At 36.2% G+C, this 57,671-nt stretch carries 46 protein-coding genes, 1 tRNA gene and 1 pseudogene (2 of these 48 cut by a window edge); 47 read left to right on the forward strand and 1 reads right to left on the reverse strand.

From position 1 onward, the window contains the following. The 7 genes from J6O61_RS00795 to J6O61_RS00825 all read left to right on the forward strand — a co-directional run. Positions 1–188, forward strand: the end of a protein-coding gene (locus J6O61_RS00795; RefSeq protein WP_292208382.1) for a hypothetical protein. Its footprint begins 3,715 nt before the window's first position; 188 of the gene's 3,903 nt are visible here — the last part of the coding sequence; the start codon falls outside the window, past its left edge; it ends in the stop codon at positions 186–188. A gap of 129 nt (positions 189–317) precedes the next feature. Next, the gene (locus tag J6O61_RS00800) at positions 318–1,850 is read left to right on the forward strand and encodes an RsmB/NOP family class I SAM-dependent RNA methyltransferase (RefSeq protein WP_330613696.1); all 1,533 of its coding nucleotides are present in this window, start codon (positions 318–320) and stop codon (positions 1,848–1,850) included. Between the two features lie 31 nt (positions 1,851–1,881). Next, positions 1,882–3,606: an ABC transporter ATP-binding protein gene (locus J6O61_RS00805; protein ID WP_292208387.1), complete on the forward strand. Its 1,725-nt coding sequence runs from the start codon at positions 1,882–1,884 to the stop codon at positions 3,604–3,606. Further along, a complete protein-coding gene (locus J6O61_RS00810; protein WP_292208390.1) occupies positions 3,603–5,363 on the forward strand; it encodes an ABC transporter ATP-binding protein in 1,761 nt (586 codons plus the stop codon). The genes J6O61_RS00805 and J6O61_RS00810 overlap by 4 nt, the downstream gene beginning before the upstream one ends. Before the next feature lie 80 nt (positions 5,364–5,443). After that, entirely contained in the window at positions 5,444–7,090 is a 1,647-nt protein-coding gene (locus J6O61_RS00815) for a putative manganese-dependent inorganic diphosphatase (protein ID WP_292208394.1), read from the forward strand. A gap of 22 nt (positions 7,091–7,112) precedes the next feature. Further along, positions 7,113–7,391 (forward strand): hypothetical protein, encoded by a 279-nt coding sequence (locus J6O61_RS00820; protein ID WP_292208396.1) that lies wholly within the window; start codon positions 7,113–7,115, stop codon positions 7,389–7,391. A gap of 125 nt (positions 7,392–7,516) precedes the next feature. Beyond that, positions 7,517–8,116, forward strand: coding sequence for an NUDIX hydrolase (locus J6O61_RS00825; protein ID WP_292208398.1), 600 nt, complete (start codon positions 7,517–7,519; stop codon positions 8,114–8,116). Between the two features lie 83 nt (positions 8,117–8,199). On the opposite strand, the gene J6O61_RS00830 is transcribed toward J6O61_RS00825, so the two are convergent. Beyond that, positions 8,200–8,282: transfer RNA gene (locus J6O61_RS00830), tRNA-Leu, on the reverse strand. Positions 8,283–8,419: 137 nt separating this feature from the next. On the opposite strand from J6O61_RS00830, the gene J6O61_RS00835 reads away from it, so the two are divergent. From J6O61_RS00835 to J6O61_RS01030, 40 genes and pseudogenes are all read left to right on the forward strand, one after another. Beyond that, positions 8,420–9,505, forward strand: coding sequence for an HD-GYP domain-containing protein (locus J6O61_RS00835; protein ID WP_292208437.1), 1,086 nt, complete (start codon positions 8,420–8,422; stop codon positions 9,503–9,505). A gap of 203 nt (positions 9,506–9,708) precedes the next feature. Continuing rightward, the gene (locus tag J6O61_RS00840; protein WP_292208440.1) at positions 9,709–11,181 is read left to right on the forward strand and encodes a DUF6937 domain-containing protein; all 1,473 of its coding nucleotides are present in this window, start codon (positions 9,709–9,711) and stop codon (positions 11,179–11,181) included. Next, positions 11,181–12,620, forward strand: coding sequence for a glycoside-pentoside-hexuronide (GPH):cation symporter (locus tag J6O61_RS00845; RefSeq protein WP_292208443.1), 1,440 nt, complete (start codon positions 11,181–11,183; stop codon positions 12,618–12,620). Before J6O61_RS00840 ends, J6O61_RS00845 begins: the two co-directional genes overlap by 1 nt. A 309-nt stretch (positions 12,621–12,929) precedes the next feature. Next, the gene (gene pssD / locus J6O61_RS00850; protein WP_292208446.1) at positions 12,930–13,400 is read left to right on the forward strand and encodes a PssD/Cps14F family polysaccharide biosynthesis glycosyltransferase; all 471 of its coding nucleotides are present in this window, start codon (positions 12,930–12,932) and stop codon (positions 13,398–13,400) included. A 24-nt stretch (positions 13,401–13,424) separates the two neighbouring features. Continuing rightward, entirely contained in the window at positions 13,425–13,907 is a 483-nt protein-coding gene (gene pssE, locus J6O61_RS00855; protein WP_292208449.1) for a PssE/Cps14G family polysaccharide biosynthesis glycosyltransferase, read from the forward strand. A 23-nt stretch (positions 13,908–13,930) separates the two neighbouring features. Further along, positions 13,931–15,334 (forward strand): sugar transferase, encoded by a 1,404-nt coding sequence (locus J6O61_RS00860; protein WP_292208452.1) that lies wholly within the window; start codon positions 13,931–13,933, stop codon positions 15,332–15,334. A 13-nt stretch (positions 15,335–15,347) separates the two neighbouring features. Then, positions 15,348–15,611 (forward strand): lasso peptide biosynthesis PqqD family chaperone, encoded by a 264-nt coding sequence (locus tag J6O61_RS00865; RefSeq protein ID WP_292208455.1) that lies wholly within the window; start codon positions 15,348–15,350, stop codon positions 15,609–15,611. Between the two features lie 29 nt (positions 15,612–15,640). Next, on the forward strand, positions 15,641–17,122 hold the full coding sequence (locus J6O61_RS00870; RefSeq protein WP_292208458.1) for a polysaccharide biosynthesis tyrosine autokinase: 1,482 nt from the start codon (positions 15,641–15,643) through the stop codon (positions 17,120–17,122). Beyond that, the gene (locus J6O61_RS00875) at positions 17,025–18,023 is read left to right on the forward strand and encodes a glycosyltransferase family 2 protein (protein ID WP_292208460.1); all 999 of its coding nucleotides are present in this window, start codon (positions 17,025–17,027) and stop codon (positions 18,021–18,023) included. The genes J6O61_RS00870 and J6O61_RS00875 overlap by 98 nt, the downstream gene beginning before the upstream one ends. Beyond that, on the forward strand, positions 18,020–18,949 hold the full coding sequence (locus J6O61_RS00880; RefSeq protein ID WP_292208462.1) for a glycosyltransferase family 2 protein: 930 nt from the start codon (positions 18,020–18,022) through the stop codon (positions 18,947–18,949). The genes J6O61_RS00875 and J6O61_RS00880 overlap by 4 nt, the downstream gene beginning before the upstream one ends. Positions 18,950–18,959: 10 nt before the next feature. Next, positions 18,960–20,339 carry a hypothetical protein gene (locus tag J6O61_RS00885; RefSeq protein WP_292208464.1) on the forward strand — a complete coding sequence of 460 codons (1,380 nt, stop codon included), beginning with the start codon at positions 18,960–18,962 and terminating at the stop codon, positions 20,337–20,339. Further along, the gene (locus J6O61_RS00890; protein ID WP_292208467.1) at positions 20,326–21,273 is read left to right on the forward strand and encodes a capsular polysaccharide synthesis protein; all 948 of its coding nucleotides are present in this window, start codon (positions 20,326–20,328) and stop codon (positions 21,271–21,273) included. Before J6O61_RS00885 ends, J6O61_RS00890 begins: the two co-directional genes overlap by 14 nt. Beyond that, positions 21,245–22,147, forward strand: a complete 903-nt coding sequence (locus tag J6O61_RS00895) for a glycosyltransferase family 32 protein (RefSeq protein WP_292208470.1) — start codon at positions 21,245–21,247, stop codon at positions 22,145–22,147. The genes J6O61_RS00890 and J6O61_RS00895 overlap by 29 nt, the downstream gene beginning before the upstream one ends. Position 22,148: 1 nt before the next feature. Further along, positions 22,149–22,739 carry a VanZ family protein gene (locus J6O61_RS00900; protein WP_292208472.1) on the forward strand — a complete coding sequence of 197 codons (591 nt, stop codon included), beginning with the start codon at positions 22,149–22,151 and terminating at the stop codon, positions 22,737–22,739. After that, positions 22,726–24,969, forward strand: a complete 2,244-nt coding sequence (locus J6O61_RS00905) for a CotH kinase family protein (protein ID WP_292208474.1) — start codon at positions 22,726–22,728, stop codon at positions 24,967–24,969. The genes J6O61_RS00900 and J6O61_RS00905 overlap by 14 nt, the downstream gene beginning before the upstream one ends. Next, positions 24,962–26,128: a nucleotidyltransferase domain-containing protein gene (locus J6O61_RS00910; protein ID WP_292208476.1), complete on the forward strand. Its 1,167-nt coding sequence runs from the start codon at positions 24,962–24,964 to the stop codon at positions 26,126–26,128. Before J6O61_RS00905 ends, J6O61_RS00910 begins: the two co-directional genes overlap by 8 nt. 16 nt (positions 26,129–26,144) lie before the next feature. Beyond that, entirely contained in the window at positions 26,145–28,160 is a 2,016-nt protein-coding gene (locus J6O61_RS00915) for a glycosyltransferase (RefSeq protein ID WP_292208478.1), read from the forward strand. A 1-nt stretch (position 28,161) separates the two neighbouring features. Continuing rightward, positions 28,162–28,611 carry a lasso peptide biosynthesis B2 protein gene (locus J6O61_RS00920; RefSeq protein WP_292208481.1) on the forward strand — a complete coding sequence of 150 codons (450 nt, stop codon included), beginning with the start codon at positions 28,162–28,164 and terminating at the stop codon, positions 28,609–28,611. A gap of 1 nt (position 28,612) precedes the next feature. Then, the gene (locus J6O61_RS00925; protein ID WP_292208482.1) at positions 28,613–30,307 is read left to right on the forward strand and encodes an ABC transporter ATP-binding protein; all 1,695 of its coding nucleotides are present in this window, start codon (positions 28,613–28,615) and stop codon (positions 30,305–30,307) included. Next, positions 30,304–30,996 carry a response regulator transcription factor gene (locus tag J6O61_RS00930; RefSeq protein ID WP_292208484.1) on the forward strand — a complete coding sequence of 231 codons (693 nt, stop codon included), beginning with the start codon at positions 30,304–30,306 and terminating at the stop codon, positions 30,994–30,996. The genes J6O61_RS00925 and J6O61_RS00930 overlap by 4 nt, the downstream gene beginning before the upstream one ends. 18 nt (positions 30,997–31,014) lie before the next feature. Continuing rightward, positions 31,015–31,833: a sensor histidine kinase gene (locus J6O61_RS00935; RefSeq protein ID WP_292208486.1), complete on the forward strand. Its 819-nt coding sequence runs from the start codon at positions 31,015–31,017 to the stop codon at positions 31,831–31,833. Then, complete coding sequence (locus tag J6O61_RS00940) at positions 31,834–32,841, forward strand: glycosyltransferase (RefSeq protein WP_292208489.1); 1,008 nt, start codon at positions 31,834–31,836, stop codon at positions 32,839–32,841. 19 nt (positions 32,842–32,860) lie between these two features. Beyond that, a complete protein-coding gene (locus J6O61_RS00945) occupies positions 32,861–34,111 on the forward strand; it encodes a hypothetical protein (protein ID WP_292208491.1) in 1,251 nt (416 codons plus the stop codon). Positions 34,112–34,133: 22 nt separating this feature from the next. Continuing rightward, on the forward strand, positions 34,134–35,657 hold the full coding sequence (locus tag J6O61_RS00950) for a lipopolysaccharide biosynthesis protein (RefSeq protein ID WP_292208493.1): 1,524 nt from the start codon (positions 34,134–34,136) through the stop codon (positions 35,655–35,657). 15 nt (positions 35,658–35,672) lie between these two features. Continuing rightward, positions 35,673–36,368: a polyphosphate polymerase domain-containing protein gene (locus J6O61_RS00955; RefSeq protein ID WP_292208494.1), complete on the forward strand. Its 696-nt coding sequence runs from the start codon at positions 35,673–35,675 to the stop codon at positions 36,366–36,368. Between the two features lie 13 nt (positions 36,369–36,381). Continuing rightward, positions 36,382–37,053, forward strand: coding sequence for a DUF4956 domain-containing protein (locus J6O61_RS00960; protein ID WP_292208495.1), 672 nt, complete (start codon positions 36,382–36,384; stop codon positions 37,051–37,053). Positions 37,054–37,055: 2 nt separating this feature from the next. Beyond that, positions 37,056–39,323 carry a CotH kinase family protein gene (locus tag J6O61_RS00965; RefSeq protein WP_292208497.1) on the forward strand — a complete coding sequence of 756 codons (2,268 nt, stop codon included), beginning with the start codon at positions 37,056–37,058 and terminating at the stop codon, positions 39,321–39,323. 23 nt (positions 39,324–39,346) lie between these two features. Next, a complete protein-coding gene (locus J6O61_RS00970; protein WP_292208499.1) occupies positions 39,347–40,438 on the forward strand; it encodes a CDP-glycerol glycerophosphotransferase family protein in 1,092 nt (363 codons plus the stop codon). Positions 40,439–40,650: 212 nt separating this feature from the next. Next, a complete protein-coding gene (locus J6O61_RS00975; protein ID WP_292208502.1) occupies positions 40,651–41,568 on the forward strand; it encodes a hypothetical protein in 918 nt (305 codons plus the stop codon). 101 nt (positions 41,569–41,669) lie between these two features. After that, positions 41,670–41,867, forward strand: coding sequence for a hypothetical protein (locus J6O61_RS00980; RefSeq protein WP_292208503.1), 198 nt, complete (start codon positions 41,670–41,672; stop codon positions 41,865–41,867). A gap of 83 nt (positions 41,868–41,950) precedes the next feature. Beyond that, on the forward strand, positions 41,951–43,867 hold the full coding sequence (locus J6O61_RS00985; RefSeq protein ID WP_292208506.1) for an asparagine synthase-related protein: 1,917 nt from the start codon (positions 41,951–41,953) through the stop codon (positions 43,865–43,867). Between the two features lie 65 nt (positions 43,868–43,932). Next, the gene (locus J6O61_RS00990) at positions 43,933–44,937 is read left to right on the forward strand and encodes a glycosyltransferase family 2 protein (RefSeq protein WP_292208508.1); all 1,005 of its coding nucleotides are present in this window, start codon (positions 43,933–43,935) and stop codon (positions 44,935–44,937) included. 370 nt (positions 44,938–45,307) lie between these two features. Continuing rightward, positions 45,308–49,096: an EAL domain-containing protein gene (locus tag J6O61_RS00995; RefSeq protein WP_292208511.1), complete on the forward strand. Its 3,789-nt coding sequence runs from the start codon at positions 45,308–45,310 to the stop codon at positions 49,094–49,096. 3 nt (positions 49,097–49,099) lie between these two features. Continuing rightward, entirely contained in the window at positions 49,100–49,864 is a 765-nt protein-coding gene (locus J6O61_RS01000; protein ID WP_292208514.1) for a response regulator, read from the forward strand. Then, positions 49,861–51,819, forward strand: a complete 1,959-nt coding sequence (locus tag J6O61_RS01005; protein WP_292208517.1) for an EAL domain-containing protein — start codon at positions 49,861–49,863, stop codon at positions 51,817–51,819. The genes J6O61_RS01000 and J6O61_RS01005 overlap by 4 nt, the downstream gene beginning before the upstream one ends. 36 nt (positions 51,820–51,855) lie before the next feature. Further along, positions 51,856–52,179, forward strand: a complete 324-nt coding sequence (locus J6O61_RS01010) for an anti-sigma factor family protein (protein WP_292208519.1) — start codon at positions 51,856–51,858, stop codon at positions 52,177–52,179. A gap of 48 nt (positions 52,180–52,227) precedes the next feature. Beyond that, positions 52,228–54,402 (forward strand): DNA polymerase I, encoded by a 2,175-nt coding sequence (gene polA, locus J6O61_RS01015; RefSeq protein ID WP_292208522.1) that lies wholly within the window; start codon positions 52,228–52,230, stop codon positions 54,400–54,402. A gap of 94 nt (positions 54,403–54,496) precedes the next feature. Next, positions 54,497–55,117, forward strand: coding sequence for a dephospho-CoA kinase (gene coaE / locus J6O61_RS01020; RefSeq protein ID WP_292208524.1), 621 nt, complete (start codon positions 54,497–54,499; stop codon positions 55,115–55,117). Between the two features lie 40 nt (positions 55,118–55,157). Beyond that, positions 55,158–57,323 (forward strand): cell division protein FtsA, encoded by a 2,166-nt coding sequence (locus J6O61_RS01025; RefSeq protein WP_292208526.1) that lies wholly within the window; start codon positions 55,158–55,160, stop codon positions 57,321–57,323. 114 nt (positions 57,324–57,437) lie between these two features. Continuing rightward, positions 57,438–57,671 (forward strand): annotated as a pseudogene (locus tag J6O61_RS01030) (MBL fold metallo-hydrolase) (it continues 563 nt past the right edge of the window).

Consider the following 57,671-nt stretch of genomic DNA (forward strand, 5'->3'; position numbering starts at 1 on the left):
CTGTTGCAGCAGTACTTGGTGCCAGAAGAGAAACTGTTTCTGACGGCGCAGCAGTACTTGGTGCAAGAAGGGCAGGAACGGAGGATACAACCAATGACAACCTGAGAATATTTGTGGTGGTTATAGCTGCGGGAGCTGCAATTTCACTTCTTTTCTTTGGAAAAAAGAAAGAGAAGGATAAATTGTAATCCAATATAAGATCTCATAAAAATCCAAGAGGAGCTGGTGCATTTTGCATCAGCTTCTTTTGATATGGATTTGTTATTATTAAAAAAAACTGTTAGTATAGCCATAGAGTTTTTATGGAGGTTTTGATTTTGATACCTGAAAAGTTTAAAGAACGCATGAAAAAATATCTTGGAGAAAACGAGTATGAGGATTTCCTATGCTCTTTTGATAACGACAAAAGATATCATGCCCTTAGAATAAATCCATTAAAATGCACTATTGAAGACATAAAGAAAAGGCTTGGATTTCTAAAAGAGCAGGTGACCTGGGAGGAGAATGGGTTTTATTATGAAGATGATGCTCAGCCCGGTAAACACCCCTATCACGAGGCAGGACTTTATTATATTCAGGAGCCGAGTGCCATGGCACCGGTGCATTTTCTTGATCCAAAGCCCGGTGAAAAGATACTTGATTTATGCGCTGCACCTGGAGGCAAAACTACACAGATTGCAGCTGCCATAGGCGGCGAAGGAATTTTGGTCACCAACGAAATAAACAGAGACCGTGCAAAGATTCTATCGCTTAATGTTGAAAGAATGGGAATAACTAATGCCCTTGTTCTTAACGAGGATTCAGCGCATCTTTCTGAATGTTTTGAAGGATATTTTGAAAAAATACTTGTGGATGCGCCATGCTCCGGTGAAGGAATGTTCAGAAAAAATGATAACGCCGGTGATGAATGGAATCCGGAAAATGTCCGTGTGTGTGCTTCAAGGCAAAAAGAAATTCTGGCAAACGCGGCAAAAATGCTCCTTCCGGGAGGGCGACTTGTATACTCGACATGCACTTTTTCTGCCGATGAAAATGAAGAAACAGTTTTTGAATTTCTTTTTGATAATCCGGATTTCCATACGGTAAAAGCAGTAAAGAAAGGCGGAATTGAAAACGGAAGAAAAGAATTTATTTCAGCTGAGCTTTATAACAAATATGCAGCCATTGATGCAAAAAGAACTGAAATATGCAGGGAAGAAGTGTCGAATTCTCTAAGATTATGGCCCCATAAGCTTAAGGGAGAGGGACATTTTCTGTGCGTTTTTGAAAGAGATGGCAGTTTTGCCAAGGAAGTAAAAAGCACCTATGTTCCCGGTGGCAGAAACATTCCTGTAAAACCTGAAATTGCCGGAATATTTGGGAGCTTTCTAAAAGAAACAATCTCCTTTGCCAAAGATGCTTTTGAGCTGAAAAGAGGCAGGATCGAGTGTAGACTTGGAAGTGGAAGGAATTTAAAAGGACTTATCTTTATGTTCGGGGAACAGCTCTATCTTTGTCCGGAGGATATGCCTTCTGTAAATGGCCTTAAGGTCATGAGAGGTGGTTTTCACCTTGGAACTATTAAAAAAGACAGATTTGAACCTTCTCACGCGCTGGCTTTATTTCTAAAGTCTGAAGATGTATTTCTAAATAAGGACTATCCATCTGATAGTGACGAAATTAGAAGTTACTTAAATGGTCAGACCATAAATATTGGAAATGATGAGGAAGAAATGCGTGGGGGTAGTGTTAATAAAAACAGCAAGGGTTGGACACTTATAACAACTGATGGATACAGTATCGGTTGGGCTAAGGCTGCCGGTGGCATGCTTAAGAATCATTACCCAAAGGGATTAAGGATTAATTACTGAGATTTATTCCATGAATTGAACGGAGAATTTGATGAGAAAATTACTTGTATATTTAAAAGACTATAAAAAAGAAACCATACTTGGACCTTTATTTAAGCTTCTTGAAGCTTCCTTTGAACTTTTGGTGCCGCTTGTTATTGCGGCTATGATTGATAAAGGAATTGCAAGTGGAGACAGGGGCTATGTTCTTAAAATGTGCCTTTTGCTTGTTCTTCTTTGTTTTATCGGCTGCATTAGTGCGGTAACTGCGCAGTTTTTTGCAGCTAAGGCCGCCGCTGGATTTGCCAAAAAAGCCAAGAGAGCTCTTTTTGATAATATTCAAAAACTATCATATTCCGATATGGATAAGCTTGGAACCTCAGCAATGATCACACGAATGACCAGTGATATGAATCAGGTTCAGCAGGGGGTCAACATGACTATAAGGTTGCTTCTTAGATCGCCGTTTGTTGTGTTTGGCGCTATGGCCATGGCTTTTACAATCGATATAAGACAGGCGCTTATTTTTGTTGTCACAATCGCTCTTTTGTCATTTGTGGTTGTCTTTATTACAGCTTGGAGTATTCCCAGATATGAAAAGATTCAAAAGGGGCTGGATACTCTTCTTAGGCTTACCAGAGAAAATCACACCGGAGTCAGGGTAATCAGGGCATTTGGACTTGAGACAAGTGAAAAAGACAGATTCAATGAAAATAATGATCGTCTCATGGGGCTTCAGAAATTCGTGGGATCAGTGACAGCCCTAATGAATCCGGTAACTTATGCAATTTTAAATCTCTCGGTGGTTGTTCTTATCTATAAAGGAGCAATCTTTGTCAATAATGGAGAGCTTACACAGGGGCAGCTTGTAGCGCTCTATAATTACATGTTCCAGATACTTGTTGAGCTTATTAAGCTTGCGAATCTTATCCTTACCATGACTAAGGCAATAGCATCAGGCAACAGAGTTCAGGAGCTTATGGAATATACGTCTTCCATGGAAGATGGTAAGATTACAGAATTTGCAAACTCAAAAGAACATGTTGTTTTTGAAAATGTATCTATGAGGTATGTTTCAAATGCAGAGGACAGTATCGAGAATATAAGCTTTGTTGCAAACAGAGGAGAGCGCATAGGAATAATTGGAGGGACAGGAAGCGGTAAGTCAACACTCATAAATCTTATTCCGAGATTTTATGATGTAAGTAAAGGCAGAGTTCTAATCGATGGATTGGATGTAAAAGAATACAAGCTTGAAGCCTTAAGAGAGAGAATCGGCATTGTTCCGCAGAAGGCAGTTCTTTTCCATGGGACTATCAGAGATAACATGAAGTGGGGAAAAAAGGATGCGACGGATGAGGAAATATATGAAGCATTGAAAATTGCTCAGGCAGAAGAAATTGTAAAGGGAAAAAACGGAGCGCTTGACTTTATGGTTGCCCAGGGGGGAAAGAACTTTTCCGGCGGTCAAAAGCAGCGCCTTACCATAGCAAGAGCGCTTGTCAGAAAGCCGGAGATACTGATACTTGATGATAGTGCATCCGCCCTTGATTATCTGACTGACAGAAATTTACGAGCTGCTATATCAGGCATGAAAAATGCACCTACGACCTTTATAGTTTCCCAGAGAACTGCTGCTGTCAGCGATTGTGACAAGATCATTGTCCTTGATAATGGACAGGTTGCAGGCATGGGAAAGCATGAAGAACTTCTTGATGGATGTGAGCTCTATAAAGAAATCTACGATTCACAATACAAAAAGGAGGGAGAAGCATGAAAAAGGGAACACTAAAAAAGGTACTTGGCTATGCAGTAAGATATAGGCTGCTGATATATTTATCAATGATTCTTGCCGTAGTGACAGCTCTTTTGTCTCTGTACGTGCCAATATTGGCAGGAAGAGCTATTGACCATATTATAGGAAAAGAAAATGTGGATTTTGGTGCAGTTACCGGCATTCTTATAAAAATGATTGTAACCATAGCTATAATTGCCATAAGCCAGTGGGTTATGAACAAGGCCAATAATAAGATCACATTTCAGGTCGTAAGAGATGTGAGAAAAGAGGCATTTGCTAAATTACATGTTTTACCGTTTGAATATATGGATTCCAAGCAGACAGGAGATATTGTAAGCAGAATCATTTCGGATGTGGACTTGTTTTCAGATGGTCTTTTAATGGGATTTACCCAGCTTTTCACAGGAATTGTCACTATAATCGGAACACTTTTATTTATGTTCTATTTAAACTTCAGGATCGCTCTTGTTGTAGTGATTTTGACGCCTCTTTCTTTGTTTGTAGCCAGATTTATTGCCACAAAGAGCTTTAGCCTGTTTAAACTTCAGTCTGAAGCCAGATCTGATCAGACATCTTTTGTTGATGAAATGGTAGGTAATTTATCTGTAGTCAAGGCTTTTGCTCATGAAGATGAAAACATGGAGTATTTTGACAAGGTTAATGAAAGACTTGAAAATGCATCTGTAAAAGCTACATTTATTTCATCACTTACTAATCCGGGAACAAGGTTCATTAATAACCTTGTTTATGCTGCTGTTGCACTGTTTGGAGCTTTTACCTGCATTGCAGGAGGAATGACTGTTGGCGGACTTACAATTTTCCTAAGCTATGCCAATCAGTACACAAAACCTTTTAACGAAATTTCCGGCGTTGTTACCGAACTTCAAAATGCCCTTGCCTGTGCAGAGCGAGTATTTGCGCTGATAGAAGAAAAGACAGAAGAACCTGATATTCCTTTTGCACCTGAAAGCTTTGAACCGGAAGGAAATGTGACATTTAAGGATGTTTTCTTTTCATATGACAAAAATAAAAAACTTATAGAAGACTTAAACCTTGATATCAAAAAAGGTCAGAAAGTTGCCATTGTTGGGCCGACCGGTGCAGGAAAGAGTACCATGATAAATCTTCTTATGAGATTTTATGATGTAGATAACGGCAGCATTTCAATAGATGATAAGGACCTTAGAAGCTTAAAGAGAAGACAGATAAGAGACAACTTTGGAATGGTTCTTCAGGAGACTTGGCTTCGGGGTGGAACCATAAAAGAAAATATAACTCTTGGAAGAGAAGGATTTACAGATGAAGAGATAATAGAAGCTGCAAAGGCTTCTCATGCCCATAGCTTCATCAAAAGATTGCCGCAGGGCTATGATACAGTTATTTCAGAAAATGGAGGGAATCTTTCTCAGGGGCAGAAGCAGCTTCTTTGTATAACAAGGGTAATGCTAAGCATTCCACCTATGCTTATTTTGGATGAGGCTACATCATCTATTGATACCAGTACAGAGATACGTATTCAGAAGGCGTTTAATAAGATGATGATGGGGCGTACCAGTTTTATTGTAGCTCACAGGCTTTCTACTATCAGAGAGGCGGATCTGATACTTGTCATGAAGGATGGTCATATTATCGAGAAAGGAAGTCACAACGAGCTTTTGGAGAAGAAGGGCTTTTATCACAAGCTTTATAATAGTCAGTTTGGAGCTGATACTCAGTCAGCAGCCGGTACTGCATGAGAAGGTGATACAATTTGCATAGCACATAAATTATGGGGTATTATGTTTAGAGAGGCTTTTTATACAGGAGAAAATAATATATGACAAATCAAAAGAGACCTGTTTTTGTAACAGGCCACAAGAATCCGGATACAGATTCAATTTGTGCAGCAATCACATATGCAAATTTAAAAAGACAAATAACAGGAGATGACTATATTGCATGCAGGGCAGGCCATCTCAATGAGGAAACTCAGTTTGTTCTTTCTCATTTTACTGTTGAAATTCCTGCTTACGTAAAAGATGTGAGAACTCAGGTAAGAGATATGGAGATCCGTATGCTTGACGGTATCAGCGATAACTTATCTCTTAAAAACGCATGGTCAAAAATGAGAGATGCAAGCGTTGTTACTCTATGTGTTACAGAAGGAGATCAGCTTGCCGGAATCGTAACTACCAATGATATTGTTGAAACATACATGGATGTTATTGATCCAAAGATTCTTTCCAAGGCTCAGACATCTTATAAAAATATTGTTGAGACTCTGGATGGCGAGCTTATAGTAGGTGAGATAGATGATACTCTGACCAGAGGAAAAGTAGTTATAGCTGCAGCAAATCCCGATATGATGGAAAACGTCATTGAGGAGGGAGATGTAGTTATTCTCGGTAACAGGTACGATATGCAGCTTTGCGCAATAGAGATGAATGCAGGCTGTATAATTGTCTGTGAGGGCGCAAGTGTGGCCAAAACTATTCAGACGCAGGCCAGAGACCATGGAACCAAGATAATCTGCACTCCGCATGATACATTTGTTGTGGCAAGACTTATCAATCAGAGCATGCCTGTTTCTTATGTAATGAAAAAGGATAATCTGATTTGTTTCCATATGGATGATTATATTGAAGATATTCAGGAAGTTATGGCTTCAACAAGACACAGATATTTCCCGGTTCTTGATAAAGATGATCATTATATTGGAATGATCAGCCGCAGAAATTTTCTTGGTGCCAAAAAGAAACAGCTTATTTTAGTTGACCATAATGAGAAAAATCAGGCTGTAAATGGCGCTGATTCTGCAGAGATACTTGAAATTATCGATCACCACAGACTTCGTACCATTGAGACTGCAGGTCCTGTATTTTTCAGAAACCAGCCCCTTGGCTCAACATGTACTATTATCTATCTTATGTACAAAGAGTATGGCGTTGAAATAGATAAGACTACAGCAGGACTTCTTTTGGCTGCTATATTGTCAGATACATTGATGTTCAGATCACCTACATGTACTAATATCGACAAAAAGGCAGGAGAGGAGCTATCTGAAATTGCAGGTGTAGATTACGAGGAATTTGCAAAAGAGATGTTCCACGCCGGATCAAACTTAAGTGGTAAAAGTGCTACAGAGATTCTTCATCAGGACTTTAAAAAGTTTACTGTTGATGATCTTACAATTGGAATCGGGCAGATAAATTCCATGAGCGCAGATGAACTTGTGGATATAAAAAATAAGATACAGCCTGAACTGAATAAGGTTGCAGATGAAGATGGGCTTGATATGTTGTTCTTTATGCTCACAGATATTATCAGTGAGTCATCAGAGGTTATTTTTGCAGGGGCAAAGGCTCAGCATACATTAAATGCGGCTTTTGGCGTGAATATCGACGGGGACAGTGCAAAGCTTCCGGGGGTAGTATCCCGCAAAAAGCAGCTTCTTCCCAATATCGTTGAAGCAATCCAAAGTTGAGATAGGTAATGTAGGTTTAGATATGGACGAATTAAGAGCGAAGCTTTTACATGAAATAATTGGTATCTATGGGCCGGGGCAGGGGATGAATATAGCGTCCATAATAATACCGGCTTTTTTGAATGACTTTGAAAAAACGATAGAAAAGAAATCGACTTTTGATGAGGTATCCGAGGAGTATATGACCGAGGATAAGAAAATTCACCTTGTCCTGTATGGAAGAAAGCGTATGGGTGGCAAGGGAGATGAATTTGACATCACAAGGTGTGTTTTTAATGACAAGGTTATTTTAGGCGATTGATTTTTTAGAAAAAAGATTAAGTATAGTAAGACATCATGTATTTTTGTGTATGAAGTGTCAATAATACAAATCAATATATTAATTGAGATATTACTAAGAATAATACTTGAAGGTTTAGTTTAGATATGGAAGATAATAGTAGTTTAGTTTGGAAATTAAAGAAGGAAGAGCATGTCGTTCAGGATGAATGGATTGATTTCAGGAGAAATGACTATGAGCTTCCCAATGGTGAGGTGATTGGCCCTGTATATAATTATTCCAAACATAGTTTTTCTCTTATAGTAGCAACTGATGAAAATGGAGATTTCATATGCGTTCGTCAGTACAGGCATGGAATTGATGAAGTTACCAGTGAGTTCCCGGCCGGTGCAATTGAATATAAGGAAAAGAGTGATGTTCCATATATTACTGATAAAAATATAATAGCAACTGAAGATGAGGCATTTGAGGCTGCAAAGAGAGAACTTAAAGAAGAGACAGGCTTTGTTTCTGACAATTGGAAACATCTTCTCACAATGCCGGCCAATGCGACTCTTTCTAACAGCAATGTTCATATTTACGCAGCAATGGGATGCAGGAAAGTGACCGGGCAGCATCTTGATGATACGGAGTTTCTAAATGTTCTGACTTTATCAGAAGAGGCACTTAAGAAAAGAATATTTGAAGGCGACTTTAAACAGTCTCTTCATATTCTTGCATATTACCTTTTTAAAGATAATATGTAAGCAACTATCATGATAAAACAAAAAAGCCTGCAATCAAGCGACTTTTTATAACTTTTTGCTTGATTGCAGGCTTTTAAATTTAGTGCCGGCAGTGGGACTTGAACCCACACGTGGTTGCCCACAACAGATTTTGAGTCTGCATCGTCTGCCATTCCGACATGCCGGCAATTATGAATTTTATCTGTGCCATCCATGCTTATCCGACACAGCTTTATTAGTTTATCATAGGTGCAATGGATATTCAAGTGGTTTTTGATATGCTATAATTATGAGGTAACGATATTACGTTAATAAGGGGCGAATATGAAGCTAATATCAGTTGATAAACTAGAACCGGGAATGGTCGTATCCGAGAATATCTATACAATAGATGACAGGCTTGTACTTCCCAAGGATACTGTACTTGACAGCAAGGGCATTGAGAGAATCAAGTCTCATTCTCTTTATAATATCTTCATTGAAGATGATATTAAACCTGTGCCAAAAGAGACTGTAGAAAAGCCAAAAATAAATTTTTCTTATTCTCAGAAAGTAAAAAATTCTGAGGGCTTTATCAGATTTAAACAGCATATAGAGGAAAATGCGGAAAAGCTTGAAGAGTCATTTAGAATGATTGCCAATGATACTATGCCGCTTGATATTGATAAGCTTACAGAACCGGTTTACCATCTGTTTGTTGAAGCGGGAGGAACAGCAGGAGTTTTTGATATGCTCCACAATCTTCGTGATAATTCAGATGCTGTTTATATGCATAGCCTGAATGTTTCTCTTATTTGTAATACCTTGGCCAACTGGATGCGGCTCCCAAGTGAAAAGGTACAGCTTGCTACAGCAGGAGGGCTTTTGCATGATATAGGAAAGGTTCTTATTCCACAGGAACTACTTTCAAGTACCAAGCCATTAACTCCTTATCAGAAGAAAGCTTTGGATGAGCATGTTATCAAGGGCTATGATCTTGTGAAAGATAAGGATATCGATATTCATATAAAAAACTGTGTTTTGATGCATCATGAATTTAGGGATGGTTCAGGATTTCCTTTTCATCTGAAAAATGATCAAATCGATGAAATTGCTTCTATTGTGACAGTTGCCAATGTTTACGATGAAATGACTTCAAAGAGACCAAGCAGATCACAGATATGTCCATTCGAAGTAATCGCAAAATTCGAAGATGAAGGACTGGATAAGTATGATCCCAATACTATCATGACTTTTTTAAGCAATATAGTAAATACATTTATTGCCAACAGGGTTATGCTTAATAATGGTAAAACCGGCGATATAATCTTTATAAACCCTAATCATCTTGCCAGACCTGTAGTTAAATGCGGGGAGGAGTATATAGATCTGGCTGTGGAAAAACAGCTTTCTATTGTGGCAATAATCTGAGGTGATTTCTCTAAAGCAAAGTAAATTTGCACAAATGACGGACACTAAAATTGTAAAAAGCGTTTCTTGAATAAATGGGCTCTTTTGTATACTATTAATGCATGGAAACTAATATACATATCAATGGTTTCCTAAATGTAATTAATTATTTATTAAAAAAGGTATATGAAGGGCCACATTATTGTGGAAGAAATGGAAAGGTTATGACTGAGAAATCTAAAGTTATTTTTGGTAACGTTATTAGTGACAAAGATTACAAAGCATCTGTTAAATCCAAAAAAAGTTATATAAAAAAATATGGTGATGATTCTGCTGTAAATTATGGCTTTAATGTTGTAGACAATGAAGTAATCGGGCCGCTTTTGGGAGTAAAAAACGTTGAAGTGTCATCCAAGGCGCCTGTGTCGGAGATGGATAGAGAAAAAGGAATCATCGTTGGAAACATACGAATGGGTTTTGGACACTACCGTATTTCTATGGCGATGGCTTCATATGCTCATCACCTTGGACTTACTCCTTATTGGATGGATCTTAATTCCTATAAAGAGACAACTTGTACAAAGGTTATTGGAGCACAGAATGACCTCTATTCGTTGGGATCAAGACTCAGTAAGAACCCGATTTTCAATAAGCTTGTATGGGAGCCTATGAACTATGAGGGATTCAGAGCTCTTTCATATAATGCCAAGGATCAGAAAAATGCGGAGCTCATGGCACCTGTATATAAAAATGTGCCTAAGGATATTCCTGTTATTGCAACTCATGCATGGCCTGCACAGGCTGCTGTTCATGCCGGCATGAAGTATGTAGTAAATGCAATCCCAGACAACTGGCCAATGGCTCTTCATCTGTCTGAAGGATCCGTTCATACAATTCAGTGTAAAAACGCATATATGGGCTACCGCGTACTTAATGGCATGAATAAAAAGAAAGTTTCAAAGCCAATGCCTCAGGATGCGCTTGTCTACACAGGCCACTACATTGACTATGAACTTGTTTCAAACATTGAAAAAGACTGTCAGGCGAGAGTAAACAGAAAAGAAAATAAAAAGCCCATGAGATTTCTTTTGACTATCGGGGGAGCAGGAGCTCAGAAAGAAATCTTTGCTGAAATCATAAAGTATCTGATTCCGAGTATTAAAGAGAAAAAAGCTGTGCTGTACGTAAATGTCGGTGATTACAGAAACGTATGGGATGAGCTTGTTTCTGAAATTTCTGAGATGAAAAGTTTATCTGCAGAGCACATGAACAATTGGAAGGAGACTCTTGACTTTACAGAAAAAGCTCTTGATCCGGCAGAAGAAATAACCGGAATTCACGGATTCTATCACAAAAATATATTTGAAGCAGTATATGCTACAAATCTTCTTATGAGGAGCTGTGATGTACTTGTTACAAAGCCAAGTGAACTGGCATTTTACCCTGTTCCAAAGCTTTTTATCAAAAGAGTAGGTAAGCACGAAATGTGGGGAGCTATTCATTCGGCTGAAATAGGTGATGGAACCTTAGAGTGCAGAGATATTCCTCATATATTGCAGATGGTTGATCAGTTCCTTGAAACCAATCTTTTGAATGAGATGTGCGACAGTATAGTGATAAACAAGAGTATGGGCATTTATGACGGTGCCAAAAAAGTTGTAGAGCTTGCAATGAAACTTAGGGAGGGCAAAAACTAATGGAAAAGACAAAGCTGTCAGGGGCTGCAAAGGCTTCCTATGGACTTGGTGCAGTTGGAAAAGATATGGTGTACATGCTTTCTGCGTCTTATGTACTTTACTACTTTCAGGATATTCTGGGAGTAAGTGCTGCTGCAATGGGTGTGATCCTTATGGTAGCCAGAGTGTTCGATGCTTTTAATGACCCGATTATGGGAGCGATAGTTGCCAAAACAAAAACAAGATGGGGAAAGTTCAGACCATGGCTCCTTATAGGAACAATAACCAATGCCGTAGTTCTTTATCTTATGTTTTCAGCGCCTCCAACGCTTAGCGGAAGCGGACTTGTTGCTTATGCTGCAGTAACATATATTGTTTGGGGCGTCACATATACTATGATGGACATTCCTTACTGGTCAATGATACCTGCTTTTACAGAGGGCGGAAAAGAAAGAGAGGGACTTACAACCCTTGCCCGTTCTTGTGCAGGAGTTGGTTCTGCCATTATAACTATAATAACCGTAATGTCCGTATCAGCTCTTGGAAGAGCATTTGGACCTGCGGGAATTACAGACAGAGAAGTTGAACGGATAGGTTTTTCTTACTTCTCCATTGCTATTGCGGTTTTGTTTGTGCTCTTTACTGTTATCTGCTGCATCAATGTAAAAGAAAAAGCAACAACAGATATGAAGTCTGCTTCAATAGGAGAGATGTTCAAAGCTCTTATCCAAAATGATCAGGCTATGGCTGTTACTGTGGCAATTGTAATTGTTAACTGCTCGATTTATATTACTTCAAACCTTGTAATATATTTCTTTAAATATGATTTTGGTGGAACAGCATGGAGAGGCGATTATACACTGTTTTCTACATTTGGCGGTGGAATACAGATTTTGGCTATGATGCTTTTTTATCCATTTCTTAGAAAGTTCTTTTCATCAATACAGATTTACTATGTAAGTCTGGGAATGGCTATAGCTGGATATATTTCACTTCTTGTTCTTGCATCAACTTCAATGAACAATGTATTTTTACTGTTTGTTCCGGGATTCTTTATCTTTGCAGCCAATGGAATGCTTGCGGTTATTACAACAGTCTTCCTTGCAAATACCGTAGACTATGGTGATCTTAAGAACAGAAGACGAGATGAGTCAGTAATATTTTCAATGCAGACCTTTGTAGTTAAACTTGCTTCCGGTATTTCGGCTCTTATCGCGTCTTTGGCGCTGCAGGTTCTTGCACTTTCTCAGGATGTTGAGGAAACTGCTGAAAAAATCGATTATTCATTGGGTGTAGAGGTTTCTCAGAAAATGGGACTTAGAATGACCATGACTCTTATTCCTATTGCAGGACTTATATTTGCAATTTTCTGGTTTAAGAAAAAATACATTTTGACAGACGAGAAATTACAGGAGATTTCTGTTGAACTGGTAAAAAGGGAAACTGAAAAATCAAATTAAAATCATAATTATACATTTTAAGGCTGTGAACGGAAAATTCTATTCACAGCCTCTTTTTTTGTGTTTTTCTAATTATAAATAATTTATAAAATTACAAAAAACAAACAAATTATGATAGATATTATGATTTTGTTAGCGCTATAATTTGTAACAGTGTTGTAAGAAGTGTTACAGGATTGATAGAAATGAATATTTTTTCATTTCCGGGCGGGTCAATTCTTCTTCTGGGTGGATACAATACGATCATTAAAAACGGCATTTTTTATTTGTTTTATTTATTTTCTTATTTTTTTATGGGAGGGATTAAGTATGAGTCAAAGTACGGCTAAAGTTGCGTTCGTTGCGTCTTCAGGTGGTCACCTGGAGGAAATTTCCAGATTAAAAGAAATTGAAAAAAAATATGACTGTTTTCTTGTTACGGAAAAGAGTGATTTTGAGGTGATTGATTTTTGTAACAGACATTACTTTGTACCTCAAATGAACAGGAAGCAGTTGCAGTTTCCAATAAAGTTTATGTTTCTGTTCTTTAGAACTCTTCAGATTTTATTAAAGGAAAAGCCTGATTTTATCATAACAACGGGAGCGCTTATCGCTTATCCGTTCTGTGTTGTAGGCAAGCTCCTTGGAATCAAGGTTATTTATGTTGAGTCTTTTGCAAGAGTCAACCATCCGTCAATGACAGGAAAGCTTGTATACAATCTTTCTGATCTTTTCATGGTTCAGTGGGAAGATATGCTTGCAAATTATCCAAAATCAATGCTTGGTGGAGAAATATTCTAAGGTGAATATAAGGGGGAAAGCAAAGTGATTTTCGTTACACTTGGTACTCAGAAATTTCAAATGAATAGGCTTGTAAAGGCAATTGATGAACTTTCTGAAAAAAATGTTGTACCTGACGAGTTTTTTATACAGACAGGTGCTTCTACATATAAGCCCAAACATTGTAAGTATGTGGACTTTATGGATTCCAAAGAGTATGCGAAAAAAATACAGGAGTGTGATCTTTTGATAACACATGCAGGAGTTGGAACTATTATAACCGGTAAAAATGCAAACAAACCGGTTATAGTAGTGCCAAGACTCTCTGAATTTGGGGAGCATGTGGATGATCATCAAAAAGAGATAGCTCAGGCTTTTTCAAATAAGAAGTGTGTTCTTAGTTGCGAAAATGTTGAAGAACTTCCGGATTATATAGAAAAGTCAAAAACTTTTGATTTTAAGCCTTATGAAGTTAAAGGTGGAAATGTAGAAGACATTATTCTTAAATTTATGAATATGTTTGAGTAACAGTTAAACGGCAGGGACATGGTATGAATCGTAGCAATAAAGGAGCAAATACAAAAGTAATTCAGATTTGTATTGATATTATAGTTTTAGTACTGGTTTATTTTATTGAAAAAAAGATATTTGGACATTTTTTAAGTGAAGCAACTTATTTAAGATGCTTTTCTTTGGTCCTTGTTTTTGCTGTAGTTTACATTTTGGCAAATAAAGAGGCAAGGATTTATAATACGACTTTGTTCTTTTATATGGATAGGTTTTGGAAACTGCTTACAAAGTCCTATCTTATGGCAGCTGTCACTACGATAGTATTTATGTACGTGTATAATCCGGGACCAGGCGCTAGAAGGTTTCATCTGTATTATCTTATTTATTCTTACATTGCCATAGTCATTAACATGGTCATCAGCAGGTTTGTTCAGATGATAACTACTGACAGATATGCACCTCGCTCAGCTTATGTTGGCGAGTTTGAGGAATATGAGAAATTCAATTATTTCCTGAATAAGACCAGCGTAAAAAATGAAAGTGTGGGTTATATATTAAAATCCGGAAAAGTTGAAAACAGGGTATTTAACATACTTGGAAATCTTTCTGAACTTGAAGGGATCATTAGAAAATATGAGCTCGATCAAGTTTATTTTATGCTCCATAGTAATGATAATCTATCTAAAATGCAGGAATATATAGACATATGCCTTGAAATGGGAGTTACTGTGAGAGTAATCCTCGATGTTGATGGCGGCTACCACATGAAACGTCCCAACAGCTTCGTTAGTTCTGTAGGTACATATCCTTTGATCACTTATCACACTGTTACATTAAATACTTATGAACAGGCACTTAAAAGAGTAATGGATATAATCATCAGCCTGATAGGAATTATCATTACATCTCCTATCATGCTTATAACAGCAATAGCTATAAAGCTTGATTCAAAAGGGCCGGTACTTTTTAAGCAGCAGCGTGTTGGGCAAAATGGAAGAACCTTTTACATGTATAAATTCAGAAGTATGTGCCAGGACGCGGAGAAAAAGAAAAAAGATCTTCTCTCTCAGAATGAGATGGATGGATTTATGTTCAAAATGAAGGATGATCCAAGAGTTACAAGGGTAGGCAAGTTTATAAGAAAGACGAGCATAGATGAATTGCCACAGTTTTTTAACGTACTACATGGAGAAATGAGTGTTGTAGGAACAAGACCGCCTACAGTCGATGAAGTTTCAAATTATAAACGAAGCCAATGGAGGCGAATCAGCATTAAGCCTGGAATAACAGGAATGTGGCAGATCAGCGGAAGAAACGATATTACAGATTTTGATAAAGTTGTTGAGCTTGATCTTCGCTATATAGATAATTGGACGATCATGATGGATATGATAATCATATTAAAAACAGTGGGAGTTCTGTTTAAGAGAAAGGGAGCGTATTAAAAAGGGGGTAGTTATGAATAGAAGTGATGCAATTAAATTAAAGAAAAAGTTAAATGTAACGGATCTGTCTGGTGAAAAAGTGATGATAGATTTTGATTCTGGAAAATATTTCATGATCAAAGGGACGGGAAATGATATATGGGATATTATTCAGGAAGAAGTAACAGTTGATGAGATTATAAAAAAGCTGTTGTCTGAATATGATGTTTCAGAAGAAGTTTGTGAAAAGTCCGTTATGGATTTCCTGGGGAAACTTAAGGAAAACGATTTTATTTGATCTGACATGTTTTTTGGGAGGAATAGAGAGTGCTCAAAATAATTTTACAGAATTTCCATTTGGAAAAAATCTTCTGGATCATAAAGAAAAACTTAAAATACATGATTCTTGTGGGTTTTATAACTGGCGTCCTGGCAGGTGTCATAACGCTTATAACCAGAACCAATCTGTATGCAGCACAGATATCTCTTTATGTATATAGTAATCCTGATTATATAAACGACAGCGGAGTAAACCTTTCATCTAGTGATCTGACGCAGGCAAGCAGCCTTCTTAATTCATATATGCAGATATTGAAAAGCAAAAGCTTTTTAAATTCGGTCATAGAGGAAGCAGATCTTGATCCTGTTTATTACACTCCGAGTCGTCTTTCTGAAAATATTAAGGCTTCAGCAGTTTCAGGAACAGCTGTATTTAAAGTTACGGTGTATGACCATAACCCATACAACGCCATGAACATTGCTAACACCATAGGAAAACTTGCTCCTGACAAAATAGTGAGCATTGTTAAATCAGGAGGAATTGAAGTTCTTGATGAAGCGACTCTTCCTACTATGCCATATGAATCAACCAGTGTTTCTTTGATGGCAATAATTGGTGTATTTGCCGGGGCATTTCTTGCAGCACTGTTCTTTTTGGTAAAGGGACTTAGAGATACAAGATATAGAAGGGTTTATGAAGTTGTGGACATGTTTAATATTCCTATTCTTGGCATGGTTCCGTCAGTCAGTGATATGGATGAAAACGGAAATGTTGAAATTCTGTTAAATCAGAAAAGTCCCTTTGTTTTGAAAGAAGCATATAACGATATCCGTACGAGTCTTTTATATCTCGGAAGAGGAGAAAAATGTCCTGTTTTTGTAATTACAAGTGCTGATTATGAAGAGGGAAAAACTACAAGCAGCATAAATGTTGCGACTTCTTTTGCCTGTATGGATAAAAAGACACTTCTTATCGATGCTGATTTAAGAAATGGAGATATAGGAAGAAATCTTAATCTTAGCAATGAAAATGGGCTTAGCGATTATCTTGCAGGCATTAGCGAACTTACTGTCAACAGAAATGTAATAAATAAGCTTGACGTAATCACAACAGGAACGTATCCTCCAAATCCTATGGATTTACTTTTTAGTGAAAACTGGAAGAATCTTATACAGAAGAAAAAAGAAGAATACGATGTCATTATTATTGACACTCCTGCAATCGGAGTTGTTTCAGACGGAATAGAGATGGCGGATATTTCAACAGCGTATGTTTTAGTTATAAGGGAAATGCTTACAAGGTTTGAAAGAGAGGAACTCATTGTAAGGCGCCTTGAAGCAGTTGATGCCAATATATGTGGCTTTATTTACAATGCCATTTCAGTACAGTCTGAAGATTATAATCACAAAGAATATGCTAATGGTGGGGATTATGGTAAGCGTAATAGTACCGGTGTACAACACAGAAAAATATTTAAGAAGATGTCTTCAAAGTCTGGTAAATCAGACGCTGAAAAAAACAGAACTTGAGATAGTAGTTATTAATGATGGCTCTACTGATGGTTCCCCCATAATACTTGAGGAGTATCAAAGAAAGTATCCTGAGCTTATAAAGGTAGTAAATAAGCAAAATGGAGGACAGGCAACGGCAAGAAATATGGGAATTGAGCTTGCAAGGGGCGAGTATATTGGCTTTGCTGATTCTGATGATTATGTAGATAAAAGCATGTTTGAAAAAATGCTTAATCTGGCAAAAAAAGAAGATGCAGATATTGTGGAATGTCATTATCACAGTATGTTGGAAACGAATAGGATTGATGAACGCGGAGAGCCTTTGTACAAGGAAATAGGTACAAGAGGAACAATTACCAAAAGAGATAATGTAAGAGACTTATTTCTGGACCCACAGGTTTCACCATGGAACAAGCTCTATAAGAGAAAAGTATTGATAGACGGAAATGTCAGATTCCCAGAGGGGATGATTTATGAAGATACATCCTTTTATATAAAATCTCTTCCATTTGTAAAAAAGCAGTCCTTTTTGGATGAAAAACTTGTTTATTACAGTGTAAGACAAAAATCAACCATGACATCCAATTTAAACAGTAAGGTTGGTGATATTTTCAAAGTCCTTGACGATATAGTAGAGTTTTATCGAAAAAACAGATTTTTTAATGATTATAAAGATGAATTGGAATATTTTTGTGTAAAGATAGCTTTCTGTAGTAATGTCAGCAGAATAGGAAGAGTTGAAAGTGTAGCTTTACGGAAAGAACTCTTTGACAGGACGTTCAAGTTTGTTAATCGTAATTTTCCTGATTACAAAAGGAATAAATATTTTAAAGGGAAGACCGGACTCTATATAAAGTCTGTTAACAGATTAAATATAGGTATCTATGCCAGGGTGCTTTCAAAGGTAATGATAGGATGAGTGACAAAATATCGGTGGCATTAGCCACTTATAATGGTGAGAAATACATACAAGAGCAGCTAAAGTCAATTTTAAGACAGACGCTTAAAGTTGATGAAATAATAATTTGCGATGATATTTCTTCAGATAATACAGAGGAAGTAGTAAAAAAGTTTATTCGTGACAATGCCCTGGAAAATAGAATTGATTTTAAAGTAAATGAACATAACCTTGGATATGCTTCAAATTTTATTAAAGCTCTGCGTCAGACAACAGGAGATTATATCTTTTTTTGTGATCAGGATGATATTTGGGTAGATGACAGAGTAGAGAATATGGTCAGAATCTTAAAGGAAAATCCGGATGTTCTTATGATTGGTTCTGAGTTTGAGCCATTTAAATCGTCTGATGATGCACCTGATGTACCCGGGTGGGAGCTTTCAAAGTTTAAAAATGATGGAAGTCTTGAAAAGCTTTATTTTAATTCAGAAAACATATTTATCGGGTGCCAGGGATGCACCATGGCAATGAAAAGAAGCTTTCTGGATGAGATTGATAAATATTGGTACACAGGATGGGCTCATGATGAATATGTCTGGAAATTAGCACTATCTATGGAGGGACTTTATTTTTATCATAAGGTAACTTTAAAAAGACGTTTACATTCAAGTAATGTTACTCTCCATAAGGAACATGAAAAAGAAAAAAGACTTAAGTATCTTACAGATCTTCTAAAGAGCCATGAAAAAACTTTAGAATTTATAAAATCCCAAAACTGCGATAAAGAGAAAATTAAGCTCTTAAAACGGCATATTAAAGCGACAAATTTAAGAATCAATCTTATAAAAAATAGGAAATTACTGAATTCGTTACTGCTTCTTGGATATATGGATTGTTATCATAAAAAAAGATCCATACCGGTAGAACTTGTTATGGCAATGAAATAAAGGATATTTAATGACTGCACTTTGTAAAAGCTATGAAAAAACTACAAGTAAATATCTTAAAACTCCAAGAGAGAGAACTGTTTTTTACAGAATAGCAGTTTTCTATATTTTTGCACTTTACGTAATGCCTCAGTATTTTGGCATTCCAAATCCTGTTTTTGATCTGACTCTGGTAAGAATAGGTATCATATTTGTACTTACATTTATCATACTTGATTATGACAGAAGCAGGGATTTTGTTAATATGCTTGCCGGTGACTTTATGTTAAAGTCTTTGATACCTTATTTAATTGTCCTTGCCTATACCATGGTATTAAGAGTTGATATTAATGCTTTATTAAATCCACTTATAGAATTGCTTGAGATGTATCTTTTGATTTATGTAATAAAGGACAGCTTTGGAGTTGATAGGACATTAAAAATAATTCTTGGTTTTATCTATCTGCTCATTATCCTTGGAATAGTGGAAGCAATAATGAAGGTTTCTCCCTTTTCTTATCTGGTTACAATAAATGGAATTTATACAGGAAGATACATAAGAGGTGGAAATTACAGGATAATGAGTAATTGTGGTCATTCACTTGGATATGGACTTATGCTGATGACAGTGCTGCCATTTTCAGGATATGACATTGAAAACAAGACATTTAATATATACAGAAGGCCACTTCTTTTAATTGGAATCATAGTTAATGTTTTTCTTACAGGATCAAGGGCAACGCTTGGTGTAGCAGGTGCTGAACTGGCACTGATGTTCATATTTTCAGATGCTAAATACTTAAAGAAAAATATATTGGTGACAGTATCATCAATTATTGTTTTTTTGGGAATTACATTTTGCATTCAGACAACGGGACCTGGACAGTATATACTTTTACAGCTTACAAGCCTTATTGATACACTTTTTGATACCCAGTTTTCAGTAAAATATGGGGCGAATCTTACTCAGCTTAATCAAAGCGCTGCATACAGAGAGCTTTTAAAGGAAATATTTCATGTTGAGTGGCTTAATCCTGTTTTGGGCATAGGAAGAAAAAGAGGTTTTTCTGGAGTTGTAGACGGGCGTGTAATCAGGTCTATAGACAGTTTTTATATTTCTGAATATGTAAGATATGCCTATCCCGGAATGATAGCATATCTTTTCTTCCTGGCAGTTATGGGAATCAGAATGCTTATAGCTATCTGGAAAACCAGATCTGCACTTGTGAGAATGCTTTTCGTTGGCTCTGTCAGCTATTGTATTCATTTATATATTGCGGATTCTTTACAGACATTAAAGTATTTATATGTGCTTTTTGCATTATATGTCTGTTGTGAGAAAACGCCATATATCCCGGAACATAAGGGAAGATATTTTGAAAAAAGGAAGTCAAGATATGTCAAAAAATGACAATAAGATCCTAAACAGAATAAAGGACAGAATGTTTCTTGGAACAATATATGACCAGATTATTCTCAAGACCAAGTATACCGATGAGAAAACTCATTTTTTATACAGTGTAATGGTTGGACAAAAGCACCGAATGATCTTTTACAGACGGTTTAAGAAAAAATACCTTGAAAGATGCACATCTGAAAGACCGTGGGAGATGCTTGAGAAAAAGAATAATTGCGATACGGTCTGGGTGATGTGGCTTCAGGGAATAGATAAAGCGCCAGACATAGTGAAAAAATGTATTGATAGTCAAAAAAAATATATGCCCGGGAAAAAGTTTATTTTTTTGGATGAAAACAATATTTCACAGTATGTAAAGCTGCCGGATCATATAGAACAAAAGAGGAAAAAAGGTATTATTGGCAATGCTCATTACAGTGACCTTGTCAGAAATGAGCTGCTGATCAAATATGGTGGATATTGGATAGATTCAACTGTTTTAATGACAGATGGGAATTTAATAAAAAAAATAAATGAACTGCCACTATTTATGCCAAGTTACTATTATTTTGGATTTAATCCTGAAATTATGGAACTAAACAACTGGTTTATACACAGCTGTACTAATAATAATATGTTATGTCTTTTACAAAAAATGCTTTTTGAATATTGGAAAGATTATAACTATGCTTCGAATTACTATATTTACCATATATTCGGGACTATAGTAAATGATTTCTATAAAGATGAGTTCGAAAGTATTCCTATAGTAAGTCAGGCGCAGTCACATGTACTTGCAACATACATTTATGATGAGTTTAATCAGGAGAAATACGAACTTTTAAAAGAAACCACAGGAATCCATAAGCTAAGTACAAGATTCGAAGATGAAAAGATAAATAAGAAAGGATCATTTTACGATGTCGTTATCAATCAGGGAAACTACTGATGTAAATGTAATAAAGAACATACATCCTGAAAGCGGAAACAAGATTCCGAAGATAATTCATTACTGCTGGTTTGGAGGAAAGCCACTGCCTGAAGATTTAAAAAAGTGTATCGAGTCCTGGGAAAAGCTTGAAGGTTATACGGTAATGCGCTGGGACGAATCAAACTGCAGTTTTGATGAAAATGATTTTGTAAGGAATACCTATAAGGATAAACAGCTCGGATTTATAGGTGACTATTACAGGTTAAAAGCTGTTTATGAGTACGGCGGAATATATCTGGACACTGATGTGAAAATCAATAAGAGCTTTGACAAGCTCCTTGGTCATAACCTGTTTTTGAATTTTATCTTTGACTGTTCTGTGGGTTCTGCCATAATCGGTGGACAAAAGAACAACCCTTTAATAAAAGGGCTTCTTGATATGTATGATAAGACGGTCATAGTTAAGGATTCTAATAAAAAAGCATCCAAGGTATTTGAGTTCAGAGACGATAAGCTTTTCGTTCACGGATATGCCACCAGCAATTACTATTACACCTACTACATTCTTAAGCACTATCCGGAATTTAAACTCAATAACAAATATCAGGATTTGGGAGATTTTGTAATTTATCCCAAAGAATATTTTGAAATCGGATCAATTCTCGGAAATCATTATGCAGTACATCTTTGCGCAGGAGAGTGGAGGATAAAAGAAGATGATTCAAAGAGCCTTAAAAATACAGTAAAGAAAACAATAAAAAAGAATCAGAAGCTTTTTGATATGATCCAAATACTTGTAAGAAAAAGAAGATATAACATCTTGAAAAAAGAAATACCTTTTTACGCATATTCAGTTGCACAAAGAAATGGAACCACTTTGCCGGAGCTATAAAATGAAACCAGGTTTTTGGACACAATTCAGAATACTATTTATTGAACAGACAGCCGGAATCCGACTTGGGGATTTTCTTATTGTTATTATACTTTCAGCACTTTTGACATTTATTCCCAGCTATATTATGCATATAAAACGTGGCACGTCTTTTGACAGAATAATCCATGTTTATATAACTTTTCTTTATATTGGAGTAATGCTGCTATTTACCATAATAAGAAGAAAAGCGGGATCAAGATCGGGAAGGATAGTTACTGATTTTGACTTTGGTATGACCTTTAGTGGCATTTATTCAAGAAGGCAGGTTATTTACTGCCTTATGAATGTGGTTTTATTTATTCCTTTTGGTCTGTTTTTGGGACTGTTCAGAAAAAAAGAGTCTTTCATGAAAATAATAATCATGACTATGTTACTTGGGTTTCTTTCAAGTTTTTGCATTGAAGTAACACAGCATATTACCAAAACCGGCGTATTTGAAGTTACAGATCTTGCCACTAATGTGGCAGGTACCGTTATAGGGGCATTTTTGGCAGCATTATCAAACTGCATGTTCAGAGTAATAAGGAACTATAATAATGAGAAACGATAAGAACAATAAAAAAATCACAAAGAAAGATCTGGTAATAATTGTACTTAGCGCCATTTCTTTTATTCTTTTAATTTTGATCATTGTTTCATCAAGACAGACAGATAAGATGGTATCTGATTTCCTTGAAGAAGACAGTAAAGCTAAAAATGATGAAACAGTCGTATCAGAAACCAGCGCTGATTATAGAAGTATCACAATTACGGAAGTTAGTTCTGACAAGTGGGTCGAAATATATAATTCAGGCACTGACGCGCTTGATATTTCAAATTTAAAGCTTTTTGTATCTGGAAAAGAGGCAGGCGCGATTCCTGATGGACAAAGCATAAGAAGTGGATCGTACTATGTCGTGGAAATCGGCACAAATCCTGGAACGCTGGAAAACAATGTGATTTCATTAGTGGACAATAAAGGAAGTGAAATTATCTCACTTATTGTACCAAGGCTTTCCGATAATAATAGCTATGGTATAGCTGATTTAGAGAAAAACACCTGGGGATATATGACTCCCACAAAAGGAAAAGAAAACAGGAATAAAGATGTTGAATATGTAAAGTACGGAGAAATTGGTTTTTCTGCTCCTGGAGGATTTTATGATTCTGCATTTCAGCTGGAGCTGACATGCGGAGAAAATGAAAAAATATATTATACGACAGATGGAACAACTCCAACTACTGAGTCTAAACAATATGAAGATTCAATTAAAATTTCAAACCTGTCATCCAGCAGTTACGTATATGCCTCGAGTGCTCTTCAAAGCAGGTTAAGCACAAATTATGTTCCTGGGTCTGTGGATAGGGGAATGATAGTAAGAGCCATTAAAACAAGTGCTTCAGGAGAGGTTACAGGTGAAGCAACACAGGCGTTTTATGTAGGTCATAGGTATAACAGTGATTATTTAAATATTCCGGTAATTTCAATTGTTACAGATCCGGAAAATCTCTTTGACTATGAAACAGGAATATATGTTTCAGGAAAGACCAGAGAAGACGCACTGATTCAGGGATTTGATACTGCAAATGCTGCTAACTTTCTCAATGGCTGGGAAAAAGAGGCGATAATTGAGTACTATGAGCCTTCAAAAGGAAAAACAATGGAAGTGGAGGCAAATCTTAGCATCATAGCAGATTCAGTAAGTTTCGACAGGCAAAAAAACTTAAGCCTAAAAATAAAAGATGCTGATTATTCAGAATATGAGGGATCTACGCTTACAGATTATATCTCTGACAATGGGAGAATAAATTTGTCACAGAGCTTTAGTGACAATGAGTTTAAACTCAGAAACTATGTTGTAAGTGCTTTGGCTCAGGGACTTACGACATCTGCAATGGACGTTTGCCCTTGCATAGTATTCATTGATGGAGAGTATTGGGGGCTTTACTCATTAAAAGCATATTATGATGAAAAATATATTAGCAGAAGGTATAACCTTTCAGGTAGAGACGTAATTATTCATGAACGTCAGGAGTACGGGCAGGAATTTAACAGCTTCATTGATTATGTTTCACAGACGGATCTTTCTGTACAGGCTAACTATGAAGAAGTTGAAAGTATGCTTGATATAGACAATTTTTTGGAATATGTGTGCCTTAACATATTTGTAGGAAAGTCTTCATTTAAGCCATCTTCGGGAACTGCATGGAGGACTGTTTCAAGTGATGGAACAGGGTATGCGGATGGCAGATGGAGATTTATGAGTACAGATATGGCCAGTACTTTATACATGTCTGCAAAAGAGACACCTACAATAAATACATATCTTCAACCTGGCATACAAAGCGATCTTTTATTACAGTCACTTTTAATGAATGATGAATTCTGTGAAAAACTTGCATCAACTATGGAGAAGATGATAAGTGAGAATTTTGCTAAAGCTTCATGGGATAGCAAAATTGATGAACTTGTAAATAGATTAAAGAAGCCCACAATTGCCTCTTATTCAAGGTTTTATGGCAATCTTTCAAATAACTTATATGATCAGGAAGTTGACAATATAGAAGCATATTTACTTGAGAGAGGTCCTTATATTTTAAAATATACTAACGAACTTGCCGAAAATGGCGGAAATATTGAAAGAGCCAGGGAGCTTCTGTTGACTGAAAGCCAGGCACAGGAGGCTGATAATGAAGTAATTGACGGCAATACTACCCAGGATGATCTTGAAGAAAATACAAATGAGGCAGCTTCTGCAAATGAGGAAAGTGCAGAAGTAGAGGATAGTAATAATGGCTGAGTTTTTAACAGTAAGAGAATATTTAAGAGAACTTGTTTGCGCAACGTTGGAAAAGAGAGATCCGGAACCTGTTCCGAAAGATATTTCAATAAGGGACTTGGTAGATATAGGAGCAAAAAGCCAAATACAATACCTGATATACAACTCACTTATCAAAGTGGTGGATGAACAGAATGAAGCTTATGAGCTTATAAAACAGCGACTTTCTTACAGTACATTCAAGACTTTTGTGCAGGTTATGGCAGCATCAAAGATTGCAGAGACTTTTGAAAAAAATAATATACGTTTCCAGATTCTTAAAGGAACCATAATGAAAAAGATATATCCTTCTCCGGAAATGAGAGAGATGAGCGATATAGATCTTGTGGTCTATGATGAGAATTTGGATAGAGCTGCTGAAGTTTTGGAGAGCATGGGATTTCAAAACCATGGGCTAAAGAAACACCATATGATTTTCTCAAAGGATAAAAAGCTTGTTGTAGAAGTGCATTGGTGTCTCTTTGATGAGAATGTTGGTCAGATCCAGCATATGTATTTCAAAGACAATTTCAGAGCCAGGCTTAAAGAAGGAACAGGGTATACCTATGAATTTAGTAAAGAAGATTTCTATGTATACATGATAGCTCATATGGCAAAACACTTTTTTGAGACAGGCTGCGGAATAAGAAATCTTATTGATATTTATATCTACTTAAATAAGTATGAAAAAGAGATGAATAGAGAATACCTGATATCTGAACTAAAAAAGTGTAAAATTGATGAATTTGAAAAAAACATGCGGGAATTATCATACGTATGGCTTGATAACAGGCCTTGCTCAGATTTCCATGAAAAGCTCTTCGCCTATATGCTTGACAGCGGAATATACGGAAAAACTGAAAATGGCATATGGGGACAGCTTGCAAAAGAAACAACTAATGACAACTCTTCGTTTAAGCTTCATTACTATTTTCCATCAATTAAATTCATGAGGGAAAAGTACAAATGGCTTGAAAGATATCCTTTTTTGTTGCCTATAGCGTGGGTAATAAGGGGAGTGAGTGGATTTTCAAATAAACAGTCAAGGGATCACGCACAGAACTTTGAAAACTCTGGTGATGCCAAGATAAAGGAAATGCTGGATATATATCACAGACTTAATCTTGATTTTAGAAAGTAATATACAGGTATAAACAATGGATGACATTATTAGTGTTATAGTTCCAATCTACAAAGTTGAAAAATATATAAACAGATGTATAGATTCTATAACCAATCAGACATATAAAAACTTAGACATTATCCTTGTGGATGACGGGTCACCGGATTTATGTGGGAAAATCTGTGATGAGTACGCTGATAAAGATAGTCGCATCAGAGTAATTCATAAAGAGAACGGAGGTCTCTCCAGTGCCAGAAATGTAGCGCTGGATGATTTAAAAGGTAATTGGGTGGTATGTGTAGACAGCGATGATTATGTACATCCGGATATGATAAGGAGACTACATAGAGCTGCATGTGATAACAATGCTGAAATTGCCATTTGTTCCCACTACGAAGAAAGAGGTGAGAGGCTTTTCATTAACAGCAGAATTGAAGATGAAGTTATTGTATGGGATAAAAAGAGTGCACTTACAAAACTCATATATGATGAAGAAGTTAAAAACTATGCCTGGGGTAAAATATACAAATCAAGTCTCTTTGATGGAGTGAGATATCCGGATGGCAGAAATTATGAGGATATAGCAACAACGTATCTTCTTTTTGACAAGGCTGAGAGAATAGTTAAAATTCCTGATTATCTTTATTACTATCTTATAAGAGAAGACGGAATATCATTTAATAATTCAACCAGCAGTTGGCATAAAGGATGTCATGCCACTTGTCTTGGGCAGCAGGAAAGAGCGGACTATTTTAAGAAAAAAGGATATTCCCGGCTTTATGAACTTGCGATGGCAGCTCTTTTGCCATATCTGTATTCTGATATAAGAAGTGGATACAGTGCAGGTAAGCTTGAAGATGTAAAGGCATCACAAAGATACATAAGAGAAAATCTGGATTCTTTTTACAATAATAAGCTTATTTCTGATAAAGATAAGAAAATAATTTCAATTTATTTGAAAAGCGAAAATTACTACAGCGTTTATATTAAAGCCAAAGATGTCTATTCAAAAGTGAATAAGACGGTAAAAAAGATTAAAAAACGAATTGCTCCACAAAAAAGCAGTTTGGATTTTAAGCTTTCAAAGGGAAAAACAAGAAGAATTATCTATTTTGAATTGCCATGTTTTGATAACCTTGGAGATCATGCTATCGCATATGTTACAGAGAAGCTGTTATCTGATTTTTCTCAAAAAGATAATGTGTTTCAGCTATATATAGTTGATGGCTGGGATACAGAAAGAGCTATATCCTCGCTAAAAAAGATTATTTCAGGGGATGATGTGATCGTCTGTCAGGGCGGTGGCAATTTTGGAAGTTTATATGACTTTGCTGAAGTTTTCAGAAGAAAAGTATTAAAGGCTTTTAAAAACAATAAAATAATAATCATGCCTCAAACACTGTTTTATACAGAGGATGAGCGTGGGCAAAAAGAACTTTCGCTGGATAAGAAGGCGGTAAATTCGTGTGAAGACATTGTCTTATTTGCCAGGGATAGTAAGTCCTATGATCTTATGAAAAAGCATTTTGACTGTGAAACAGCACAGCTCCACGATGTTGTATCTATGTTTGAAACAAGTGAGTTTTCCGGAGAAAAAAGAAATGGAATAGTTGTCTGCTTAAGGTCGGATAAAGAGGGAAAACTTTCTTGTAATGACAAAAAGAAAATTATATCAATTTGTGAAAAGATATCACCGGATGTACATGTTACAGATACCTGCACGGGGTATGAGTTTGATACAAAGATAAGAAAATCGATACTGGAAAAAAAGTTCAGACTTTGGGGGCAGTCAAAACTCGTTGTTACTGACAGACTACACGGAATGATCTTTTCCATAATAACAGGAACCACTTGTATTGTAATAGGGAATAATCATCATAAGGTTTTAGAAACCAGAAAAACCTTTAAGGATTGTGAATATCTGACTTATACCGAATTTGATGATACCTTTGAAGAACAGGTAAAAAAAGTATATAGCAGCAGTAAACATAATGAAGTGATCACATATAGTAAGGATTTTGAAAAAGTTTTAGATAAAATACAGGGATAATATGGGAATTTTAAAAAGATGTTACAGGTTTTTAAGATACAACGAACATAAACTTTTGACCATAAAGGCATATATTCTTTCAGCGTATTACAGGTTTTTGGTACTTAATTTCAAAACTGCCAAAATTAAGAAAAGATGGGGCGTTGAGGGTAAAGAATCAGCAACAGATGTAGACAGGAGTGTATATGTATATGCCAAAAAGGTTTCATATGCAGTGAATCAGGTCTGCAATAAGACCAAATGGGAAAGTAAATGCTTAATAAGAGCACTTGTAGCAAAAAAACTACTTGCAGAAAAAGGTATCGATTCAACTTTGTATCTTGGATGTAAGGAAGAAAATGGGAAAATGGTTGCACATGCCTGGGTGAGGTGCGGAAGGGCATATATTACTGGTGGACGTGGACAAAACGACGGATACATAGTAGTAGATAAATTTAGGACATGGAAATAAAATGGGAAAACTAAAAAAAATCAAACACTATTGGAATAAAAGAGATGATGCAGGCAGGTATTTTTTATGGATACTTAGCTATACAAAACCTTTTGTACCACAACTGGCTATTCTGATGATATTTGATCTTGCTGCCACATTTTTATCTGTTGGCATGGCAGTAATTGGAAAACAGCTGATCGACAGCGCAACAAATGGAAATGTGTCAGAGCTATGGTCTATCCTTGCTTTGTATGTATTAGTTATTGTAGGTAGTCAGGGCTTATACATAATAAGTGGTCTGTTATCTGTTGTTGTCTACGAAAAGTTTGGCTTTGGTATCAGAAAAAAAGTATATAGAAGAATACTTGACACATGCTGGCTTGATATTTCCAAATACCACACAGGCGATCTTATGACCAGGCTTACCAGTGATGTCAGTGCAGTTGCAGATGGTATCTCAAACACAATTCCTACGATATTAAGACTAATTGTAGAATTGTTAGTTACATTTTTTACTTTGGCGTATTATGACTTAAAACTTGCCCTGTTTGCGCTTTTGGTAGCTCCTATAGCGATGCTTGCCAGCTTGTGGCTTGGTAAAAAATTAAAATATCTTCAGGTTAAAGTTCAGCAGACAGAATCCAAGTATCGTTCTTTTATGCAGGAAAGTCTTGCAAATATTTTAATTGAGAAGTCATTTTGTCTTGAGGACTACTCGGAAGAAAGACTGACAGCTCTTAGAGATGAGAGAATATACTGGGTGCTTAAAAAAAATAGAACAAACATGCTTGCTTCTGCGGCAATGGGATTTTCTTTTCAGCTTGGCTATATAGTGGCTTTCGCATGGGGAGCAATATGTATAGCAAACAGGACTATAACTTATGGAACAATGACGTTGTTTTTGCAGCTTGTTAACAGAATACAATCACCTATAGTTAATCTGGCACAGCTGGTTCCAAAGCTTATTTCAATGTTTGCATCTGCCGGGAGAATAATAGAGATTCAGGCTTTACCAAAGGAGGAGTATAAGGGCAATTCTATTACAGCCAAAAATGTAGGGGTCAAGGTCACAAGTGTTTCTTTTGGATATGGAGATGAACTTGTTTTTGATGATGCAAATATAGATTTTAAGCCCGGTGAATTTACGGCGATAGTTGGCAAATCAGGAATTGGTAAGACAACTCTTGTAAGACTCATAATGGCTTTTACCAGCAAAATGGAAGGTAATATTTCTTTTTACAATGACCTTGGAGAAGAGCTTTTGGCAAGTCCTGATGCCAGACGTATTATAGCTTACGTTCCGCAAGGAAATACACTTTTTAGCGGAACTATTAAAGAAAATGTTCTCATGGGAAACAAAAATGCTACTGATGAAGAAGTACTGGAGGCTTTACGTGGGGCGGCTGCTTTGGATTTTGTAAATGAGCTCCCAATGGGAATAGATACGGTAATTGGCGAAAAAGGTGTGGGAATTTCGGAAGGACAGGCACAGCGTATTGCAATTGCAAGAGCACTTGTTAAGAGAGCACCTTTCCTGATTCTTGATGAAGCTACGTCTTCACTTGATGAAATTACTGAGATTAATGTTTTGAACGGAATAAGAAAATGGACTCCTGCACCTACCTGTATCCTTATAACCCACAGGAAATCTGTTCTTGAATATTGTGACAGGGAAATACAAATAGTTAATAAGAAGCTGAGGGAAGCAATATGATAAGGCTTTTAATGATAGATGATGATTTAGAAGTTTTAAACGTCAATAAAAAGTTTTTTGAAGATAAGGGCTTTAAAGTTGAAATATGTGATAAAGCATCAAAAGGAGAAGAAATAGCAAAAAAGTTTAAACCAGGCTGTATACTCCTTGATATTATGATGCCTGAAATAGACGGCTTTGAACTTTGCAGAAATATCAGGAAGTTTTCTGACGTTCCAATATTGTTTCTTTCAGGAAAAGTTTCAGAAGAAGATAAGCTTCTGGGATTTGAGGCAGGATGTGATGATTACGTAGAAAAGCCATATAGCCTTAATGAACTTTATGCCCGAATAAACGCACATGTTAAAAGAGCAAAAACGCGTACTGTTGTTACTGAAAGAAACACTGTAGATATTGATCCGTTTTATTTGGATAAAGAAAAACATAAGCTTTTTTACAATGATGAAGAGATACTCATTTCAAATAAAGAATACGATCTTATGCTTTATCTGGCTATGAATACAGGTAAAGAAATAACTTTTGAGGAAATAGGTATACGACTTTGGGGAACCTATTCGGAAAATGATCGCAGGAATGTGATGGTAAATGTATCAAGGCTTAGAAAAAAGATTGAGGATGCCACAGGTATTGACAATCTTATTGAAACTGTCTGGTCTAAAGGATACAAAATGGTCGGATTAAAAAAATGACGTCTTGAGGCAAATGTTATGGTTAAGAAGAAGTTTGAAGAGCCGCTTGTTGATTCAAGTACTGTTGATGAATTATCAAAAAAATTACTAGAGGCCAATGACAAGTTAAAACGTGCGGAGAATGAAAGAAAAATCATGATTGAAAATATTTCGCATGATTTAAGGGCTCCACTAACTGCCATCAGAAGTACTATAGACTATCTTAAGGAAAGGGTCTATTCAGATGGCGGAGAGATATCAGAAAATGAACTTGAAACATATTTAGGAATTTTGGATTTACGAGCAAAAACTTTAGAAACACTGGTACAGGATCTGTATTATCTGACATGCATAGAGAGTGGCGCAAACAAGCTTGAATTTATAGATATACCAATTAATCAATTTCTCGAGGAATATTTTTTTTCTGCTCAAATTGATGATAAATATAAGGACTATGAACTTGTAATTGATGTAGATGAAAATATGAATGAGCGGGTACATGCAGATGTAGCCAAACTAAACAGGGTGCTGGACAATCTTTTTACAAATGCCAGAAAGTACTCGCCAAAAGGCTCAAAAATAGAGCTGGGGGCATCAAAAACAGATAAAGTCATTTGCTTTTATGTTAAGGATAACGGCTATGGAATTCCGGAAGAAAAAATACCGTATGTTTTTGACAGAACATACAGAGTTTCTGATTCAAGATCGCCTGCAGATAACTCGGGAAGCGGACTTGGCTTATCTATAGCCAAGACTATCGTTAAGCAGCATGGTGGAGAAATAAAGTGTGAAAGCAAAGTCGGGAAAGGGAGCACATTTAGAGTGTTTTTACCTATAGTAAATACAAAGGCGGAATAGATGATGAATCCAAAAGTAAGTATTGTAGTCCCCATATACAATGGAGAAAAATACATTGATAATTGCATAAATAATATTAAAAGGCAGACATATCAAGAGTTTGAACTGATATTGGTGGATGATGGGAGCACAGATAATACTGCTAAAATATGTGACTCTTATGCTGAGGATGATAAAAGGATAAAAGTTATACATCAAAAAAATAAGGGACTAAGCGCTGCAAGAAACGCTGGTACAAGAAGTGCTTTGGGAGAGTATCTGGTTTATGTAGATGTTGATGATGATATAACAAATAGTCTCCTTGAAGATAACGTTTTACTTGCAGTTAAAAACGATGCAGATGTAGTCATGTATAACTTTTGGTACTACAACGTTGATACCAAAGAGAAAAAAGAAAACTTAATAGGTGAAGATTTTGTTGGAAATTCAGAGGAGTTTTTTAAGACCTTTTTGATAAAAGCCATTAGTCATGAAGTTTTTAATGCCCCATGGAATAAACTGTATAAGCTCAGCTTTTTAAGAGACAATAATCTTAAGTTTTTTGAAGAGTATCCAATATATGAAGACATAATATTTGGTACAAAAATGTTTCAGTTTGCAGAGAAAATAGTAGTTAATGACAACATGTACTACGTATATTATGTCAGAAGTTCAGGGAGCCTGATCACAAAATATGTTGACGGATATTTTAAAAGTGTATCTAAGTTTTATAGTAATGCACTGGATTATTGCTCAAAATATCAGGAAAACGAAGAACAGAAAAAAAAGTTTGCAGGTTTGTATGTAAGACTTGTGACAACGAATTTAAAGCAGATAAGTTGTAATGATAAATTAGATAAGGAACAAAAGCAGGAACTAATATCAAATATATGTAATGATGAGCTTTTTAAGTCTGCTTTAAAAACTGCTGATTTGGGACCAAGAAAAATGTTTGTTAAGCACTTTGCTCTTACAGGTAATTCAAAGGCTGTAGAGACAATGTATAAATTTCTTGGAAATTTTAGATAATGAATGAAAAGAGAGCCAAATGAGTAACATACTACAACTAAAAAGAGTTATCAAAGAAAAATGCACAGTGTCATATGAATATAGGGTAGAAGGAAAATGGCTTAAATACTTTAATTTGAACGAAAGCTTTTTTATAACCTATCCATTTGATATAAGTGATGTTCCGGACAGCATCCTGACAGTGCCATTTGTCTGCAATTTCTTGCCTGCAATATGGCTTTGCGATGCCAAAGCTGTTATACCCTCGATAGATAAGGATTTTTATGAGCAGATAGATAATATAAAAAAGGGATATATGGATATGTATCCTATGCTCGAGTTTAAAGGAGTATTAGAAGTAAAAGAAGTCCTTACAAATAATGAAAGCGAAGATGGTGGATCAGCTCTTTTATTTAGCGGCGGTGTTGACGCTTATACAAGTCTTATAAGGCATATAAATGAAAAACCACTTTTAGCAACCCTTTGGGGGCCGGACGTAGACATAGATAATGAGGCAGGCTGGAGCAAGGTAAAAAAGGGAATAATGGAAACTGCAGACGACTTTGACCTTGAGTTTATTCCTATAAAGACTGCTATGAAAAAGGTGATAAATGAACCATGTCTTACAGGGCTTGTCAGTGCTTCGAAAGATGACTGGTATCATGGCTTTCAGCATGGAATTGCCATTATTTCCCATATGGCACCAGTTGCATACAAGAAAGGCTTGTCTAAAGTATATATTGCATCTTCTTTCCCTGCTTATGCCAAAGGAACATACACCTGTGCCAGCGATCCTACAATTGATAATTATATGAAATACTGCGGATGCTCAACAATCCATGATGGGTATGAACTGGACAGGCAGCAGAAGATTCATTACATAGTTGAAGAAAAAAACAAGCATAATTATAAAGTAAGGCTTCATGTATGCTGGGAATCTGACGGTGGAGAAAACTGTTGCCATTGCGAAAAGTGTTACAGGACCGTCATAGGAATAGTTGCTGAAGGTGAAAATCCTTTGAACTATGGTTTTAACTGGTCAGGAAAAAACATAAAGGTCATGAAAAAAGACTTCAAGACCAAACTGGTTATACCTGAAAACAGAATAAATACCCGCTATATAATCCCTCAGACAATTATGAAGGAAAACATTCATAAGCTTACAAATGCTAAGGATTACAAGTGGTTTATGGAGATGGATTTTTCCAGGTTTAACAGATATTTTTTGAAGCTGCTTTATAACAGCAAAGTGGCCAGAAAAATAAGAAATGTAACGTCAAAAATAAAATAATCTCATTGGAGCGAAATTTAAGTTGGAATCAAGAACACAAAAAGCCAAAAAGAATATTGGAATGTCAGTATTGCAGAATATGATAAATCTTGGCATTACAATGGCCGGAAGAATAGTCTTTGCAAGATGTCTGTCATCTAGTTATTTTGGAATAAACGGATTGTTTGCAAATGTGCTTGGAATGTTGTCAATAGCTGATCTTGGAATGACAACAGCAATGATGTATAGAATGTACAAACCACTTGCTGAAAATGATCAGGAAAAACTTGCATCACTTGTATCATTTTTCAGAAAAGTATTTTTAATAATAGCAGCAGTTGTTTTTGCTGTAGGTATAAGCCTTATACCTTTTCTGAAATATATAGTAAACCTTCCAAGCGATATTCCAAATCTATATGTTTTCTACTTTTTAAACTTAATAGGAACTACAATGTCGTACTTTTTTATATATAGGACGATACTTGTAACCGCAGATCAAAAGAATTACCTTCTTGTCAGAAGCAGTATTATTTTTAAGATAATAACGTTTGTGCTTCAGATGGTCGTTCTTATTTGTTTAAAGAGCTATTTAGGATACTTGATAATTCAGATTTCTGTAAGCATCGTGAACAATCTTTATCAGAATCACATAGCACTTAAGTTATATCCTTTCCTTAGAAATATTAAGCCCGTAAAGCTTCCTGTGAATGAAATTAAGTCAATTTTCATAGATATCAAGGCACTGTTTTTGTACAGAATCAGTTCTGTCATTCAGTCAAATACTGACAGTATTCTGATTTCCATATTTGTTGGAACCATTACTGTAGGATATTACTCAAACTATACAGCTATAACAGTTAATGTTGTTGCTATCCTTAATATGATTTTTAACAATTTAAAGGCCGGTGTAGGCAATAAAGTTGCCATGGATGACTCGGGCGATGACGCATATAAGCTGTTTAGAACCATGGAGCTTTTTAATTACTGGCTTGTTCTTGGAAGCAGTATTGCTATTTTTGTTTTATCAGCGCCCTTTATGGAGCTTTGCTATGGCTCAGAATATGTGCTGTCAGATATAGTGGTGTTTGCTATAGTGCTGAATTTTTACGTTAATAATATCAGACAGACTATGTGGGCATATCGGGAAGCTACCGGAATATTCAAGCAAACGCAGTATATAACTATGGTAACAGCGACACTTAATGTGGTGCTTTCAATCATATTTGGTAATCTGTGGGGGCTGTTTGGAATAATTATTGCGACAGTTCTTGCAAAGCTTTTGTTTGCCTGGTGGAGAGAACCACAGATACTATTTGGTGTATGTTTCCATAGAAATCCAATAAGTTATTATACGACATACATAATAAGACTTCTTTACGGCGTACTGCTTGGAGGAATCGTACATTTTGTTTGCAGGCATTTACCGGCATTTAATGTTCTGACAACGCTTATTTTGAATACGATTGTTGCAGCTGTTCTTACATTGGCTGGACTTTTACTATATTCATTCAGACAGGAAGAATTTAAATATCTTAAAGGATATTTTCTAAAAGGATTAAAAAAATAATCGGAGGATGAAAAGATGGGTGAGGTATTAGTAAACGTCTATCGAAGTGAATGGAAGTTTTATATAAGTCTTTCAGAGTATTACTATCTTAAGAGCATGCTTGAACTTGTTATGACACCTGATCCAAACATGGGAGACAGAGGAGAATACTATATCAGAAGTTTATATTTTGATTCTGTAGATAACATGGATTACATGACGAAAATGGCTGGGGTAGAAAACAGAAAAAAAATAAGGCTTAGGATATACGATACATCAGATGACAATGTTAAGCTTGAGGTTAAGAACAGATACAATTCTTATATGCTAAAGGAATCTTTGGTTATCCCAAAGCCGGATGCCCTTTGTCTGATAAATGGAGAGTTTGAAGTTCTTGATAAATATGAAAAAAAGACTGCTAAAAAAGTGAGAAATCTGATGGAGAATTATATTTATTCTCCCAAAACAATAGTTGATTATGAAAGGGAAGCTTTTATATATCCCGAACATAATGTAAGAGTTACTTTCGATAAGAATATAAGAGGGGCTGCATCAGACAGGTTATTTGATCCATGCTTAGGGATGACGTCGCTTTTAAGAGAGCCTGTGATGGTTCTCGAAGTTAAATATAACCAGATTTTACCAAGATTTATCAAAGATGCCATAAGCAGTGGACGGCTGCTTAATTCATCAATAAGCAAGTACTGTATGGCAAGAGAATTATTAGGATGAGGGAGAAAATGAAATGAGCAAAAAAGAACTACTTTATTATTTACTAGAAAACAACACAAATATTTCAATTGCGGAGATAGCTATAGGCATTATAATGTCTGTACTTTTGGCATTTTTCATTTACGTTGTATATAAAAAGACATATACAGGTGTAATGTATTCCAAGAATTTTAATGTTACGCTTTTACTTATAACAATAATAACAACCATGGTAATGATGATTATCGGAAGCAATCTGGCTCTTTCACTTGGAATGGTTGGTGCCCTTTCAATCATCAGATTCAGGACTGCTGTAAAGGATACAAAAGACAGTGCATATATTTTCTGGGCTATTGCAGTGGGAATTGCCTGTGGATCAGGTATATATACGATAGCTATTTTAGGAAGCATCGTAATAGCGCTTATTCTTATATTTATGAACAAGGGAGCATTTGATGATAACACATACCTGGTTATTGTTCACGGCACCGACAATCTTGACATCGATAAGGTGAGCGAAGCAGTAGAGAAGAATTGCAAAAAGACAAATCTCAAGATGAAAAATGTCACATCGAAAAGTATTGATGTCACATATGAAGTTTCTTTTGTAAAAGGGAAAGATTCTGATCTTGTAAAGGATGTAAAGGACATTGAGGGAATAACAGCTATTAATGTGGTTACGTATAATGGAGAGATTGCGGGATAATTATGAGTAAGCGCCGAAAAAGGATAAAAATAGCAGGCTTTATTGCCATTGGATTTCTTATAGCTATTATGATCTTTTGTATTTGTGTAGATGTAAGACATATAGGAAAATATCCTGATAATGAGACTGGTGTGACTCTTTGCATAAATGAAGTTATGTATGCAAATCTGGGAATGATATTGGATTATGATGGGGATAATTCCGATTGGATAGAAATATATAACTATGGAAAAGAAGCTATAGATTTGAGTGGCTATTCTATCTCAGATCATTCAGGTAAAAGTAAGAGATGGTTTTTTCCAAAATCGTCTATTGATGCAGGAAAGTATATGATTTTTTGGGCATCCGGAAAAGATAAAGTCACATCAGATGGCGAAATTCACACTGATTTTATGATTGGTGATTCGGAGACAATCACTCTTTTCGACAGAGACGGAAATGTAATAGACAAACTTTTTGTAAATGAAAACGTAGATCCGGGAGTGTCTGTAGGCAGATTATATAAGGAGCCTGATTCTTTTGCACTTCTTTCAAACAGTTCACCGGGAGAAGAGAATAATGCCCAGCCAATATCCTATGTGACAAAAACAGACAGTTCTCTTTCTGCCCCTGTTTTGTCCAGAAAAACCGGAGTTTATGATGAAGAGTTTGAACTTTCTATAACTGTGGAAGATGATAGTGCAGTGATTCTATATACTTTAGACGGATCAGACCCTACAGCTTCATCTTTAGTGTATACAAAGCCAATTAAAATAACTGACAGGACAGGTGAAGATAGTACAATCGCAGATGTTAAGACTACACCCAATTATGAGATGAACTATAGCTGGGAAAACTCATATACCTATAAGGCGACCGTGGTGAAAGCAAGAACAATGAAAAATGGAGTACTTTCCGACAAGATCGTGACCGGTTCTTACTTTATTTCACCTGACACGGACTTTAATATTGTCTCACTTACAGTTGACGCAGATAAATTATTTGACAAGTGGGACGGGCTATATGTGCCCGGCTCTACTTATTATATTTGGAAAAAATATAATAAAGAGAGTAAAAACAATGTTTATCCTCCGGCAAACTATGATAGTGATAATAAAGTAAGAGGATATGTTGAAATACTTGATAACAGCGGGAAAGTAATAAGTGATGGCAATGTGGAACTTGGAATAATGGGAGCTGCATCAAGATCACTTCCTGCAAAAAGCTTAGAGCTTGATATGGCCGATAATAAAAAGGCCTTTGACCCAGGTATTTTTACCTTACTTCCGGAGGAAAGTACATGCACTGATGAGGGGCTTGATGAAATTGTTCTTCGCCCTTCCGGAACAGATTTTAACAGGACTATGTTTTGCGACATTTTATCTCAGTCCATTGTTGCAGGTAAAATGAATGTAACCTATATCGGGGCACAGAATGCTGTTTTGTTTATCAACGGCGAGTATTGGGGAATACATAACATAAGAGAAAGCTATGATGAAGATTATTTTTACAGGCACTACGGCATTGATCCTAAAAATCTTACTATGATCAAGCTAAATACAGATGTAAGCCCTTATACCCCTGAGGTTTCAAATGGTGATTTATCAGAACTTCAGGATTATTATGAGCTTGTTAAATATGTTCAAAGCCATGACCTTTCTGATGATGACAATTATGAATATGTAAAAAGTCAGGTTGATATAGATAGTCTGATTGATTATTACATAGCGGAAATGTATTTTGGAAATGATGACTGGCCGGGAAATAACTTCAGAATCTGGCGGGCAGATCAGGAAGGAAACGACTATGGCGATAATAAGTGGCGTTTTATTTTGTATGATATAGATGATGGATTTCTTTATCCTGAATTTGATACTATCGAATATATCCTTAATGGGGATTATGACAAAAAAGCCATAGAAGGCATTAATTTAAACTATGATGCTAACAGGGAACTGATTTGCGCACTGATTAAAAATGAAGAGTTCGGGAATGCTTTTTTTGACAGGTTTGAGGAGTGCCTTAACACTGTTTTTGCAACGGACAACGTTATAGATTATATAGATTCCTTTGAAGATATTTATTCATCTGAAATGGATGATCATTTTTTGAGATGGCATACGACTGATGGATGGCTAAAAAGAATTAAGAATATGGTGAAGTATACATATTCTGAAAAGGATCTTTACACATATGAAAAGTGGGAAGAAAAAGTTGACAAAATGAGACTCTTTGCAGAGGAAAGGCCAGATAATCTCAGGACATTTATTTACAACTACAGAAATGAATAGAAAATGAGTAGTCGGGGGACGTAATGAATAAGGATAATTTGAAATATTGGCTGTTTAGGACAATAAGGATTGTAGGGAGATTTTTTTATAAAAAGCATGTGTGGCTTTTGAGTGACAGAAAAAGTGCAGCCGGAGATAATGGCGAGGCAATGTTTAAATACCTTCAATCCAAGGATATAAATTCAATATTTGCCATTTCCAAGAATTCTCCTGATTATGAGAAAATGGCACGGATTGGTAAGGTAGTGGATTATGATTCACTTTATTACAAATTTTTATTATGTGTTTGCGATGTGCATTTAAGTTCTCAGATGATACATATGGAGACTCATCGTGAAACTTTTCAGGTATTTTTGCAACATGGAGTGACCATGGATGACATGCATTCTATGATAAATCCGGCTTCTCACGAGAATTTTTATATTGTGGTTTCAGGAAGACAGGAGTATGAATCTATGGCTCAAAAGCCGTACATACTAAAAAAGAAAAACATCCTTTTGACCGGGCTTCCGCGATTTGACTATAGAAAAGATGAATCAGAGAAAAAAATTCTTATTTCCTTTACCTGGAGACAAAATTTATCCGCCTGCAAAAAAGAAGACTTTGTTAAATCAGACTATTATAGGGCATACAACAGTATTTTTAATGATGAAAGAATAAAAGAAGCGTCTGAGAAATACGGTTATAAGATTCTTTTTAAGCTTCATCCCGAAATGAATAGCTTTATGTCTTCTTTTAATGTCCCAGACTGGGTTGAAATCGCAGATGCAGGATATACCGAGCTTATAAATAAATGCAAAATGCTTGTAACAGATTATTCATCCCTTGCATTTGATTTTTCTCATTTGGGAAAAAATGTTATCAATTATATTTTTGATTTTGACAGCTTTTGGAACAGCACACACTTTAGGTCAAAGGGATACTATGACTATGAGAATGGACTTGGAATCTGTGCTAAAACTCATGAGGAATTCGTAAACAAGCTTATAAGCTGTATGGAAAATGATTGCAGGTTAAGTAAAAATCAGCAGGAAAGAATTAAAGATTTCTTTGCATATATAGATAAGAACAACTGTGAGAGAGTCTATGAAGAGGTCTGTAAAATATTGAAATAAACTTTGGGAATGGGATAAATGGCCGGAAGCGATTTGATATCTGTTATCATGCCTGTATATAACAGGGAAAAATATATAAGAAAAGGAATTTGATTTGGCTCTTTTTAGATTTGGTGTTGATTTTGATCTGTATTTCTTTGTCAGAAGCATATTGAGAAAGACATGAATAATCAAATAATTGTACTTTTTTAAGAACGAAAGAGAATGTGAAAATGAGAAAATATAAGCTGTTTGGACTGGTAATTGAATCTGATATTGATTTTTTGCAGCTGATGTTGGCTGACCAAAATGATAGTAATGATGTTGTCACAGTTCACGCCGGAAAGATTTCTGAAATAGTTGATAAAGAGCTTGAAGGAGAGAGTGTAAATTATAAAGTGGGACTTGAGTTTTCCTGTTTTAGAAACAGCTATGGATACTATGTCATAAACGGTGGTAATGAAATTATTTATGAATCTAAAGAGGGAGTGGATTTAGAAGCAATAAAGGCCTTTATACTTGGCTATTGTATTGCCATGCTGCTACTTCACAAAAGGACACTTTCCATACATTGTAGTGCAGTATGTGATGATAATTCTGACAATGACGGTGCAATACTTATAACAGGAGAGTCAGGTGCAGGGAAATCTTCGCTTACCAGAAAACTAATCGAATGCGGCTATAAGGTAATGTCAGATGATATTGCAGCGATAAAAAAGGTCACTTTGGACGGAGAAGAGAAATGCCTTGTTTATCCGGCATTTCCCTATCAAAAACTTTGTAGGAATGAAGTTGAGAAAAGAAGCTTTGATTCTGATGAAATTATCTATATAAATGAAGACAAGGATAAGTTTTTAGTTCCATTAAAAGATACCTTTATAAAGGAGCCTCGCAAGCTTAAAGGAATGATATTTTTAACTGTTTGTGATGAAAAAGAAATAAATGTTCAAAGGCTTTCGGGAATTATGCAGCTTATGGCACTTAAGCAGAATCTTTTTCTTCGTAAATTTTATGGAGACTGGCAGAAAGATCCAGAGATACTTCAGTTATGTCTTCAAATATCCGAGAAGTGCCCTGTTTATCTTATTAAACGCCCCAAAGAGGGGGATACATTATCCGAGATTGCTGAAAAGGTGAAAACGTTATTTTAATAAATTGTTACAGTTATGATAGATTTGTTGAAAACAAATATTCCGAATAATAAAATGTTATTTGTAGTTAATTATTGTAGTTTTGTAAGGAGATATATGGTATGAAAAAGTGGACAAATGCAGAAATTACTGAGCTTAATATCAATGAGACAGAGAATGGTTTTTTTAATTATGAGGTAGAGTCATTTTTTAATATTCTGACCAATGATTCTAAGAAGGTTACTCCGGATCCAGATCCAAAGCCTACACCAACACCTACTCCAGATCCAGTAGATCCTGTTGATAATTTTTCAGCATAATGTATGTTATAATAAGCCTTGTCGATATCTCGGCAAGGCTTATTTTTTCGGCCTATATGGTATCTTATGAGGTGACATGATTTATGAGTAGTATTTATGGCATATTTGTTAATTCATTTAATCAGATAAATATTGAAGAAAAATCACTTTCTGCTTTGAGCAAATGGAACAGAGCCTACGGAGATTATCTGGATGGAAGAATACTTGAATATCCGGTAGGTATGGGGAGCTTTATTGACAGGTTAAATGATGATATTCCTAAGAGTAAGGCAATTCTTAAAAACGAAAGAAAAAAAGCTGTTATCGATGCGGTTATATATAACAGAGACGAGCTTATCTGCAAATGTGATACCAAAAGCAATATTCCGGATGAAGAATTACTTTTTGCATATATCTGCAGGTATGGATTTAAAGCATTAAGAGAGGTAAACGGAGACTTTTGTGGTGCAATCTACAATGAGGATAGCAACGATCTTGTTTTATTCAGGGATCATATGGGAGTCAGACCTTTATATTACTACTTTGATGATGATTTTGTTTGCTTTTCTACTGATCTTAGAGGCCTTATTGCAACAGGTAAGGTTGATACAGCTGTTAACGAAGATTGGCTGTATGAAACTATACATGGAAAGTATGCATATAATCAGAAAAATACAGAATTTCAAAATATCCTCTGTATTACTCCCGGAAGTTTTTGTAACTTTAAGTTTGATAAAAACAAAGTAAGTTTTAATGAGAATGTTTATTGGAAACCAGGACAAAAGAAAATAAGATTAAAGTCAGATGCACATTATCAGAAGAGACTTCGTGAGCTCATTGAGGATTCGGTTAAAATAAGGCTGGATGCTGTGTCAGGACTTGTTGGTGCTGAAATGTCGGGTGGCCTTGATTCTGGAGTAATAGATATTCTTATAAAAAGATTTGGACGTGAATGCATTTACTTTTCATGGTCTAAGTCTCCTGATGAGCTGAAAATGGTAGATAAGGATGAACGTTTAGTAATCCAGGATATCTGCAAACAGGAAAATATAAAATGCAATTACACTAATGCCAATGAAAATTATGAAAACATTAAAGCTATGTCTGCAAATTTGAAAAAGAGTGGATTTGTGCTTAATGAAGATGAGAGAGCTGCCTTTAGATACGTTCTTCCTCCGAGTATTATGACTATGCCTGTTTGTAGTTCTGCTGAAAGTGTAACAAGTCATGGTGCAAAAGTGATTTTTACCGGACACGGTGGAGATGAAGGCGTAAGTCACAGAAGCAAACCTTATGAGATGTTTCATAATCATGAATACTATCATTACTTTAGATATATGTATTCAACTACTCATCTTAAAAAGCACAGGATTATAAATACACTTAAGATTTGTAAACTTAATCTGATTGATGGGCGCAAAATACTTTTTACACCCCAAAAGGGGCTGGTTAATGATAGCAACATTATAAATAAAGATTTCGCGTTAAAATACGCTAATTATGAAATGCCTTTATCATATTTTAGTTTTGATCCGATAATGTATATTTTAAATGGTGGAAGCAGAAGCAGACTTGATAACGTAGCGCTTTTGGGCGCATATTGCAATGTCAGGTATATGGTTCCATACCTTGATTACAGGGTTATTGATTATGCTGTTTCTATACCACGTTATCAGTATCTGCGCGGACATTTTAACAGGTACATTTTTAGAGAAGCTTTTAAGGATATAATGCCACATTCACTTTATGTTCTAAAAGATAAAATGGAAAACTCTGATTTGAGTGTCCCCAAGGCTCCTGATTGGTTTATGACTTTTTCTGATGGCATGAAAGATATAATAAAAAGGCTTGATCGTGATTACTGGTCTAAATACATAAATTATGACCTTATAGATGACTGGATGAAACGAAGTGAGTTGGAATCAGAGTATAAACCTGAGGATGAAAGCCTTTTGTATGTTCTGTTTATGTGTGCTGAGTTTCAGAATGTTATTGAGAAAACATATGGGACGTTATATTGAGTTTTATATAAATGTTTTTCTTGCGGATGTATTATAATAATAAAAAAGGTTGCTTAGATTAGAGCATGGGGAATGATTTAATATCTGTTATTATGACTGTTTACAATAGGGAAAACTATGTGAGACGAGCTTTAGATAGTGTAGTTTTTCAAAAGAATGTCAACATTGAATTTATCGTTGTAGATGATGGGAGCACTGACAGATCACCTTTAATATTGGATGAATACGCACAAAAGTATGATTTTATTCGTGTTATTCATACAAATAATCGTGGCATCAGTGCAGCTAGGAATATTGGGCTTGATAATGTTTTGGGAGATTATATTTTTTTCATAGATGATGATGATTTCTTGCCTGAAAATGCCCTTTATGAGCTCTTTAAACTAAGTCGTGAAAAAAATGTTGATATGGTTATAGGAAACTATGCGCATTATAACGATAACTCTGAGTATATAGGAGAGTTTGAAATCCCGGAAAAGTATTGCAATAAATTTTTAACTAAGAGAGAGACATGTGAGTTATTTTATTTTTCTGGTGAAAGCCATGTGTTGATTGTTTCATGGGGGAAACTGTATAAAAAGAAAGTATGGAATGGCATTAGATTTCCGGAGAATAAAACAAAAAGTGAAGATCAATTTGTGTTTGCGAGCATAATGGGTAATTGCGACACTATATACTTTACTGACGAGATTGTATATAATCAGTTGTTTTCACAAGTAAGTATAACCAGAAGTAAGTATAGCAGAAAGGCTTTATATAATTCTGAGGGTGTAGCTAGTGTTATAAGATATCTGATGAAGATGCAGTTTTATGATATTGCTTTGTATAAATTTGGGGTAGGGACAAGAAGCATCATGGATATGCAATCTGTACTTAATGATGATGAAAGTATACAGGAGATAAGTCGGTTAATCAATATATATAAGGCTATAGCAGGTGAATTAATAAAACATGTTGATTTAAAAAATAAACTGCGAATGATACTATTTATCTCTAATTATGGATTATATAAAAAGCTGCAAAGAATGCATGCAAAAAAATATATGATGGAGATGCAGCAGTGTAAATAATTAAACAATCTATAATTTATAGTAATGAAGCCCCTGCCAACTATACAGGGGGTATTATTACATGTATATGCCATATGTCGAACATCAATTCTTTTCAAAAGAGCATTTGTCTGAAAGAATAGTTTCGAATACATCAATTTTTGAATTAGACATTTTGGGATAATTCCTTTCGACTAGTATTTGTAGTAGAAAAATCAGCGGATAATCAGTATATTGCAACTGGTCTTAGTGCTGGATTATACAAATAATAATACAGGCAGTAAATAATAAAAGCGCCTTTTCGTTATGTTTATTCTTTTTTTATTATAGGTATTTCTTGGCATATGCTACAATGATAAAAAGTGTGCGCTAAAACGCACCGGGAGAGCCTATGCTGAGCTTTGATAATATTGGTAGCATTACGTATAATCTTGCTGCACTGATCATAAGCATTACATGCATAATGTACACAATGATGACAAGGACAAGGATAAAGTTTAGTAACAGACTATTCATGTCCTTGATTGTTATTGTGATAATTGACTCTCTTGTAGGAATTTCGGGAGAGTTGATATTAGCATCTTCAATGTCTCAGGGATTTAAATTTTTTTGTTTTCATCTTAGTCAATATCTGTATTTTACTACCCATTTTGCCATAGCTCCCGTTCTTGCTCTCTATATTATCAACTCCTGCGGAGTGTCATTCAGGTTTTCAAAAAGGGCAAGATGTCTGATAAGTCTTCCTTTCATATTTCTTGAAATAATGGTTTTTATAAATCCATTTACACGTATTGTTTACAGCGTGGATGAAAATCTTGACTTTCACAGAGGAGCGGGCATTTACATAGCCTATCTTGTCAGCGCATTTTATGTGCTGTTTTCCATAGTTGCCTTATTTTTATATTGGAATGTCTTTAACAGAATGAAAAAATTTGCGATAGCATACTTTTTTATTCTTGTTATTATCGGCACTTTGGTGCAAATGATCTTCTTTGATGTCAGATGCGAGCTTATGTGTGAGGCCATTGGTCTTCTGGGGCTTATGATAATGTTTGAAAATGATGAGGATCGCATCGACATATCAACCTGGGCATACAACAGAAATGCATTCTTACATGATGCAGGAATATATTTTAGGTACGACAGACTTTTTTATACTATCTGTATAAGGATAAAAAACGGTGATGTCTATAGGAAGATTGCCGGATATGAAGAGTATGAAAAGGTTCTTTTTGAAGTGGTCAGATTTTTAAACTCAATAGATCCCAAATATGAAGTTTACAGGATGAGTAATGACTGTTTCTTTTTGGTGTGTCCCGGAGTGTCTGAAGAAAAGGCAGGTAAAGTTTCCAGAACTGTTTTTGACAGATTCCAAAGAGACTGGAATATGAAGGGCAGTAGCTTTCTTTTAAACGCAATCATAATAAGAGCCAATTCCCCGGAGCAGTTTGGCAACATCGGTTATCTTTTACTGTTGTCGGATTCAGCGATTGAAAAAGACACAGGACGAATATATTCCAAGGAAGACCTGAATTTTATATTACGAAGGGCCAATGTTGAGAATGCGGTAAAAAGAGGAATTGAAGACAACAGCTTTAATGTGTGCTATCTTCCTGTATATTCACGTGACGGACTCATTATCTGTGGAGCAGAGGCAGTCCTTGAATTTGCTGATGATGAGCTGGGAGTCATTGATAAATCTGAGTTTATGCCAATCGCAGAGGAAACGGGACTTATCGAGAAGCTTGGATGGTTCACTATAGAAGAGGCATTTTTATTTTTGGGCGGTGGTATCACTGAAGAAATGGGACTTGAGTTTATTATTATAAGTCTTTCTTCACTACAGGTTATAAGGACTGATTTTGTCGATAATATAAGAACCCTGATAAATAAATACAATGTTAACCCCAAAAGAGTTATTTTTAACATTGAAGAAAGAGCCGCTACTGCCGATGAAAACATATTGGTTCATATTGTCAGCGAGCTTGTGGCTGATGGAATAAGATTTGGAATTGATAATTACGGAAGTGGTTTCTTTTCTTCTCAGATAGCGTCTTCCACCATATTTGAAGGCGTAACTATGAATGCCGCTCTTTTACATTCTGCATTTCAGAATGAACAAAACAGGATTATTCTTGAAAACAGAATAAAAATGACGGGACAGATGGGAAAGGGAATACTTTTAAGCCATGTGGATGACCCGACTCTTTATGAGTTTGCCAAGGATATGAAGGTTGACTATTATCAGGGCATATATTTTTCACCGCTTTCTTCCAGAAATGAGTTTATAGCTATATTAAAAGCAACGGAACTTGCCAAAATGGAAGAACAAAGAGCAAGGGCAGCCAACGAGGCAAAGAGTAACTTCCTTGCCAATATGTCCCATGAGATACGAACACCTATAAATGCTGTTCTTGGAATGAACGAAGTAATTCTTCGTGAATGTCAGGATGAAAAAATACTTGAATATGCAAGGAATATAGAAGGGGCAGGAAGAACTCTTTTGTCCCTTATAAATGACATCCTTGATTTTTCCAAGATTGAAGCCGGAAGCATGGAGATAAATGAAGCAGATTACGATTTATCTTCAGTTTTAAATGATGTCTTTAACATGGTTAATCTAAAAGCCCAGCAAAAGTCACTGGAGCTTAAGTTTAATGTGGATGAGACCATACCTGACACTCTGTACGGAGATGAGACAAGAATTCGCCAGATAATGGTCAATGTCCTTAACAATGCCATTAAGTATACCAGGGAAGGCAGCGTTGAATTTAACATAAAGGGAATAGAAAATGACGATGGGATAACGCTGATAATTGTGGTGAAGGATACCGGAATCGGCATAAAAAAAGAGGATATTGCCAGTTTATTTGATAAATTCAAACGGCTTGATATGGAAAAGAACAAAACAGTTGAAGGAAGCGGACTTGGTCTTGCTATCACTCATTCTCTTTTGGAGCTTATGGATGGCACCATTGAAGTTGAAAGCGAATATGGGAAAGGCACAACCTTTATTATTACCGTTCCTCAAGGGGTTAGAAGTTCATCAGGGATAGGAGATTTTAAGGCAAGGATTGCAACTGCTGCCAGGAAAGAATATACCTATCGCGAAAAGTTTACAGCCCCGGATGCATGCATACTTGTGGTTGATGATACACCTATGAATCACGTTGTTATCAGGGAGCTTTTAAAGAAAACAAAGATAGGAATAGACTCGGCAGGGAGCGGAGCAGAGTGTATTAAAATGCAGCATGAAAAAAAATACGACATAATTTTCCTGGACTATAGAATGCCTGAAATGGATGGAATTGAGACTTTAAAGGCAATAAAAGCGGACGAGGGCAGTGCCAATAAAGATACACCTGTGATAATTCTTACAGCAAATGCTATTTCAGGAGCGAGGGAGAGCTTTTTAAAAGCCGGATTTGAGGATTACCTGTCAAAGCCTATTGAGAGTGAAAAGCTTGAAGATACCATAATAAGATTTTTGCCTGAGGAAAAAGTTGTTTTAAATGAGGATGCGGCCGATAAAAATGATGATAATGCAGATGAATTATTAAAAGGTGAGTATGGCTTTTTAGATAACTTTGAAAAGATAAATAAAGATGAAGGATTAAAGAACTGTGGGAATGCTGAAAGCTATCTTAATATCTTAAAGGTCTATTATGATTCTGCCGCTTTTACAAGAGAGAATATCACCACAAGCTTTGGCTCCGGAAATATTAAGGATTATACAAGCTATGTTCATTCTCTCAAGAGCACATCAAGAACCATCGGAGCAACTTCGCTTTCAGAGCTTGCAAAGAAACTTGAAGATGCCGGAAACAATCAGGATATTAAAACAATAGATGAACTTACACCTAAGCTTTTGGAAATGCACATGGAGGTGGAAGAAGAACTTTCAAAAGTTTTCAATGAAGGTTCAAAAGAAAGTGATCAGGCAGGAGAAAAACCTCCGATTTCAGAGAGCCAGCTTATTGATGCATATAGAACCATTTTGGAGGTTAGCCAGGCACTGGACTATGATACGTTAATGTTTATTCTTGATTCAGTTAGCGAGTATAGTGTTACAGGCATAGATAATGATATAATTAAGAAAATAGCTCAGTTATCCTATAAACTTGATTGGGATGGCATAAAAACTGTAGTAACCGAAAGATTAAATAAGCAAGGGGAATAATATATGTTTGAGAAAAAAATTCTGCTTGTCAGAAACGCTGAAACTTTCATGGTAAATGCAATAAAAAACAGCCTTTTAAAGGCTCATTTTCGGGTGGCTGATGCTAATTACACGATTAGTCAGATCAGTGACAATGTTCATGATGCAGATCTTATTATTCTATATACCGATCCTGATATTGAAGATCATTATGATGCATTTATTTATCTGAAGGACCTTTGCGTTGAGGATAATAAGGTGGTTCTTATTATTGGTGAGGATCAGACTTTTAAATTTTGTCACAGATATATCCCAAAAGAAGACATAGCTTTTGAAGTATACAGACCTCTTGATATGTCAGAGCTTATGTCAAAAGTAATGACTGCAACTGATGATGAGTTTGAGCAGCAGAGGCGAAAATGTATTCTGGTAATTGACGACGATTTGACATTTTTGCAGATGATGAGAGAACTGTTAAAAGACACGTACAGAGTTGGAATGGCCAATTCGGGAACTCAGGCTGTCGCCTGGCTTGCCACCAACCATGCGGATCTTATACTGCTTGACTATGATATGCCGGTACTTGACGGCCCTAAAGTAATGGAAATGCTAAAAAGTGAGAGCTTTTCAAGCTCTACACCTGTAATGTTTCTTACGGGAAAAAATGACCGCGAATCTGTTACGAGTGTTATCTCACTAAAGCCTGTGGATTATCTATTAAAATCCATTACCAAAGAAAAGCTACTGAAAACCCTTGAGGATTTCTTTAATTCCGGAAAGAATAAATGATGGAAACAAGTCAGGCTTTGGCTACAACTTTCAGGGTGGCAGCTACTCTGATAACTATTACGTGCATTTTTTACACCACAATACTTCGCAATAAAAAAAGTATCAGAAGGAGGTTATATCTGATACTTTTATATATCACGCTCACAGACTCTGTTGCCGGGCTGTTGACAACTTTTGTCTATAATCTTTCGATTGCCTACAGGCTAAAATTTGTAATTTGTTACAGTCTGAAATTCTTGTATTATATGACTCATTTCGGCATTGTTGTAGTGTTTTTTTACTACATGTTGTTAGTATGTGAAATTGTCCATTTTTACGACAAGAAAAGAAAAAGACTGATACGTATTCCGCTTATCGTACTTGAAATTCTTCTTTTTTCCAATCCGTTTACCCATATTATGTTTTCTCTGAATGAAGATCTGACCTTTACAAGGGGATATGGAATAGTTCTTGCTTATATTATCAGCTTTGCATATTTTATCAGCTGTGTTGTAATGCTTTTTAGGTACTGGAAAACAGTTAATCACTTAAAAAAGATAGCTATGGCCTATTTTTTGCTTCTTACTTTTTCCGGTATAGTCATTCAGATGCTTTTTCCTGAAATAGTGTGTGAGCTTTTGTGTGAAGCCATTGGACTTATGGGAATCATGGTTATGATCGAGAAGGAAGATGACAGGATTGATGCCTCTACCAGAGCATACAACAGAACAGCTCTGTTTCAGGATCTGAGTAACATGATCGGGATGAAGAGACCGTTTCGCATCATATGTCTTAGAATTGATGATGCGGAAAGCTATAGGAGAATTACAGGTGTAGACGATTTTGACGGAATCCTGTCTGAAATAGTATCTGCGATTTTCAGGATAAATGAGTATCTGAATGTGTACAGGAGTTCAGATGCTGTGTTCTTTATTCTGATTCCGGAGGCCGGTGAAGAATATGCCAGTGAGGTGGCAGGCAGAATAAAGGACAGATTTTCTGAAGGATTTATTACTGATAAGGGAAAGACAATGATCAATGCCACTATTTTGCTTTCAAGCTTTCCTGATGAGTTTAAGTATGCTGATGATATAGTTCTTTTGTCGGAAGCACCTATTGACGGCAGTGAAAAGAAGGACATTATAAAAGGTGATGATCTGAGCTTTCTTCTTAGAAACATTGAAGTAGAAAAGGCTATCTCACAGGGAATATCGGAAAATAAGTTTCATGTTTATTATCAGCCGATTTATGGGAAAATGTGCGGATGTATAAAGGCTGCTCAGGCCCTTTTAAAACTTCAGGATGATGAGCTTGGAGAAGTTAATTTTAGAGAATTTATGCCAATAGCAGAAAGGGCAGGCTTTGCAGAAGAACTTGAGATCAGAATGATCGAATCAGTCATGAAATTCATAGGCAATGATGTAAATAAGGGATATATGCACATTGATTTTGTCCTTATTCATGTTATGGCTGCCAAGGTGCTCAATAAAAAGCTTGTGGCAAGTGTAAATGAGCTTTTGAAAAAATATAGTGTGGATCCAAAGCTTATAGCTTTTGATATAAGTGACACTATGGCAGAAATGTCAGAGGAAAATCTGAAATATGTGGTTAATGAATTCTATGACCTTGGGATAAAGCTTTATCTGGGTAATTATGATGATAAATCCTCTGGTATAACGCTTGAAATGATGGAAAAATTTGACGGGGTTATATTAAGTGCCTGGAGATTTCTTGACCCTGAAATGATAAGACAGGGCGATATTATATTGAAAGCCAGAATTGATATGTTATCTCAGCTTGGCAAAAAAATTCTTATCGCAGGTGTGGACACTAAAGAATACTTCAATAAGATACTTGAAATAAAAGGGGATTACATGTCCGGAAAGTACATGTCTGAAATTCTCACCAAAAATGAGCTGCAGGTCAAATTCTGGGAGTATGATCGGGTTGTGCTTTTAGATGAATCAGATTTTTAAGTGGAATTAAGTGGCAAATTATTGTATTTTATTAATATGACATGCAAAGATGCTGAAAAACTAATTCCATTATTTTTGGATGATGATCTGGATAATAAGGAACTGGCAGAATTTATCGATCACATTGACAACTGTCCTGAATGCAAGGAGGAACTCACTATACAGTTTTTGGTCAAGACCGGTATGCAGAGACTTGAGGATGGCAATACCTTTAATCTCAAACAGGAACTTCTTATCCTTATTAAAAATGCCAAGAAAAGGCTTAAGTTCAGGAGAAATCTGTTTCTTTTCAGTATTCTTTTGGAGCTTGCGGTGGCAGTTCTGGCAGTTACAGCCGTAATACTGGCTTTTGCATTATAAATCATATTTTTGCACGATCTAAAATATTAAGTTTGGGGAATCTAAGGTTTGAGTAAACTATCTTTAAATACCAATGAATTTGTTAAAACAGCTTTTTATGCCATGCCGGCGTTTACTGATGCGGAAGGCTTTTTTTTAAATGGAGTTTATGGCGCGGTATATAAGCTTTTAAATCTGCTAAAAAGCGGAGAGTATAGCGAAATTGAGCTTATAAGAAGCGAAGATGAATCATGTGCAGCAGAGAATGTTAATCCTTATGTTCATGATCAGGTCGTTTATTTTGAGAAGCTTTTATCAGCATCCGGTGAAAAAAAAGTATCTGTAAATGAAGAACTTATGAAATGTCTTGAATTGGAACTTGGAAAGCTTTCACCATCAGGTTCTGCTATAAAGGCATCTTCTTTTGAGTGCAGTATCAAGGTGACTTCAGATCTTAATGAGGTTGAGGCTATATTCAATACAAAGGCTGACTTTGCATCCTTTTATTTTCTTATGGACAACATATCAAGCGACGGAACCAGGAAAAAGGATGTGGTGGGGCTTTCTGTTTGTTTTGATGGCAAAGAAGTCTTTTATATTCCTGTCGAGAATTTTATAACAGCGGACTATCTTGGAAAAAAACTGAGTGCATTAAGCGGTACATGTACCCTTGCAACCTTTGATATTAAGAGTAGTTTTTACTATTTTGAGCCCGTACAGATAAGTGAAAGAACATACGGATATATTTCTGAAGAAAATAGCGAAGAAGAGAAAAGGGCTGCGGGTAAGATGTTTTATGACACTCTTATAGGAGCTTACCTTGTAAATCCGCTTAAAAATGACTATCAGATTGAGGATATTGCCAAAGAGTATCTGGATCTTCGCCTTGAGAAAAAAGGTGACATTTTTGGAAAAGACTCTCTTAAAAATTCTGATGAAAAGAAGCTCTCTGAATATGCGGGAAGAGTAGCTGAAGTTATTTACAGAGTATTTCCGCTTATAAATAAAAAACTTCAAAAGCTTGGAATGGATAAGCTTTATACAGATATTGAGATGCCTCTTTCTTATATTCTTTTTGCCATGGAAAAAGAGGGAATAACAGCAAAGAGAGAAGAGCTTAAAGCATATGGAGATAAACTGCTTATTCGCATAGAGGAACTTGAGAAGAATATCTACGAGGCAGCAGGTTGCGAATTTAATATCAATTCTCCTAAACAGCTTGGAGAGATTTTATTTGAAAAACTGGGACTGACTGCTGAAAAAAAGACTAAGTCCGGTTATTCAACCGCAGCGGAGGTTCTTGAAAAGCTTGCTCCTGAGCATAAAATCGTAGCTGATATATTGGAATACAGAGGACTTGCCAAGTTAAAATCCACCTACGCCGATGGACTTGCTGCATACATAGAGGCGGATGACAGGATACATACAAGCTTTAATCAGACAATAACAGCCACAGGAAGAATCAGCTCAACTGAGCCGAATCTTCAGAATATTCCTATGAGAACAGAGCTTGGAAGGCTCATTCGAAAGGTTTTTGTTCCTAAAGAAGGATGCGTTTTTGCTGATGCGGATTATTCTCAGGTGGAGCTTCGTATTCTGGCGCATATGTCAGGTGATAAAGGGCTTATTAAGGCATTTAATGACGGCGAAGATATTCATACTACTACAGCTTCCAAGGTATTCCATGTTCCTTTTGAGGAAGTCACTCCTCTTCAGAGAAGAAGCGCCAAGGCAGTTAACTTTGGAATAGTCTATGGAATAAGTGCCTTTGGCTTATCACAGGATCTTTCGATTTCTGCCGGAGAAGCCAAGGACTACATGGATAAGTACTTCGAGACATATCCGGGAGTTAAGGATTATCAGGAAAAAGTAATCGCAAGTGCCAAGGCCAAGGGGTATTCCGAAACCATGTATGGCAGGAGACGTCCTATTCCCGAGCTAAAAAACGGTAATTTTAATTTGAGGCAATTTGGAGAGAGAGTTGCAATGAATGCACCTATTCAGGGAAGTGCAGCTGATATTATGAAAATTGCCATGATAAATGTCTTTTTCAAGTTAAAAGAAAAAGGCCTTAAGTCAAAGCTGATATTACAGATTCATGATGAACTTGTAATTGAGACTTATAAAGATGAGATTACTCAGGTTACAGATCTTTTAACACAGGAAATGGAAAAAGCAGCTTCTTTACAGGTAAGTCTCAAAGCTGATTGCCATACGGGCAGTGACTGGTATGAAGCCAAGTAATACGAAAAAATCCTGCAAAAAGTCTGAACAGGGAGCGGCAGCAGTGAAGTTCCTTGGAAAAGTAAAATAATAAATAAAGGACAATTTTAATGAAATGGCACTTCAAAAGGGAAGGACAAATATTATAGGTATAACAGGGGGCGTTGGTGCGGGCAAAAGTACATTGCTGTCATATATTAAAGAAAATTACAACTGTCTTGTTATTTTATCTGATGATGTTGCCAATGAAATAAAGAAAAAAGGATACCCGGCTTACGAATCACTTGTTGAGGCATTGGGCTGCGGTATTTTAGCCCCTGATGGAGAAATTGACAAAGCTTTGATGGCCAAGACTATATTCAATGATAAAAATAAGCTAAAAACCGTAAATAATATTTTGCATCCTGCAGTAAATCAATATATTATTAATATAGTAGATGATGAGCGAAAAAACGGCGCTTATGATTTTGTATTCGTAGAAGCGGCCCTTCTTATTGAGAATGGATACGACAAAATTGTAGATGAGATGTGGTATGTTTATGCTGATGAACAGACGCGTCGGATAAGGCTTAAGGCTTCCAGAGGCTATTCTGATGAGAAGGTTACTGACATTTTAAAAAGCCAGCTGAGTGATGAAGCATTTAGGAAGCACTGTGATTTTGTGATTGATAATAGTGGTGAGAATAAAAAAGCTTTTTCTGAAATAGATAACAGATTACAGCTTTGGAAGATATAGTTTTTGATCGAAAAATTGTGCGAGGGGGCTTAGAGGCATAATGGCTAGTTTAGAGCAAAAAGATCAGAAAGTTGTATTTGGACTTGATATTGGAACCAGAAGTGTTGTTGGTACTGTTGGGTACATGAATGACGGTAAATTCAATGTAATTGCCCAGGCGGTTGAAAAGCACCAGACAAGGGCAATGCTGGATGGTCAGATCCACGATATCGGTAAAGTGGGCATGACCATTAAGATGGTAAAAGAATCCCTTGAGCAGCAGACTGACATTCATCTTACGGATGTGTGTATAGCTGCCGCAGGTCGTGTGCTTAAGACTGTAAGAACCACCTATGACTACGAATATACTGATTCCCATGATATCACGGATGAGGATATCTATAATCTTGATTCCGGAGCTGTTGAAAAGGCTTACACAGAATTTTTAAGTAAGAATACGTCAGACCTCAAGTTCTATCTTGTTGGGTATTCTGTAATGCATTACTACCTTGATGGTTATCAGATTGCCAATCTTGAAGGACATAATGCAGGTAAAGTCAGCGTAGAACTTATCGCTACATTTCTTCCCGATGACTGTGTTGATGGACTTTATAAGGCATGTGAGAGGGCAGGTCTTAGTGTTGCCAATCTCACATTGGAGCCTATTGCAGCTATGATGGTTGCAATACCGGAGAGATTTAGAATGTTGAATCTGGCTCTTATTGATGTGGGAGCGGGAACATCCGATATATGCGTAACTGATGATGGCTCTATCATTGCGTATGGAATGCTTCCCCTTGCAGGTGATGATATTACAGAAATCATTGCACAGCACTGTCTTGTGGACTTTAATCAGGCAGATGAGATAAAGATTGCGGCAAGTCGCTCTGAAAAAGTTGATTATATTGATATCATGGGGCTTAGAAAGACAATTACAGCCAAAGACATTGCAAGGATTATAAAGCCCAAGGTTGATGAAATGGCTAAAAAAGCTGTAGATGAAATCAAGAGATTAAATGGCGATAAGCCTGTAAGCGCAGTCTTTGTTGTAGGTGGCGGCGGTTGTGTCCCCGGTTATGTAAAAGCTATAGCAAAAGAAATGGATATCGCTGAAGAGAGAGTTGCCCTTCGTGGTGAAGAGGTCATGAAGGAAATCGTATTCCTTAACAATAACGGAATTGAGAGAGATTCTCTTTTGGTTACTCCTCTTGGTATCTGTATCAGTTATTACGAAGAGGCCAATAACTTTATTTTTGTTTCATTTAACGGAACTCAGACCAAGATTTACGACAATGGCAAATTGCAGATTGTTGATGCCGCCATGCAGGCTTCATTCCCTAATGAAGATCTTTTCCCAAAAAGAGGAGAAGAACTGAAATTCATTGTAAATGGCAAAGAAAGATCATCAAGGGGAGAACCGGGTGAAGCTGCTGTTATCACGCTTAACGGTAAGCCAGCTGATATCCATACCAAGATCCATGCCAACGATATTATTGATGTTACGCCTTCTACGGCCGGAGCTCCAGGCAAAGCTGTAATAGAAGGTATCCCTGAGTTTAAGACTAAATTTAATGTAAATGTAGATGGTAAAAATATCGAGGCTTCCAGATATGCTACTGTAAACGGACAGCTTCAGACTCCGCTTTATTCCATACAGCCGGGTGATGATGTTAAAGTTCTTGATTACAATACTGCTGCCCAGATTGCAGAGCTTTTGGATATTGAACTGACTGAAGATACTGTGATCATGGTTAACAATGAGCGCGGCGACAGAGATACGCCTGTTTACGAAAACTTCAAGGTGGAGTTTAAGTCTCAGGATGACATGATAATGGATTACTATAAAGATTTTCCTGACGCTGATGAGGAGGCTGTCAAACAGGAAAATGAAAGTTCTTTTGAGGGCGAAGATGAAGCGGCAAAGATTGTAGAAGATGAGAGCGGTCAGCTTTCGTTTAATACAGATTCTGATAAAGATGTTTATGAAAAAGAAGATGCAGAACCTGTGAAGAACATACTTGCTCATGATCTTCATGTTATTGTCAATAATGAAGCGGTAACGCTTCATGGTAAAGCGGATTATGTATTTGTTGATATTTTTGATGCCATTGATTTTGACCTTTCAAAACCTCAGGGCAGATCGGTGGTTACAATTCTAAACGGTGGTACTCCTGATTATCTGCAGACTATTAAGGAGGGCGACAAGATAGAAGTTTACTGGAAATAGTTTTTGATAGAATAAGAAAAACTTTCTTGCTCTCTTGCAGGAAAGTTTTTTTGTGGTAATTTTGGATAAAATAGGCTAATATATTGAAAGATTATGTTTTGAAACGGGGATTTTATGAGATTTACAAGTATTGCAAGCGGCAGTAGCGGAAACTGTACATATATTGGTTCTGATAATACTCACATTTTAATAGACGCAGGAGTCAGCAAGAAGAGAATTGAAGAGGGATTAAAAACTCTCGATCTGACACTTTCGGATATAAATGCTATTTTTGTAACGCATGAGCATACTGACCATATTGCAGCACTTCACACAATTTTAAAAAAATTGATATTCCAATTTATGCTA

Source organism: Butyrivibrio sp. (assembly GCF_017635265.1).
GTDB lineage: Bacteria > Bacillota > Clostridia > Lachnospirales > Lachnospiraceae > Butyrivibrio.

What these genes read in the sequence shown, in the direction of transcription:
- J6O61_RS00805 (WP_292208387.1), top strand. Translation starts at nt 1,882, where the DNA reads ATGAGAAAATTACTTGTATATTTAAAAGACTATAAAAAAGAAACCATA.
- J6O61_RS00810 (WP_292208390.1), top strand. Translation starts at nt 3,603, where the DNA reads ATGAAAAAGGGAACACTAAAAAAGGTACTTGGCTATGCAGTAAGATAT.
- J6O61_RS00815 (WP_292208394.1), top strand. Translation starts at nt 5,444, where the DNA reads ATGACAAATCAAAAGAGACCTGTTTTTGTAACAGGCCACAAGAATCCG.
- J6O61_RS00820 (WP_292208396.1), top strand. Translation starts at nt 7,113, where the DNA reads ATGGACGAATTAAGAGCGAAGCTTTTACATGAAATAATTGGTATCTAT.
- J6O61_RS00825 (WP_292208398.1), top strand. Translation starts at nt 7,517, where the DNA reads ATGGAAGATAATAGTAGTTTAGTTTGGAAATTAAAGAAGGAAGAGCAT.
- J6O61_RS00835 (WP_292208437.1), top strand. Translation starts at nt 8,420, where the DNA reads ATGAAGCTAATATCAGTTGATAAACTAGAACCGGGAATGGTCGTATCC.
- J6O61_RS00840 (WP_292208440.1), top strand. Translation starts at nt 9,709, where the DNA reads ATGACTGAGAAATCTAAAGTTATTTTTGGTAACGTTATTAGTGACAAA.
- J6O61_RS00845 (WP_292208443.1), top strand. Translation starts at nt 11,181, where the DNA reads ATGGAAAAGACAAAGCTGTCAGGGGCTGCAAAGGCTTCCTATGGACTT.
- pssD (WP_292208446.1), top strand. Translation starts at nt 12,930, where the DNA reads ATGAGTCAAAGTACGGCTAAAGTTGCGTTCGTTGCGTCTTCAGGTGGT.
- J6O61_RS00860 (WP_292208452.1), top strand. Translation starts at nt 13,931, where the DNA reads ATGAATCGTAGCAATAAAGGAGCAAATACAAAAGTAATTCAGATTTGT.
- J6O61_RS00865 (WP_292208455.1), top strand. Translation starts at nt 15,348, where the DNA reads ATGAATAGAAGTGATGCAATTAAATTAAAGAAAAAGTTAAATGTAACG.
- J6O61_RS00875 (WP_292208460.1), top strand. Translation starts at nt 17,025, where the DNA reads ATGGTAAGCGTAATAGTACCGGTGTACAACACAGAAAAATATTTAAGA.
- J6O61_RS00880 (WP_292208462.1), top strand. Translation starts at nt 18,020, where the DNA reads ATGAGTGACAAAATATCGGTGGCATTAGCCACTTATAATGGTGAGAAA.
- J6O61_RS00885 (WP_292208464.1), top strand. Translation starts at nt 18,960, where the DNA reads ATGACTGCACTTTGTAAAAGCTATGAAAAAACTACAAGTAAATATCTT.
- J6O61_RS00890 (WP_292208467.1), top strand. Translation starts at nt 20,326, where the DNA reads ATGTCAAAAAATGACAATAAGATCCTAAACAGAATAAAGGACAGAATG.
- J6O61_RS00895 (WP_292208470.1), top strand. Translation starts at nt 21,245, where the DNA reads ATGTCGTTATCAATCAGGGAAACTACTGATGTAAATGTAATAAAGAAC.
- J6O61_RS00900 (WP_292208472.1), top strand. Translation starts at nt 22,149, where the DNA reads ATGAAACCAGGTTTTTGGACACAATTCAGAATACTATTTATTGAACAG.
- J6O61_RS00905 (WP_292208474.1), top strand. Translation starts at nt 22,726, where the DNA reads ATGAGAAACGATAAGAACAATAAAAAAATCACAAAGAAAGATCTGGTA.
- J6O61_RS00910 (WP_292208476.1), top strand. Translation starts at nt 24,962, where the DNA reads ATGGCTGAGTTTTTAACAGTAAGAGAATATTTAAGAGAACTTGTTTGC.
- J6O61_RS00915 (WP_292208478.1), top strand. Translation starts at nt 26,145, where the DNA reads ATGGATGACATTATTAGTGTTATAGTTCCAATCTACAAAGTTGAAAAA.
- J6O61_RS00920 (WP_292208481.1), top strand. Translation starts at nt 28,162, where the DNA reads ATGGGAATTTTAAAAAGATGTTACAGGTTTTTAAGATACAACGAACAT.
- J6O61_RS00925 (WP_292208482.1), top strand. Translation starts at nt 28,613, where the DNA reads ATGGGAAAACTAAAAAAAATCAAACACTATTGGAATAAAAGAGATGAT.
- J6O61_RS00930 (WP_292208484.1), top strand. Translation starts at nt 30,304, where the DNA reads ATGATAAGGCTTTTAATGATAGATGATGATTTAGAAGTTTTAAACGTC.
- J6O61_RS00935 (WP_292208486.1), top strand. Translation starts at nt 31,015, where the DNA reads ATGGTTAAGAAGAAGTTTGAAGAGCCGCTTGTTGATTCAAGTACTGTT.
- J6O61_RS00940 (WP_292208489.1), top strand. Translation starts at nt 31,834, where the DNA reads ATGATGAATCCAAAAGTAAGTATTGTAGTCCCCATATACAATGGAGAA.
- J6O61_RS00945 (WP_292208491.1), top strand. Translation starts at nt 32,861, where the DNA reads ATGAGTAACATACTACAACTAAAAAGAGTTATCAAAGAAAAATGCACA.
- J6O61_RS00955 (WP_292208494.1), top strand. Translation starts at nt 35,673, where the DNA reads ATGGGTGAGGTATTAGTAAACGTCTATCGAAGTGAATGGAAGTTTTAT.
- J6O61_RS00960 (WP_292208495.1), top strand. Translation starts at nt 36,382, where the DNA reads ATGAGCAAAAAAGAACTACTTTATTATTTACTAGAAAACAACACAAAT.
- J6O61_RS00965 (WP_292208497.1), top strand. Translation starts at nt 37,056, where the DNA reads ATGAGTAAGCGCCGAAAAAGGATAAAAATAGCAGGCTTTATTGCCATT.
- J6O61_RS00970 (WP_292208499.1), top strand. Translation starts at nt 39,347, where the DNA reads ATGAATAAGGATAATTTGAAATATTGGCTGTTTAGGACAATAAGGATT.
- J6O61_RS00975 (WP_292208502.1), top strand. Translation starts at nt 40,651, where the DNA reads ATGAGAAAATATAAGCTGTTTGGACTGGTAATTGAATCTGATATTGAT.
- J6O61_RS00980 (WP_292208503.1), top strand. Translation starts at nt 41,670, where the DNA reads ATGAAAAAGTGGACAAATGCAGAAATTACTGAGCTTAATATCAATGAG.
- J6O61_RS00985 (WP_292208506.1), top strand. Translation starts at nt 41,951, where the DNA reads ATGAGTAGTATTTATGGCATATTTGTTAATTCATTTAATCAGATAAAT.
- J6O61_RS00990 (WP_292208508.1), top strand. Translation starts at nt 43,933, where the DNA reads ATGGGGAATGATTTAATATCTGTTATTATGACTGTTTACAATAGGGAA.
- J6O61_RS00995 (WP_292208511.1), top strand. Translation starts at nt 45,308, where the DNA reads ATGCTGAGCTTTGATAATATTGGTAGCATTACGTATAATCTTGCTGCA.
- J6O61_RS01000 (WP_292208514.1), top strand. Translation starts at nt 49,100, where the DNA reads ATGTTTGAGAAAAAAATTCTGCTTGTCAGAAACGCTGAAACTTTCATG.
- J6O61_RS01005 (WP_292208517.1), top strand. Translation starts at nt 49,861, where the DNA reads ATGATGGAAACAAGTCAGGCTTTGGCTACAACTTTCAGGGTGGCAGCT.
- J6O61_RS01010 (WP_292208519.1), top strand. Translation starts at nt 51,856, where the DNA reads ATGACATGCAAAGATGCTGAAAAACTAATTCCATTATTTTTGGATGAT.
- coaE (WP_292208524.1), top strand. Translation starts at nt 54,497, where the DNA reads ATGGCACTTCAAAAGGGAAGGACAAATATTATAGGTATAACAGGGGGC.
- J6O61_RS01025 (WP_292208526.1), top strand. Translation starts at nt 55,158, where the DNA reads ATGGCTAGTTTAGAGCAAAAAGATCAGAAAGTTGTATTTGGACTTGAT.